Annotated in this window: 34 protein-coding genes; 19 read left to right on the forward strand and 15 right to left on the reverse strand. The window is 51.8% G+C overall.

Going from position 1 to position 42,643, the window contains the following annotated elements; genetic code table 11:
* Nucleotides 1–253 precede the first annotated feature (253 nt).
* A complete protein-coding gene (locus R6U67_RS03495; RefSeq protein ID WP_410251265.1) occupies nucleotides 254–1,210 on the forward strand; it encodes an RNA polymerase sigma factor, RpoD/SigA family in 957 nt (318 codons plus the stop codon).
* A gap of 63 nt (nucleotides 1,211–1,273) precedes the next feature.
* On the opposite strand, the gene R6U67_RS03500 is transcribed toward R6U67_RS03495, so the two are convergent.
* Nucleotides 1,274–3,883, reverse strand: a complete 2,610-nt coding sequence (locus R6U67_RS03500; RefSeq protein ID WP_410251266.1) for a GAF domain-containing protein — start codon at nucleotides 3,881–3,883, stop codon at nucleotides 1,274–1,276.
* A gap of 112 nt (nucleotides 3,884–3,995) precedes the next feature.
* A complete protein-coding gene (locus R6U67_RS03505) occupies nucleotides 3,996–4,820 on the reverse strand; it encodes a PhzF family phenazine biosynthesis protein (RefSeq protein ID WP_410251267.1) in 825 nt (274 codons plus the stop codon).
* A gap of 293 nt (nucleotides 4,821–5,113) precedes the next feature.
* On the opposite strand from R6U67_RS03505, the gene tpiA reads away from it, so the two are divergent.
* The 3 genes from tpiA to R6U67_RS03520 all read left to right on the forward strand — a co-directional run bounded on the left by tpiA (nucleotide 5,114) and on the right by R6U67_RS03520 (nucleotide 8,412).
* Nucleotides 5,114–5,842, forward strand: coding sequence for a triose-phosphate isomerase (gene tpiA, locus R6U67_RS03510; protein WP_410251268.1), 729 nt, complete (start codon nucleotides 5,114–5,116; stop codon nucleotides 5,840–5,842).
* 234 nt (nucleotides 5,843–6,076) lie between these two features.
* A complete protein-coding gene (locus tag R6U67_RS03515) occupies nucleotides 6,077–6,391 on the forward strand; it encodes a hypothetical protein (protein ID WP_087710216.1) in 315 nt (104 codons plus the stop codon).
* Nucleotides 6,392–6,687: 296 nt separating this feature from the next.
* The gene (locus R6U67_RS03520; protein ID WP_410251269.1) at nucleotides 6,688–8,412 is read left to right on the forward strand and encodes a succinate dehydrogenase/fumarate reductase flavoprotein subunit; all 1,725 of its coding nucleotides are present in this window, start codon (nucleotides 6,688–6,690) and stop codon (nucleotides 8,410–8,412) included.
* A gap of 23 nt (nucleotides 8,413–8,435) precedes the next feature.
* On the opposite strand, the gene R6U67_RS03525 is transcribed toward R6U67_RS03520, so the two are convergent.
* Entirely contained in the window at nucleotides 8,436–11,330 is a 2,895-nt protein-coding gene (locus R6U67_RS03525) for an adenylate/guanylate cyclase domain-containing protein (protein WP_410251270.1), read from the reverse strand.
* A 462-nt stretch (nucleotides 11,331–11,792) separates the two neighbouring features.
* Between R6U67_RS03525 and hemJ the strand changes: the two genes are divergently transcribed.
* Nucleotides 11,793–12,353 (forward strand): protoporphyrinogen oxidase HemJ, encoded by a 561-nt coding sequence (gene hemJ, locus R6U67_RS03530; protein ID WP_410251271.1) that lies wholly within the window; start codon nucleotides 11,793–11,795, stop codon nucleotides 12,351–12,353.
* Between the two features lie 70 nt (nucleotides 12,354–12,423).
* On the opposite strand, the gene R6U67_RS03535 is transcribed toward hemJ, so the two are convergent.
* Entirely contained in the window at nucleotides 12,424–13,332 is a 909-nt protein-coding gene (locus R6U67_RS03535; protein WP_410251272.1) for an alpha/beta fold hydrolase, read from the reverse strand.
* A 38-nt stretch (nucleotides 13,333–13,370) separates the two neighbouring features.
* On the opposite strand from R6U67_RS03535, the gene R6U67_RS03540 reads away from it, so the two are divergent.
* The 5 genes from R6U67_RS03540 (at nucleotide 13,371) to R6U67_RS03560 (ending at nucleotide 19,422) form a co-directional block, all read left to right on the forward strand.
* Nucleotides 13,371–14,573: an anhydro-N-acetylmuramic acid kinase gene (locus tag R6U67_RS03540; protein WP_410251273.1), complete on the forward strand. Its 1,203-nt coding sequence runs from the start codon at nucleotides 13,371–13,373 to the stop codon at nucleotides 14,571–14,573.
* A gap of 232 nt (nucleotides 14,574–14,805) precedes the next feature.
* The gene (locus R6U67_RS03545; RefSeq protein ID WP_087710203.1) at nucleotides 14,806–15,255 is read left to right on the forward strand and encodes a hypothetical protein; all 450 of its coding nucleotides are present in this window, start codon (nucleotides 14,806–14,808) and stop codon (nucleotides 15,253–15,255) included.
* A gap of 189 nt (nucleotides 15,256–15,444) precedes the next feature.
* Nucleotides 15,445–16,203, forward strand: coding sequence for a phosphoadenosine phosphosulfate reductase (gene cysH, locus R6U67_RS03550; RefSeq protein ID WP_410251274.1), 759 nt, complete (start codon nucleotides 15,445–15,447; stop codon nucleotides 16,201–16,203).
* Nucleotides 16,204–16,217: 14 nt separating this feature from the next.
* Entirely contained in the window at nucleotides 16,218–18,035 is a 1,818-nt protein-coding gene (locus R6U67_RS03555) for an ABC transporter ATP-binding protein (RefSeq protein WP_410251275.1), read from the forward strand.
* Between the two features lie 220 nt (nucleotides 18,036–18,255).
* Nucleotides 18,256–19,422 carry an NAD(P)/FAD-dependent oxidoreductase gene (locus tag R6U67_RS03560; protein WP_410251276.1) on the forward strand — a complete coding sequence of 389 codons (1,167 nt, stop codon included), beginning with the start codon at nucleotides 18,256–18,258 and terminating at the stop codon, nucleotides 19,420–19,422.
* On the opposite strand, the gene R6U67_RS03565 is transcribed toward R6U67_RS03560, so the two are convergent.
* From R6U67_RS03565 to R6U67_RS03580, 4 genes are all read right to left on the reverse strand, one after another.
* Nucleotides 19,369–20,094 (reverse strand): peptidase, encoded by a 726-nt coding sequence (locus R6U67_RS03565; protein WP_410251277.1) that lies wholly within the window; start codon nucleotides 20,092–20,094, stop codon nucleotides 19,369–19,371. The two genes, R6U67_RS03560 and R6U67_RS03565, sit on opposite strands and share 54 nt — an antisense overlap.
* Before the next feature lie 37 nt (nucleotides 20,095–20,131).
* On the reverse strand, nucleotides 20,132–20,359 hold the full coding sequence (gene secG, locus R6U67_RS03570; protein ID WP_410251278.1) for a preprotein translocase subunit SecG: 228 nt from the start codon (nucleotides 20,357–20,359) through the stop codon (nucleotides 20,132–20,134).
* A gap of 58 nt (nucleotides 20,360–20,417) precedes the next feature.
* Entirely contained in the window at nucleotides 20,418–22,013 is a 1,596-nt protein-coding gene (gene gpmI / locus R6U67_RS03575; protein WP_410251279.1) for a 2,3-bisphosphoglycerate-independent phosphoglycerate mutase, read from the reverse strand.
* 165 nt (nucleotides 22,014–22,178) lie between these two features.
* Nucleotides 22,179–25,196, reverse strand: a complete 3,018-nt coding sequence (locus tag R6U67_RS03580; RefSeq protein ID WP_410251280.1) for an AAA family ATPase — start codon at nucleotides 25,194–25,196, stop codon at nucleotides 22,179–22,181.
* A 433-nt stretch (nucleotides 25,197–25,629) separates the two neighbouring features.
* On the opposite strand from R6U67_RS03580, the gene R6U67_RS03585 reads away from it, so the two are divergent.
* The 6 genes from R6U67_RS03585 (at nucleotide 25,630) to R6U67_RS03610 (ending at nucleotide 34,685) form a co-directional block, all read left to right on the forward strand.
* On the forward strand, nucleotides 25,630–26,796 hold the full coding sequence (locus tag R6U67_RS03585) for an RRXRR domain-containing protein (protein WP_410251281.1): 1,167 nt from the start codon (nucleotides 25,630–25,632) through the stop codon (nucleotides 26,794–26,796).
* A 57-nt stretch (nucleotides 26,797–26,853) separates the two neighbouring features.
* Complete coding sequence (locus R6U67_RS03590; RefSeq protein ID WP_410251282.1) at nucleotides 26,854–28,149, forward strand: ATP-binding protein; 1,296 nt, start codon at nucleotides 26,854–26,856, stop codon at nucleotides 28,147–28,149.
* A gap of 238 nt (nucleotides 28,150–28,387) precedes the next feature.
* Nucleotides 28,388–30,196 (forward strand): PAS domain S-box protein, encoded by a 1,809-nt coding sequence (locus tag R6U67_RS03595; RefSeq protein ID WP_410251283.1) that lies wholly within the window; start codon nucleotides 28,388–28,390, stop codon nucleotides 30,194–30,196.
* A 161-nt stretch (nucleotides 30,197–30,357) separates the two neighbouring features.
* Nucleotides 30,358–30,594: a helix-turn-helix domain-containing protein gene (locus R6U67_RS03600; RefSeq protein ID WP_410251284.1), complete on the forward strand. Its 237-nt coding sequence runs from the start codon at nucleotides 30,358–30,360 to the stop codon at nucleotides 30,592–30,594.
* 202 nt (nucleotides 30,595–30,796) lie between these two features.
* A complete protein-coding gene (gene iscB, locus R6U67_RS03605; protein WP_410251285.1) occupies nucleotides 30,797–32,086 on the forward strand; it encodes an RNA-guided endonuclease IscB in 1,290 nt (429 codons plus the stop codon).
* Nucleotides 32,087–32,159: 73 nt separating this feature from the next.
* Entirely contained in the window at nucleotides 32,160–34,685 is a 2,526-nt protein-coding gene (locus tag R6U67_RS03610) for a sigma 54-interacting transcriptional regulator (protein ID WP_410251286.1), read from the forward strand.
* A gap of 108 nt (nucleotides 34,686–34,793) precedes the next feature.
* Here the strand turns inward: R6U67_RS03610 and gap are convergent, their stop codons facing one another.
* On the reverse strand, nucleotides 34,794–35,807 hold the full coding sequence (gap, locus tag R6U67_RS03615) for a type I glyceraldehyde-3-phosphate dehydrogenase (protein WP_410251296.1): 1,014 nt from the start codon (nucleotides 35,805–35,807) through the stop codon (nucleotides 34,794–34,796).
* Between the two features lie 149 nt (nucleotides 35,808–35,956).
* Between gap and R6U67_RS03620 the strand changes: the two genes are divergently transcribed.
* Together R6U67_RS03620 and R6U67_RS03625 are read left to right on the forward strand one after the other, a co-directional pair.
* On the forward strand, nucleotides 35,957–36,121 hold the full coding sequence (locus R6U67_RS03620) for a hypothetical protein (protein WP_410251287.1): 165 nt from the start codon (nucleotides 35,957–35,959) through the stop codon (nucleotides 36,119–36,121).
* Between the two features lie 89 nt (nucleotides 36,122–36,210).
* Nucleotides 36,211–36,537, forward strand: coding sequence for an STAS domain-containing protein (locus R6U67_RS03625; RefSeq protein ID WP_410251288.1), 327 nt, complete (start codon nucleotides 36,211–36,213; stop codon nucleotides 36,535–36,537).
* Between the two features lie 40 nt (nucleotides 36,538–36,577).
* On the opposite strand, the gene R6U67_RS03630 is transcribed toward R6U67_RS03625, so the two are convergent.
* The gene (locus R6U67_RS03630) at nucleotides 36,578–37,732 is read right to left on the reverse strand and encodes a PP2C family protein-serine/threonine phosphatase (RefSeq protein ID WP_410251289.1); all 1,155 of its coding nucleotides are present in this window, start codon (nucleotides 37,730–37,732) and stop codon (nucleotides 36,578–36,580) included.
* Nucleotides 37,733–37,819: 87 nt separating this feature from the next.
* Between R6U67_RS03630 and R6U67_RS03635 the strand changes: the two genes are divergently transcribed.
* On the forward strand, nucleotides 37,820–38,227 hold the full coding sequence (locus R6U67_RS03635; RefSeq protein ID WP_410251290.1) for an ATP-binding protein: 408 nt from the start codon (nucleotides 37,820–37,822) through the stop codon (nucleotides 38,225–38,227).
* Between the two features lie 30 nt (nucleotides 38,228–38,257).
* Here R6U67_RS03635 and R6U67_RS03640 read toward each other — a convergent pair whose 3' ends face one another.
* The 5 genes from R6U67_RS03640 to map form a co-directional block, all read right to left on the reverse strand.
* Nucleotides 38,258–38,422 (reverse strand): hypothetical protein, encoded by a 165-nt coding sequence (locus R6U67_RS03640; protein ID WP_410251291.1) that lies wholly within the window; start codon nucleotides 38,420–38,422, stop codon nucleotides 38,258–38,260.
* 37 nt (nucleotides 38,423–38,459) lie between these two features.
* On the reverse strand, nucleotides 38,460–38,705 hold the full coding sequence (locus R6U67_RS03645; protein ID WP_410251292.1) for a hypothetical protein: 246 nt from the start codon (nucleotides 38,703–38,705) through the stop codon (nucleotides 38,460–38,462).
* A 223-nt stretch (nucleotides 38,706–38,928) separates the two neighbouring features.
* The gene (locus tag R6U67_RS03650; protein WP_410251293.1) at nucleotides 38,929–39,558 is read right to left on the reverse strand and encodes a ribonuclease D; all 630 of its coding nucleotides are present in this window, start codon (nucleotides 39,556–39,558) and stop codon (nucleotides 38,929–38,931) included.
* Nucleotides 39,559–39,750: 192 nt separating this feature from the next.
* Nucleotides 39,751–41,382 carry an iron uptake porin gene (locus R6U67_RS03655; RefSeq protein ID WP_410251294.1) on the reverse strand — a complete coding sequence of 544 codons (1,632 nt, stop codon included), beginning with the start codon at nucleotides 41,380–41,382 and terminating at the stop codon, nucleotides 39,751–39,753.
* Between the two features lie 485 nt (nucleotides 41,383–41,867).
* Nucleotides 41,868–42,643, reverse strand: a 776-nt coding sequence (map, locus tag R6U67_RS03660) for a type I methionyl aminopeptidase (protein ID WP_410251295.1), incomplete at its 5' end; no start/stop codon positions are given.

Raw genomic sequence — 42,643 nt, forward strand, 5'->3', positions numbered from 1 at the left:
CTGTTCCCAGTTCCGGTGTTCCCTGTTCCCTTCTTTCGTACTCCAGATTGCAATTGCGCCCCCTACATCTAGCTAGGCTGGAGAGAGTCCCCCAATCCGTTGTGATTTAGGGCTGTCATTCTCTGCCAAACACGTTACAATTGTTTACATAATCGAGAAATTTACTCATTTCTCTCCCTGGACTGTCCCCAAATCCTCCCCACGACTGAACCAACTACGAGTTTGTCGTAACCCAATCTCAAGCACCTGCGTTATGAAGACTGCTCAGACCTCTACCGACTTAGTCCGTACCTACCTCCGCGAAATTGGTCGGGTTCCCCTACTCACCCATGAAGAGGAGATCCTATACGGTAAACGAGTTCAGAAACTGGTCGCACTCGAAACGATTCAGGCAGAACTTGCAGAACAACTCGATCGCCAACCCACCCGCAAAGAATGGGCCGAAGCCGCCCGACTCAGCCAGCGACAACTCCAAAACGAGATTGACAGTGGCGAGTCTGCCAAACGCAAGATGGTAGAAGCCAACCTGCGTCTTGTGGTGTCCGTCGCCAAGAAGTACATCAAACGGAATGTGGACCTATTGGATCTCATCCAAGAAGGGACCATCGGGATGCAGCGCGGCGTCGAGAAATTCGATCCCACCAAAGGCTATCGCTTTTCCACCTATGCCTATTGGTGGATTCGTCAGGCCATTACCCGCGCCATCGCTGAAAAAGGCCGCACCATCCGCCTCCCGATTCATATCACCGAAAAACTTAACAAAATCAAGAAAGTTCAGCGTCAACTGACTCAAGAACTAGGGCGGGCCGCGACGGTGAGCGAAATTGCCGAGGCCATGAATCTCACCTCAAAACAAGTGCGAGATTATCTCGAACGTTCCCGTCAGCCATTATCTCTCGACTTACGAGTGGGAGAAAATCAGGATACGGAGTTGGCGGACTTACTCGAAGATGATGGCCCCTCGCCTGAAGATTTTGCGGTTCAGTCGTCTCTACGCAGCGATCTCGAAGCCCTTATGGCCGATTTAACAGCCCAACAGCGAGAAGTGCTGGCCCTACGCTTTGGCCTACGGGATGGGAAGGCGATGACGTTGGCCAAGATCGGCGATCGCCTCAAAATCTCTCGTGAACGTGTCCGCCAAATTGAACGGGAATCCCTGACGAAGTTACGCAAACGTAAGGCAGATATGGGTGAATATCTAGCGAGTTAGTTGGTGTTGTGGCCTTGGCAAGTGGGGGCGAAAAATATCTACGCCCCTACTGAATGTTCTGTATTATGATTCACTATCAACGGTGAGTTGTTGCCGCTGATTGGGAAATGTTACCCGGAAACTTGTCCAGCCTTTGCGGCTGTCAACACTGATGGTTCCATTGAGTTGTACAACTAGCTTTTCAATTAAGGCTAAGCCTAACCCTGTTCCCCCTTGTTTCCAGGGATCGGCGTTGGGAATGCGATAGAACTTATCGAAAATTTTAGGAAGTTCCTCAGGGGCGATGGTGGCTTGGTTGCGAATACAAAACTCGATCGCATCAACGGCTGATGAAGCGTTTTCAGAGTCTTCGTCTTCATTAAGAGTCATCTTCGTTTGACGCACTTGCAGATGAATATCGCCCCGAGTGGCGGTGTATTTGCAGGCATTATTTAAGAGTTCAACGAGAATCCGTTCGAGGTTGAGGCGATCGCAGACAAAGGGCGGTAAGTGCTGAGGACAGTCTACATGAAGTCCCTGCTGGCGATCGCTCACCCGAGTATAAAACGGACGTATCAAAGTGGGAATCCACTCATTGAGGTTAATCAATGACATGGAAATCAGATAAGCATTATTTTCAAGTCGTTGTAAATCCAGAAGATCCTCAACCAACTCTTCCTCGCGAGTACATTCAGTATTCAAGATACCTAAATAACGTTGAATTCGACTAATTTGCGCCACATCCACCCGTTGAGGTTCTGCTTTTTCGCCCTCTTTGGGGACAAATAATTTCAACATTTCAATGGCGAGTTTCATATTCGCAATCGGCGTTCGTAACTCATGAGAAACGGCACTGAGAAAGTCATCTTTGAGACGATTTAGTTTTTCGAGTTCCGCCACCTGAGTTTGTGCCGCTTGATAGAGTCGGGCTTGACGGATGGCGATCGCACATTGATTTGCCACCTGTTGCACTAGGCGAATTTGTAACTCAGTAAAGATATAATCGGCATGATGAACCAACCATAAATCTCCTAAAACCCCTTGATTATCAAATAGGGGACTGGCTAACATTGCCACTCGTCCTCGGACTGGATTGGGAATCAAAGAACAGAACTGAAAATAGCGTCCATCCATCAATTGCGTATAAAGTTCCGGAAAATTTCCCATCTGCGAAACTCGTCCTTGAGAGGCGGGAATAAAGTTGGTATATTCATAACAAATCGTCGAAGTGCCTTGATCCAAATCATACAGCGCCGCATTACAAGAACCCACCCCTAAAACAACCGCCACTTCCCGCACCGCCGTCTGTACAATTTGGCTTTCATCGAGGCTATCTCGAACCTTATCCGTAATTCGTTTGAGCATCGCATCAAACTCGATCGCCTGTTCTAACTGTTGCGTGCGTTCGAGAATTTGTTTTTCTAAAAATTCGCCCTGTTGTTGAACTTGCTCAAATAAATCCGACTGTTGAATTGCGATCGCCACCTGAGTTGCCAATTGTTGCAACAGTTCAACTTCTAGGGGTTGCCAATGTCGTTCCTGCCGACATTGATGAGCCACTAACAAACCCCAAAGACTCCCTTGCTCGCGGCCCTCCGACGATTGCAATAAAATAGGAACAATTAAGCTCGATTTTATTTGAAACGGATTTAACAGCGCTTGTAACGTCGAATCACTCTCTTGGGAAATATCATTAATAATATGACTGCGGCCATTCAGATAGCATTGCAATTCAGGTGACTCATTGGGATTGAGCGGAATTTCATGATTGAGCATCGGTTTCCAGAGATGATCGACGGATTCCACCACCACAATGCCCTTACAGTTGGCTGCCTCAGCCGGGTTCACATCAAAGCGGTAAATCAGAACCCGATCGCTGTCGAGAAAATGGCGCACCTCCGACACCGTTGTCTGTAAAATCTCGTTCAGATGTAGAGATTGGCGAATCCGTTGGGCGATCGCACTGACTAACCGTTCTCGTTCCGCCTGTTGCCGTAACGCCAACTCCGTCTCATGGCGTTTCGTAATATCTCTGATGATGCCTTCGATGGCGATCGCCTCCCCCGTAGCATCATAAACCAACGTATCCTGTTGTTCCGTCCAAACCAGATGACCATCCCGGTGAAACCAGCGCAAACTTAACGGCGTTTCCGCCATCACATTTCCCGCCAGTAACTGGCGTAACTGCGGCAAATCATCCGGGTGAATTTGACGTAACAGTAAATCCTTATTCTCATAATAGGCTTGAGGCGAATAGCCCATCAGCCGTTCAATACTCGGACTAAGATACTCAAACCCTTCTGGTGTAAGGCGGTAGGAGTAGAGCGTATCCGAGGCATTATCCACCAACTGGCGAAACTGAGAAAACTCATGATCACTCGTTCCCGTCTCCTGTAACTGAACGAAACCGTAGCGACTTTTAGCCAGAACCAGGAGGCTAACGCGAATCCGAACCGGGGGAGACGCCTCCAAGAGATGCTGAGTGTTAACCATCTCCTCAATCGTCTCTCCAGCCAGGAGTGTAGCCCAATGGCGTCGCCAAACCTCCAGAGTCCATTCAGGAATCAAGCTGGCGATGGGTTGGTGTAACAGATCCATAACCTGAGCGCCGAGAGTCTGGTAAACTCCCGGCTGTATCGACACAATTTGCCCTTTCGGGTTCAGCCAGAGAAAAGTCGGAGTTACAGGATTCACGATCGTTGGCCACTCACTAATGGTTTGAAGACGAGGCCGGCTAATGCCCGATCACCCTCGTCCGACTCAATTTTAACCATGCCGATTCGAGAGCTGGAAAACCCGACCCACTCTAGCCCAGCAGAGTTCCCTCCAACACGGTCACCGCCTGTCCTCCTAAGACCACCCGTTCGGCTTCCCGTCGCACCCGGACGATTCCACCTCGGGGAGAGGCTTGATAGGCCAACAACTGCATTTTCTTCAGTTTGCGCCCCCAGTAGGGACCGAGACAACAGTGGGCTGAACCGGTGACGGGATCTTCGTTAATCCCCATGCGGGGCGCAAAAAAGCGCGAGATAAAGTCATAGTCTCCCTGACGAGCGCGATCGAGCATCAATCCCTGGCTGCGACTGGTGACAATCACGCCCTGACAGGGAAGTTGGCTCAGTTGTCCAAAATCGGGGTCGAGATTCTGGACTTCGGCCGCCGTCGCCACTTCGACGAGCAGATACTGCAAGACACTTTCGCCGACAAACAAAGGAATCACATCGAGGGCGGCTTCGAGTTTGGGCAGAATGGGGTCGTTAGGCGGTCGTTGTACGACGGGACTGGCCGGGAAGTCTAATTCAATCCAAGACTGTTGGCGATGGGCGCTCAGGTCGCCGCTACGGGTGTAAAACTGGATGTCTTGGCCCGAGGGAACGCGGCCATTTTCCCAGAGGGCGTGGGCGGCAGCCAGGGTGGCGTGGCCACAGAGATCCACTTCGGTGGTGGGGGTGAACCAACGTAGCCGGAAGCCTCGGCCCTCTCGGTGCAGAAAGGCCGTCTCTGATAGGTTCATTTCGGCGGCCACGGATTGCATCCAGGTCTCCTCGACGGCGCGATCGAGAAGACAAACGGCCGCTGGGTTCCCTTGGTAGGGGCGATCGCTAAAGGCATCAATTTGTAAGAGTTTCATGATTTCTGGCTCTATCCTCTCGTGACCGACCATCGTGACATCTCAGCCCAGTCTCTGAGTTGAGATGATCCCAACTGTATCAAACTCCCTCGAAACTCCCTCGAAACTCCCTCGAAACTCCCTTGATACGTATTCAGGGCGATCGCGTCCCCAATCGCCCAGAGGAAACCATCAGGAGTCTCAGCCCTCGACAGGATGTTCACGATGTTTTGGGTCCCCATGGCCAAATAGACCCAAAACGTTTTAAACTGAAGGATGCTTTTGTTGTCTCGTGGAGAAAACTGTTGTCACCCGTGCGGAAAACTGTTCTAGCTGGTAACTGGAAAATGTACAAAACCCAGGCCGAAGCCCTGGAGTTTTTGAAAGGGTTTGTCTCTCACCTCGAAGACACGCCCGATGAACGAGATGTCATCCTCTGTGTGCCTTATACGGCCTTGGGAAGCCTCTCGAAGAACTTGCATGGGGGACGGGTGCGTCTCGGCGCGCAAAATGTCCATTGGGAAGACTGCGGTGCGTTCACCGGCGAAATTTCGCCCCCAATGTTAACGGAGTTGGGAGTCGATTATGTCGTCGTTGGCCATAGTGAACGCCGGGAGTATTTCGGCGAAACCGATGAAACCGTCAACCGACGACTCAAAGCCGCTCAAGCCGCTGGAATGACGCCGATTCTCTGTGTTGGCGAAACCAAGGCCCAACGAGATGCTGGGGAAACAGAAGCGCATATCTTTTCTCAGTTGGAGAATGGGTTAGTCGATGTTGACCAGAATAAGCTGATTATTGCCTATGAACCGATTTGGGCGATCGGCACGGGGGACACCTGTGAGGCGGCTGAGGCTAATCGCGTCATTGGTTTAATTCGCTCGAAACTCACCAATGCTGATGTTCCCATTCAATATGGTGGTTCCGTGAAACCCGCGAATGTGGATGAGATTATGGCTCAGCCTGAAATTGATGGGGCCTTGGTTGGAGGCGCAAGTTTGGAAGCCGAAAGCTTCGCCCGCATTGTCAACTACAAGACTTAAGGGATGAGTCGAGCGATCGCTCAAACGACCGACAATTTCTGTTAAGTTTGTAACCGTTTTTTGCGAGTTTTGTAACGTTTTTTAAAAAGCGGCGCATCGAATCCCTCAGTTCGCCGCTTTTTTGTGGCTGGCAACGGCCCCATTTTTAACAAAACTTGAAGAACTCTCACAATTTTGGGGATTTCGCTTAATCTGGGAGTAATTAAGACCGCTTGTCCGATTTACTGGAGTCCCATGGAAAACTTTGAAAACTATCGCCTGCGATGTACCCTCAGCTTCGGGGACATTTACGGTCAAATCATTATTTGGCTGATTGTCATCTTCCTCAGTCTGGCATCAGCTTTAGCCCTATGGAGTACGGAACGTCAAGTGTATGCCTTATTAACAGTCGGGTTGATCGTCGTTCTCTCGCTTCCGTTCCTTCTGTTCGCCTTTGTCACCACCCTACTCAATCATATTGAAGTCAACGCCGTAGACCCGGCAGCGGAAACCTCAAAGTTTTCCGGAAAACGCCCCCCCAGTGAGAAACCCGCCCAAGCAACGGGCTAAATCGTTGTGCTTTCTTGACATACAGCCTCCGCTGACAACGGATCATGGCAAGATAAGGACGGGGAGCGATCGCCTCCCCTTCTCTGTCATTTACCACAATTCTCGATTCCCCAAAGAAGGCGACCACAAGGGTACACCCCCACGTCTTTCTGTTCCCTGTTCCCTGTTCCCTGTTCCCTGTTCCCTGTTCCCTGTTCCCTTCTTTTGCCTTTTGCCTCTCTTCTCCCTGTTCCCTGTTCCCTGTTCCCTGTTCCCTTCTTTTGCCTCTTGCCTCTTGCCTTTTGCCTTCTTTCCCCATGCAACATGACGTCATCATCGTCGGCGGTGGACTCGCCGGAAGCCGCGCCGCCGTCGAAATCGCCCGCACCGATTCCCAGCTAAACATTGCCGTTGTCGCCAAAACCCACCCCATTCGATCGCACTCCGTCGCCGCCCAGGGAGGAATCGCCGCCAGCCTCAAAAACGTCGATTCCCAAGACTCCTGGAAAGCCCACGCCTTTGATACAGTAAAGGGGTCAGATTACCTGGCAGACCAAGATGCCGTAGCCTTACTGACGCAAGAAGCCCCCAATGTGGTCATTGACCTAGAACATATGGGGGTCTTGTTTTCGCGCCTAGAGGATGGACGCATCGCCCAACGGGCCTTTGGCGGTCATACCCACAACCGTACCTGTTACGCCGCCGATAAAACCGGCCACGCCATTCTCCATGAACTGGTGAATAATCTTCGTCGCTATGGGGTGACGATTTACGATGAATGGTATGTGATGCGCCCCATTATCGAAGATGGAGACGCGAAGGGATTGGTGATGTATCACCTCGAAAGCGGGCGCATTGAGGTAGTTCGCGCCAAAGCGGTGATGTTTGCTACGGGGGGCTATGGCCGGGCCTTTAACACCACCTCCAACGATTATGCCTCGACAGGGGATGGCTTAGGTATGGCCGCTGTGGCCGGCCTACCCCTGGAGGATATGGAATTTGTGCAATTTCACCCGACGGGGTTATATCCGGTTGGGGTATTGATTTCTGAGGCGGTTCGCGGTGAGGGGGCTTATCTGCGCAATGCCCACGGCGATCGCTTTATGGAACAGTATGCCCCAAGTAAGATGGAACTGGCACCGCGCGATATTACCTCCCGGGCCATCGCCACCGAGATTCGCCAAGGGCGCGGCATTAAGCCCGATGGCAGTCCGGGCGGGTCTTACGTCCATTTGGATTTGCGCCATATGGGACGGGAAAAAATCATGAGTCGGGTTCCCTTCTGTTGGGAAGAAGCCCATCGCCTAGTGGGGGTGGATGCGGTTAATGAACCGATGCCCGTCCGTCCGACGGCCCATTATTCCATGGGCGGGATTCCCACTAACACGCGCGGTCAGGTGCGCCTCGGTCCGGAAAGCTTCGTTAGCGGCTTCTATGCGGCTGGGGAATGTGCCTGTGTCTCCGTTCATGGGGGGAACCGTTTGGGTAGTAATTCCCTGCTTGAATGCGTCGTTTATGGCAAGCTAACGGGGGCGGCGATCGCCGCCGATGTCCAGTCCCGCAAATTACCTGACTTGGACGAACCGGCCTATATTGAGGCGGCGAAACAGCGGTTACAGGGACTCTGCGATCGCCAAGGGGACTATCGCATCAATGAAGTCCGTCAACGGCTTCAGGATACGATGAGTGAGTTTTGTGGGGTGTTCCGCCGTCAGGATCTCATGCAGCAGGGCCTCGATGAACTCGCGGCGATCGCCCAACAGGTGCAACAGGTGCGCCTCGACGATCGCGGAACCCTCTGGAATACGGAACTCATCGAAGCCATGGAACTCGAAAACCTCCTGATTGTGGCCCAAACCATCCTCCATTCGGCCTTTAACCGCCAGGAAAGTCGCGGCGCTCATTTCCGGGAAGACTACCCCAGTCGCAATGATGAGAACTTCCTCCATCACAGCCTCGCCTATCACTCGGCAGCTGGGGTGGAGATTGTCCCCATGTCGGTCAATCTCAGCCTCTTTGAACCCCAGGAACGGAAGTATTAATAGAGGGACGGAGTGAGAGAGGATTAAACATCCCCCAAGCGATCGCATAACCAATAGGTCATCATCTCACCTCGTCCTTTCACCTCCAACAGTCCCCGAGGTTCTAAAACATAGCGGTCTTTTAACATCTCATAGGTTTTCTGAGTCACCTGGATTTTGCCCGCCTGTCCCTGGGATTCCATGCGGCTGGCTACATTAACGGTGTCTCCCCATAAATCATAGGCGAATTTACGAATGCCAATCACCCCAGCCACTACAGGGCCGGTGTTGATGCCGATTCGCAGTTGAAATGAGAGATTTTTCTCGCGCTTAAACTCGTCGATGGCCCATTGCATTTCTAAGGCCATTTCGGCGATCGCCTCAGCATGATCCGCCATCGGCATCGGTAGTCCTCCGGCCACCATATAGGCGTCACCAATGGTCTTGATTTTCTCTAAGCGATAGGCTAACGCTAACTGATCAAAGGTTGAAAAAATATCATTTAACATCGCCACTAATTTCGACGGCGACATCTGGGCGGAGACGCTGGTAAAGTCCACCAAATCGGCAAACATAATGGTGGCTTCGTCAAACCGTTCAGCGATGGAAGTTTGGTCTTCTTTGAGTTGTTCTGCGATTTTGCGCGGCAGAACATTTAATAGCAAACTTTCTGATTTTTCCTGTTCTGCCCGCAGGGCTTCTTCTGCTAACTTGCGCTTCGTAATTTCTTGAACGGTTCCCTCATAGTACAGGATGCGTCCCCGAGAATCCCGGACTGTTCTCGCATTTTCTGATGTCCAAATTTTACTGCCATCTTTACAATAGACTTGTAACTCAAACTCAGAAATTGACCCATTTTCTTCTAAGCGACTGACAAATTGCAGACGGCGATCGCGATCGACATATAAATCTCGGGCAACATCCCGCACATTTTCCTGTAAGTCTTCTAACGAGTCATAACCATACATTTGGATTAAGGCAGGATTGGCGCTGAGATATTGTCCTTTAGGTGTGGTTTGATAAATCCCCTCAGCCGCATTTTCAAAAATACTGCGATACTTTTCTTCCGCTTCTTGCAGTGCATTTAAGACACGGCGACGTTCGGTGATATTTCGGGCAACCCAAATCACGCAATTATCGGGTAAGGGGGACACCGTAGCGGCAAACCAAACCTCTGAAGTTTGGTCACCCTCGGGGTCTTCAATTTCTAGGTTATATTCCAAGTTTACCGTTTGCCCGGTATTTAAAGCCCGCTGAATATGGCTAATAAAAATACTGGCTTGAGTTGGGGGTAAGACTTCGTAAACACTCTTACCAATTCGGTCTTCGGTTGGACTATAAAGAATTTCCGAATTGGTTGAGACAATTTTAACGTAACGGCCTTGGGCATCGAAAACAGCGATGGTATCCGTCATCGCTTCAAATAACGCCCGTAACTCAGCTTCGGACTTACGCAGGGCGGCTTCGATACGCTGACGTTCGCCAATTTCTAACATTAGTCGTTCGTTGGATTGACGTAGGGCGGCCGTGCGTTCTTCGACTCGACTTTCGAGGTCTTCATTGGCTTGTTGTAAGGCTTCTTCAGCCCGTTTCCGTTCGGTGATATCTTCAACAGTTCCTTCGTAATATAGGAGAGTGTCGCCGTTGTCATCCCAAACTAAACGCGCATTTTCGGAAATCCAAACAATACTGCCATCTTGACGGTAAATTTGTTGTTCAAAGCCAACAACCCGACCTTGATTATGGAGGGTGTTTAAAAACTCTTGCCGTTGTTCAATGTTGACATAGAGGATGCGATCGCCACAACTGAGATTGTTAATCAAACTTTGAGCCGACTCATAGCCATAAATGCGAGCCAAGGCTGGATTGGCATTGATATAAATACCATTGGGGTTGATTTGATAAATCCCCTCAACAGCATTTTCAAATAAATTGCGATATTTAACTTCCGCTTCCTTCAGGGCTTGAATGGCTCGGTGGCGTTCGGTGACATCAATCCCCACGGTGAAGGCCGCCCGACCTTCATCGTATTTTTGCGCTGCAATGATATAACTATGGGTTTCTCCATAGACTTTGGCGGTGATTTCTTGGCAATGTTCCGTCGCATCACTGGCAAAAAAATCTTCGAGGAACCCCTCAAACAAATCACTGGTTTGCAAAAAGCCAATTCCTTGGTTCACAAAGGCTTCTGGCGGCAGATTGTAGGTTTTGGCCAGATGACGGTTCACACCGAGATAACGTAAGTCGCTGCTAATCCAGGACACCATGCCCGGAACGGCCTCTAAAATCGCCTGGAGCTGGTCTTTGGCGGCTCGTAGGTCATTTTCCGCCTGACGACGTTCAGTGATGTCAATACCCACCGTAAACGCGGCGCGATCGCTATCATATTTCTGGGCCACAATCAGGAAATCCCGCAGTTCCCCATGAACCCGCGTCGAGACTTCGCAAGCCGCATCATCAGCGTCACTCTCAAAAAAGGACTTCATGAAATCATGAAAGTCACTGCTGGCCCGCAAAAAGCCAATATCTTTGCCGATAAAGTTCTCCGGTTCGGCCTCAAACATCTGGGCCAGTTGACGGTTGACCCCCAAATAGCGTAAATCTCGGCTAATCCAAGACACCACCCCCGGAACCGCATCGAGAACCGCCTCAAGTTGTTCTTTCGCCGAACGCAGCGCCTGTTCGGCCCGCGTATGCTTGACAATTTCAGCCACTAACTGATCATTGGCTTCTACGAGAGCGGCGGTGCGTTCCTCAAGCTGCAATTGCAGGCTATTATCGTCTAATCTGGACTCGTCTTGCTCCTGTTGGGCTGTTTCCTGTGTCGCTTCTAAGGATGCAAGACGGTCACGGAGGAGGGCTAACTCATGAATCAGTTGTTCCTTCGGTTTATCTTCGTCTCTCATGAAGTTGCGTCGTTGAACGGGTGAGGAAGTCATCGCTATACCTGATTTGCTGGTAGTTCGCAGGCGAGTCTAAGATTCAGTTCGCTGCTATGCACCCTACGATTTCGCCAAACACTCATCATCTCGGCGATTACCCCGAAATGGATTGACGACCTTGCCCCCTGAGTTATGCTCTGAAGATACTATTCTAGTCCACTTGCCCATGGGAGTTTCAACCGTGTCTAAACGCAAAGTCGCAGGTTCTCCCTCGTTTTTTCAACCGAGTCCCCCCAGTTTCCGGGGAGTTCAGACGGCACTGGCCTGATCTTTGAGTCAGAGTAGCGCTTTTCTCGAATCCCGAGATTGCGATCGCCACCCCCAAGGTATCTCACCAGACACCCCCCCCATCTCCGCCCCCATCTGTAGCGTTTCTTAACAAGCCCTAGCCCAAGCTTCAGGAAATTTTGTATCCTAACGAACGTGGTTTAAACGTTCGCCCGAGAGCGAATTGATTTCATGGCTTACTTGTGGTACAAAGCATTTCACCTGATTGGCATCGTCGTCTGGTTCGCTGGACTCTTTTATTTGGTACGTCTGTTTATTTATGACGTTGAAGCCGATGCTGAACCCGAACCCGCCCGTTCCATCCTCAAAAATCAGTATCAGATTATGGAAAAGCGGTTATACCACATTATCACAACGCCAGGAATGATTGTGACCGCCGTTATGGCGATTGGCATCATCAGCACAAACCCTGAAATCATGAAGTCAAGTTGGCTTCATATTAAGTTGGGATTTGTTGCCCTACTGATTGCCTATCACTTCTATTGTGGTTCCTTGATGAAAAAATTGGCTAAGGGTGAATGTAATTGGACCAGCAAACAGCTTCGCGCCCTCAATGAAGCCCCAACATTACTATTGCTTGTCATTGTTATGTTAGCGGTCTTCAAAAACAATTTTCCCACCACTATTGCCCCCTGGCTAATCTTTGGAGCCGTGATTCTCATGGCCGCCACCATTCAACTCTACGCCCGCAAACGTCGCCTCGACAAAGAACGTTTAGCAACAAACGAATAAAACCGGAGGGGTTAGGGATGGGTTCTCCCTGTTCCCTGTTCCCTATTCCCTGTTCCCTGTTCCCTATTCCCTATTCCCTTCCCCAAAAAACCTCGATCGCCTGTCGAGTCTGACCTGGACATTCCAAATGCGGCACATGGCCACAACTGGGAACCCAAACTAACTGGCTGTTGGCAATCCCTTTCCCAAACCTCTCAGCATCCTTTGTTCCTAAAATACGATCCTCCTCACCCCAAATGACTAAGGTGGGAAGGTTTAATTGACTAAGTTGTGAGGCGAACGAGGGAAATCCCCCACTTTTCGTAAACTTAATCAGTGCCTGTTTCCAGCCCGAACAATCGAGATGCAACGCCGCACAACACCGAGCATCAGCCGAATTAAATGACTTATCGAAATAGGCAGAATAACTAATCTGATTACGAACCCCCGGCCGACGAAGAAAATTGGCCGCCAGGCTATCAAACGGAGGAAATAAGTATTTACCCAAAACCGGTCCATTGGCAATTCCAGCACTGTCGAGGAGAACCAGCCGTTCAACCGCTTCGGGATAGGTGAGAGCAAAATCAAGGGCAGCCGCCCCGCCCATTGAGGCCCCCGCTAAAATTACCGGGCGGGCGATCGCCTGTTTCCAAAACCCATACAAATGAGCTTTGATCGCCTCGGGAGAAAAGGAACTCTGGGAAAGTCGTTCCGTAAAACCAAACCCCAACAAATCCACAGCCCAGGTTTCCTGAGATTGCGCTAACAACGGTTGTAGGCGGCGAAATTCTAACACCGAACTGTCAAACCCATGCAACAGTAAGATAGGCGTCTCTCCCTCTCCTTGACGGACTCCTCGATGGACATAGGTTGTGGGAATTGGCAACTCGCCCCCCTGAACTTGAACCTGCACCTCTAATCGTTGAATCGCCTGAGCCTGTTGAATCGAAGTCTCTTCACTGAGTTGGTGAACCGCAGCCGGTAAAAAATCGGGGAACATGGGAGATAGGCTAGAACCTGAATTGTCAATCGTTAACTATGCCGCAGCACAGTCCGGATTTGATCATACCTGACCCCGAGACTCCCGTTCGAGTGATTGGCCTGATGAGTGGCACATCGATTGATGGCATCGATGCGGCTCTCGTTGAACTCAGCGGCGGACGATCGCCCCTCAAAATCACCCTCCTGGCCGCCCAAACCTTCCCCTATGAGCAAATCGCCCCCCCTCAGCTGCGATCGCAAGTTCTCGCCGCCGCCAGCAACGACCCCCTACCCCTGAGCGAACTGGCCCAACTCGACGACGCGATCGCCACCGCCTTCGCCACCGCCGCCCAACTCATCCAACGCAACCAACCCCCCGCGCAGCTGATTGGGTCCCACGGACAAACCGTTTTCCACGCCCCACCCCCCAGTCCAGAACATCTCGGCTACAGCCTCCAACTCGGGCGTGGTGCCGTCATTGCCCAGCAAACCCGACTCCCCACCATCAGCAACTTTCGCGCCGCTGATATCGCCGCCCGAGGGCAAGGAGCGCCCCTCGTTCCCCCCATCGATGTCTGTCTATTTGCCCATCCTCAACGCGATCGCTGCGTACAGAACCTCGGCGGAATTGGCAACGTCACCTATCTCCCCGCCGGCTGTGGCGACAGCTTTCAGGGCGTCCTCGGCTGGGATACCGGCCCCGCCAATATCCTTATCGACTTAGCGATCGCTCAACTGACCAACGGGGCGCAACAGTACGACCATAACGGCGACTGGGCCGCCTCAGGAACCCCCAACTCAGACTTAGTGCAACAGTGGCTACGTCATCCCTTTTTCCAACAACCGCCCCCCAAATCCACCGGCCGAGAAGACTTTGGCCCCGCGTTTTTGCAGCACTGTCGTCAACAGGCCGCCCATCTGGCCCCACATCTGAGCGATGCCGACTGGCTGGCCAGCCTCACCGACTTCACCGCCGCCGCGATCGCCGACAGTTACCAACGCTTCCTCCCCCAACCTCCCCAAGATATAATCCTCTGCGGTGGCGGCAGTCGCAATCACTATCTACGATCTCGTCTGCAAACCCATCTTCCCGGCATTTCCCTAGCCAGTAGTGACGACTGGGGACTCAACGCCGATTTCAAAGAGGCGATCGCCTTCGCCATCCTCGCCTATTGGCGCATCCAAGGCTATCCCGGCAACCTCCCCAGCGTCACCGGGGCCAACCAACCCGTCCCCCTCGGCGACATCCACCACCCCTAACCCCAACCCTCACCCCTTCCCTCTTCCCTTCTTCCCTCTTGCCTATTGCCTATTGCCTATTGCCTTTTGGCCCCTGCCTATTGCCCCTTGCCCCTTGCCCCTTGCCTCTTGCCCCTTGCCTCTTGCCCCTTGCCTTATCTTCCCTTCTTCCCCCCTATCCCAACTGCTAAGATTCTCCTAGCGAGGAATTCTCTGAACCCTCTCATCTGATGGCAATCCTTTGTTGTAAATTGTGGTAGCTCACTCGTTTTTACTCGAACAAGGTCGGTGGCGCCTAGAAGGCAACTGGCTCGAACGCTCAAACCCGCCCATTACCGTGACGGGTCGTACGATCGTGGCTTGGGGACAAGATAACTGGTATAGCATGGTCACCAAACTCACCTTCCCAAACCGAGAACGGCAAGAAATCACCTGTCAATATCGGGGCCGCCTCGATGGTGGGGAACGTCAATATACATTTGTTCTGCAACATAGCGAATTAGGGCGCGTCGAGGGAGAAGGTTGGATTACCCCCGCCGCCATTGTCCAACGCTACTGGACTCTCAACGACAAACAACGCCGCAGTGGCTTTGAAACCCTCAGTCGTCTCGACAACGGCAAATACGCCCTCTCCGGCGGCATGATGGCCGGCCTACACCTCACCAGTGCCATGGATGCAACGTTAGTTTTGCAATACAGCTAACCCTACCCTCTTGCTAGCTTACCTCTTACCTCTTACCTCTTGCCTCTTACCTCCTCACCAAGCGATCGCATTTCCCCACTTGCCCTCAAAAATTTGGAAAAACTGCTGTAAAATTAACCTGGCTTACTCTAGCTTCTCCTCAACCGAACGCATTTTTAACCAACCTAGCCGTCTTTACACGCATCCTGTATGACCGTCATCAGCCCCGATAAAACCGCTCTTGATCTTGAACGCGCCAACCAGCATCTAGCCAACGCCAACGCCAGTGAAATTGTGGCCTGGGCAGTCGAAACCTTCGGTGATGGCCTCGTCATGAGTAGCAGTTTTGGGATTCAAGCGGCGGTGATGTTGCACCTTGTCACTGAAATCAAACCCGATATCCCTGTGATTTGGGTTGACACCGGCTATCTTCCCCGAGAAACCTATCTTTTCGCCGAAAGCCTACGCCAACGGCTGAATCTCAATCTACAGATCTATCAATCTCCCATGAGTCCCGCCCGCATGGAAGCCCTCTATGGCAAACTCTGGGAACAAGAAGACGTGGCGGCCCTCAATCGCTACGATGCTATCCGCAAAGTTGAACCCATGCAGCGGGCCTTACGAGAACTCGGGGCCACCGCTTGGTTAGCCGGGTTGCGGGCCAACCAAACCCAGCATCGCAGTAACCTGCGTCCCGTGGAACAACAAGGGGACTATTATAAAGTCTTCCCGATTCTCGATTGGTCATCGAAAGATGTCTATGAGTATCTCACGGCCCACGATTTGCCCTACCATCCCTATTTTGACCTCGGTTACACCACCGTCGGTGATTGGCATTCGAGTCGTCCCGTCACCGCCGATGATGACCATGAACGCGACACCCGCTTTCACGGACTTAAGCAAGAATGCGGCTTACACCTCCCCGAAAGGGACGGCGAATCCGAAAGTCTCGATTCAAGTTTACTCTAACCTCTACCCTCAATATGTCTTCTTTTCGAGATGTTGTCGGATATTTCCGCGCCTATCGTCGTTCGGCAATTCTCAGCATCCTCCTGACTGGGGGCTTTGAAATTCTCGATTTAGCCGTTCCCTATGCCGTTGGACAAATCCTCAATGTTCTCTCGGGACAAACCCTCGATCAATTTTCCCAATTCCTCGTTAATACCACCGCCAATATCCTCAACTTAACCCCCACTCGCAACTTGGAATTGGGGGTATTTGTTGGCATTATTTTTGTTATTTCTGTATTACGCGCCCCCTTACAACCCTGGTTTAGTGGTTGGTTTCACTGGTTTATTGCCCTCAAAGCACGTCAAGATAAATCCAAATCTGTTGTGGCGAAAGTGCTTGAGTTACCCCTCAACTTTTACGACGAAAACAACCCTGGACGCATTGCCGGACGAGTCGCCAAAGGTATTACGAACTACACGTGGACATACCCAGAAATTGCCGGGCAGTTTCTCCCGAAACTCATCCGTGTTTTGGGGGTTTTTATCATTATTGCCCTGATTGAACCCTGGGTGGCGCTTGTCTTTGGGCTTTCTTTTATTGGTATTCTTGGCTTTAGTTTACGCCATTTAAGAGCAATTGTCCAGAAAGAAAATGCCCTTGATCGCTACCTAGAAAATATCGATAGCCGCACTTCGGAAATTATCACCAATATCAAAACGGTGAAATCCTTTGCCAACGAAGGACGAGAATATAAGCGCCAACAACAACGAATCGATCGCGCCCATTATTTCACCATTCACCGCATTCACCGTCAATATGTCCTCCTCGACACCTGGCGGCGTACCGTCATTCAACTCTCCCTATTTGGCATTCTCGTCATGACACTCTGGGCCACGGTCAACGGACAGATTTCTCTAGGGCATTTTATCACTACCTTCACAATCTCCAGTTACGCCTACGCAGAACTGCGCCCCCTCAGTCTAATTGCTGAAGTGTTTGCCCGCCGTTATAGTTCCATGTTGCGCTTTCATGAGTTACTGAATGCACCCTCGGGACAAGATGCGGCCCGTTTAGAGTTGGATCATGCTCGGGAGAATTCCTATCACTTCAAAGGGGCGATTCAGTTTAAACACGTGGTCTTTGGTTACAACCGGGAAATGCCAATTTTGAAAGGAATTGATTTTGCCATTCAACCCCGGCAAACAGTGGCATTAGTCGGGCGCTCGGGTTCTGGGAAATCGACGCTGGTTAAGCTTCTCTTTCGCTACTTTCAACCGGATTCGGGGCAAATTTATCTCGATGACCAAGATATTCAATCCCTAGATGTGGGACAGTATCGCCGCCGCTTGGCGATTGTTCATCAAGATGTGGATATCTTCAATGGCACTCTTTTAGATAACCTCAAATATGGGAATCCTGAGGCAACTTGGGAACAGGTTAAATCGGCTTGTGCGATCGCCCGTGTGGATGAGTTTATCCCAGAACTTCCCCGAGGCTATGCTACCGTCGTCGGCGAGCGCGGTGTCCGACTCTCCGGAGGACAGCGCCAACGGATTGGCATTGCCCGCGCCTTAATCGTCGAACCAGATATTCTCGTTTTCGATGAAGCGACATCTAGCTTAGATTACGAGTCAGAACGCTCGATTCAGCAAGCCATGCACTCGATTTTTGGCACGCGCACCACTCTGATTATCGCTCACCGCCTCAGCACGATTCGCGATGCTGATATGATTGTTGTCCTCGATAATGGCGCGATCGCCGAAATTGGCTCCCACGACGATCTACTCTCCCAAGGTGGACTCTATCGCCGACTTCACGATCTCTCTGAAAGCGGAGACTTGCTCGACTAATCTTCCTCCTAGAAATGTTCAAAATTTCTTCCAAAAACTCTTGACAGTCTCTCAAGAGACGGGTTAAAATGAAATCAGAAATACAAATAAAGTCTTAGCCCGCCTCGGGTAGCACCAAATTTTCCGACGGTTAGGAGCAAGGCTTCGCGGCCCCGGTGCGGGCCGCGCAAAGCCAAACATCTAGGCTGCGCAATTTTTTTTTAGGTCTCCCAAAAAAATAATGAACGGTCCCCCTAACTCCCCCCTCAACCCACGCATCTGTATTGTGGGCGGTGGTTTTGGAGGAGTTTATAGTGCCTTAGCCTTAGCCAAAATCTCAATCTTGCAGCAATGGGAAATCGTCTTAATCGACCAACGCGATCGCTTCGGGTTTAATCCCCTCCTCTACGAACTCCTTAGCGGAGAACTCGATCCCTGGGAAATCGCCCCACCCTACCTGCGGCTGCTGCGAAATTGGCGGATTACCTTTTACTGCGATCGCGTCCAAGCCATTGACTTGAATGCTCGCCAAGTCCAACTACGCGATCGCGGACCCCTAAACTACACCTATCTTGTCATCGCCCTCGGAGTTGAGAGCATTATCCCGCCTCACCCCGACGTTTTAACCTTCCGCAGCCTAGCCGACGTGGAGAAACTTGACGCAGAACTCGAACGATTACAGCATCACCCCTCCCTAGACATTAGTATCGTCGGTGCTGGAGCGAGCGGTGTCGAATTGGCCTGTAAACTGTCAGATCTCCTGGGCGATCGCCATCAAATCCATCTCATCCACCGTGGCACACACCTGCTACCACAATTTACCCCCCAAACCCGCCACGTCGCCGAGCGAGCCATTCACCAACGTCAGATCCGCCTCAGCCTAAACACCAGCGTCGAGGGGATTCAACGTCAGGGCGACTTTCAGCTTCACCTCAAGCAACAAGACCAATCCTTCAAAGAAACAAGCCATCTGGTGATCTGGACCGCCGGAACCCAAGCCAATCCTCTGATTTATACCCTCCCTGGCGGCGATCGCGGCCAACTTCAGGTCACCCCCGAATTACAACTAACCCGCTACCCCGAAGTTTTCGTCCTCGGAGATGTAGCCGCCACCCCCTTTCCCAACACCGCCCAAGTCGCCTATCAACAAGCACCCCACGTCGCCCAAAACATCAAATCCTACATCTTCCAAAGTCCTCTTAAACCCTTTCAATATAAACATATAGGGGAAATGCTCACCCTCGGCATCCACAACAGCGTCGTTCGCAGCTTCGGCATCACCATGAACGGAAGATTAGGCCATCTCATCCGCACCCTAACGTATATCCAACGACTTCCCACCCTCAAACAAAGCCTACGTGTCTTTGCTCACCGTCTCAAACGAGTCTTCCGTCGGCCATCCCGCTGAGTCGGGCCGGATTGGCCAACCCAGGCGCGTCGGCTGTTCATAGACATACCGCAACGTCGCCAGATCTCGGGCTGAAATCATCGGGGGACGACGAACCTGGGAATAATACATCACATCCGTAGGGCGATCGCTATGGCCCCAAATCCCCAGAGCATGACCCAACTCATGACGCAGAGCCGCCTGAGCCGCCTCAGTTCCCTGAGTGGGACTCAGGAGAATCTCAAAGCGATGGCCGAGTCGCTGCTCCCGCCAATAGAGTTCATAGCTGACGCGGGCCGCCGCCGCACGAAAATCGTCCCCAACCCGTCGCGGGGGCGGACGACGCTGCCAAATCACAATATTCGCCCTTTCGGACTCTTCAATCTGTTGCAGGGGCAGATATTCCCCCCATTGCTCAACCACAGACATCATCTGGCTCTGCCAAGTCTCAGGAGCATTCCCATCGAAATAGACGGTAACGGGAAAGTGTGACCAAACTAAGGCTCCCACCGCCGTCTCCTGCAACTGGTCTCCATAATGCTCCTCAGCAAAGCTCGCCCGCAAAGACTCCGGCAGAGGATGAGGTTGATAGGGAACATCATCGAGGCGAATCGGATCGACGTCGGTATCCTCCCTGGCCGTCAGAGGTGCCGCTAGGGCGATCGCCAAAACAAGGGCGATCGCCGCAGCCATCCACCCTTGTCGAATCCAGCGCCATCGTCGAATCCATCTACACCCAGCCCGCACTTAAGACCACCGTACAGCCCATAAACAAAATGGTCAGAGTCCAGGTGATGCGATTGAGGGTCGTCTCAGCACTCTTGGCACTGGTAAACAGTTGAGCTTGGCCGCCAATTCCGCCAATTCCATCGCCCTTGGGAGAGTGGAGGAGGACCACCACAACCAGGCTCACCGCCGAAATCACCCAAATCAATTGAACAATCGTTTCAGTCGTCATAAGGTTACAACAAAGATCACAAAAAAGGTCACAAACATCAAGGAAAACCAGAGGCAGACTAGACTCGAACCGCGATCGGGGTTCGATTCGGATGAACATCATAACTGGCCGGAACCAGCATCGAACGTCCCGTCATTTCCGGAGGTTGCGGTAGCCCGAGAATCTGGAGAATCGTCGGAGCAATGTCCGCCAAACGACCATCATCTCGTAAAACCACCTCGCCACCATAGCCCGGAACCTTCACCCCTTCTCCTTCAATGAAAATGAAAGGAACTGGATTTGTGGTGTGAGCCGTCCAAGGGTTGCCCTTTTCATCTTTCATATATTCGGCGTTACCGTGATCGGCGGTAATCAGGGCCGTTCCTCCCACCTTGCCAATACTATCCAATAAACGGCCCAAACAGCGATCCACCGCAGTAATCGCCTCGACAGAAGCATCCATCATCCCCGTATGGCCCACCATATCTGGGTTGGCGTAGTTAATCACGACCAGAGAATAGACCCGTTGCGCGATCGCCTCGACGGCCACATCGGTCACCTCTTGGGCCGACATCGCCGGAGCGCGATCATAAGTGGCCACCATCGGCGAGTTAATCAAATGGCGATCTTCCCCCTCAAAGGGCGTTTCCCGACCGCCATTGAAGAAATAGGTCACATGAGCATATTTTTCCGTTTCTGCGGTGCGGAACTGTTTTAAACCATGATCCGCAATCACTTCCCCGAGAATATTGGTCAAGTTTTGCGGCTCAAAGGCCACCCAAACCGGGAAACTGGGATCATACTGAGTAAACGTGAGGAAATTCAGCGGCACATACTCACGCTCAAAGGCCTCAAAGTTTTCATCCACCAGGGCCTGAGTCAACTCCCGAGCGCGATCGGGTCGGAAGTTATAGAAAATCACACTATCGTTGGCTTCGATCGCCCCATCGGCCACACGAGTCGGCTGAATAAACTCATCCGTCACCTCATCAGCATAAGCCGCTTCGATGACCTCTCCCACCGACTGATCCACCTGGGTACTATTGTCCGTCATCACCCGATAGGCTTTCTCCACCCGATCCCAGCGGTGATCTCGGTCCATGGCGTAATAGCGACCACTGACGGTGACAATCTCTCCGACCCCAACCTCATCGAGATGTGCTTGGATTTTGCGGATAAAGGCGCTTCCCGAGTGGGGATTCGTATCCCGACCATCGGTAATCGCATGGATGCAAACCTCGTCGATATTTTCAGCTTTAGCGAGACTGATTAATCCCAGCAAATGGTCAATATGGGAGTGAACCCCACCGTCAGAACATAAACCAATCAGGTGAAGCTTGCCCCCTGACTCTCGGGTCGCGTGGCAAACCTTTTGGATGGCGGGGTTCTCCCGGATCGAACCATCTTCGATCGCATCGGAAATTCGCACCAGTTCCTGAGGAACCACCCGTCCCGATCCCAGGTTCAAATGTCCCACCTCAGAATTTCCCATTTGTCCGATGGGCAGCCCCACATCTTTCCCCGATGTGCGGATCGTGGTACGAGGGTAGGCGTTCCACAGGCTGTCCATTACGGGCGTATCGGCTGCGGCAATGGAGTTATTGGTGTTTTCTTCTCGATATCCCCAGCCATCTAGAATCACCAGCACCACCGGAGACACAGGTGCTTGACTCATAATCTTGCTGCCCTTTCGCGATAAGAATTCAAACCTATGATACCACTGACCCTTCCCTCATGGTGTACCCAAAGGGCAACTTTTTAGAAATTTTTGCTAAAAATCCGCAGAGATGGTAATGAATTCATGGGAATCGGGGTCAGTTGCCTCGAATCGCACTCTCGTCTAATGGGAGACGCAAACCTGAGACCCGGAATCGGTTTTCACCACCTCCACATGGGTTTGAAACGCCTCCTTGAGATGGGGAATATGAGTCACCGCCAGGATACAAGCAAAATCCGGGGCGATCGCCTCAATGGCCGAGACGAGCCGTTCACAGCCGCGATCATCTTGAGTACCAAACCCCTCATCAATCACCAACAATTGCAACGCCGCCCCCGATCGCTGAGCCAACAGTTTCGCCAGGGCCAAACGAATCGCAAAGTTAATGCGAAAGGCCTCACCTCCAGAATAGGTTTCATAAGCCCGAGTTCCCCGCGCATCCGCAATGTAAATCTCGAGGGTATCAATGAGCTTGCGAGTTTTCTTACTGCCTTTCGAGGCCCGTTGCGTCACAAACTGCACATGGAGCTGATTGGCACTCAGCCGCGCCAAAAACTGATTGGCTTCGGCTTCTAGCTGAGGCAACACCGTCTCAATCGTGAGAGCCTGAATGCCATTCTTGCCAAAGGCCTGAGTTAACTCCTGATACACCCGATGCTGTCGTTGGCGGCTAGCCAACTGCTGCCGCTGTTGCCCTAACTGAGCCTGTTGCATCTGACGATGGTGCTGTTGTTGTTGCAATCGCCCCAACGTCGCTAACTGCTGATTTAAGTGCGATCGCCGCTGTTGCAACTGGGCCTGAATCTGGGTAATCTCCTCGGTACAATCGGGACAGTCGAGCAATGCCGCCTGAGCGGCCTCAATCTGCTCTCGCCATTGCTGTAACTCTCGGCCCCGTTGCTCTAGGCGATCGCTCACCGCCTCTAAGCGACTCTCCACCTCAGGAAGCCTCTGCTGAGCTTGCTGGAGATCTTGCCACTGCGATCGCCATCCCTCAGCCTCATCAAGCTGTTGCCGTAAGCGACGATGAGCCTGAACATCATAGTCAAGATGCTGTAGATAATGCTGCACATCTCGCAGCTCTCGGGCCGTCTCTGACTCACTCTCTAACTCTTGTAGAGCCTGCTCTGCCGCCTCTACCGCTCCCTGCAACTCGGGCCGTTGCTCCTGTAACACCTGAAACTGTCGCCGGGCCTGCTCGAGTTGAGCATTCTGTAAATCCGCCCAACGATAGCGTTCGACAGCTCCCCGAGCCAGGGCTAACTCTCGCTCATCATAATTAAGCTTGGCCAACTGCTGTGCAACACTGGCCAACTCTTCGGCGATTCCATGAGCATAATCCCCCTCCGCGATCGCCCGTGCCCGTTCCTGACAATCGGCTCGCACCTCCTGCAACAACTCCCACTCCTCCTGGGTGGCCGCCAGTTGCGCCTGTCGTTGTCCCCGTTCTTCCCGTAGCCGATCATAATCGGCCAGTTGTTGTTCGAGTTGGCGATATTCCTGGCGCAGAACCTGAATTTCTCGTTCAGAAATGGCGATCTGCTCCTGAATCAACCAGCGTTGATGGCGCAGTTCCTGATGTTGATCCTCATGTTTGTCGGCAACTAACTGCCAATGATGCTCGTCAAGGGGGCGATCGCACAGCGGGCAAGCCGCATCAGGAACCTGCAACAACGAGCGTTTCTGCTCCATCTCCTCTAAGCGTCGCTGATACTCCTGTTGACTAGCATGAAGGCCATCCAGGAAACTGCGACGTTCGAGGCCTTTCTCCTTCACTCGCTTGTGATACACCCGTAATTTGTCTAGGGCCGCGATTTGCTCGCTCACCTGAGTTAGAGCCTGTTCGAGTTCGGGCCGTTGCTCCTGACGCTGTTCGAGTTGCCGTTGTCGGTGCTGTTGCTGCTCGAGTCGGGCTTCGAGTTGCGCTCGGGCGCGATCGCGTTCGGCTTCTAACCGTTGCTGGCGTTGTCGTAACGGCGCCGCTTCACTGTGACAATGCTCTAATTCCCGTAACTCGCCTTTGGCTTGGGCCAGTTGCGCTAACCCAGCTTGAATCTCGGCTTCTCGTTCTAAACTTTGCTGTAACTGGGCCAATTGGCGATCGCAGGCCTGAAGTTGCGCCAAAGTCTGATGCTGTTGCTGTTGAGCCTTGAGTTTGAAGCGATCAAGGTCTTGACGTAGTTGCGTCTCTCGTTGGCTGGCATCTTGATAGTGACTAAAGGTTTCTGTGGCGGCTCGCTCTTGGGCCTGTAGAGCTTGATACTCCTTATAGCCTTGCTCAATTTCCCTGGCCCGCTCTAACACCGCCTTGAGCTGCGATCGCTGCTCCCTGAGTTGCTGCTGCTCCTGCTGTTCGCGCTCATAATCCCGTTGCAGGCGATCGCCGCTCGTGGCGGCCCAGTCTAACTGTTGCTGCCAACGCTGTCGCTCCGCCTGCTGTTGTTGGCGATCGTGCAACCGTTGCGTTGTCTCCTGTTGTTGCCCCTGGAGTCGTTCAACTTCAGCCTCTGTCGCCTCGAGTTGCGCCCCCAACTCCTCAGACGAGGCCAAGGTCTCCTCCAAACGCTCAACCGTCTCTTGTAACAGTTTACTTTCGGCCTTGGCCTGATTAGCAATGTCTTTAGCTTGCTCCGCGAGTCGATCATAATGATCTAACTTCAGCAAGTCCACCAACACTTGTTTACGCTGAGCCGGCTTTTTGACCATAAACTCATCAGCCCGACCCTGACGCAGATAGGCAGAACTGAGAAAGGTATCATAATCGAGTTTAAGCTGCTCAATAATCTGTTGCTGAGTGGCTCGCAGTCCCTTGCCGGTGATAGAGCGAAACCCTTGCGCCGTCTGAATCTGAAACTCCAAGGAACTCGACTGCCCCCGACGGTGCGATCGCTTAATCCGAAAAATCTGCTCTTGACATTGAAAGACAAAATCCACCCAAGCCTCAGTTTCCCCGATGCGGATAATGTCATCTTCTGAGCCAGCTCGTGACTTGCCCCAAACCACCCAAGAAATCGCCTCTAACAGTGAGGACTTTCCGGCCCCATTTTCCCCGCAAATACAAGCGGTATGCAATCCACTAAAATCTAAACTGGCCGAGTGGTAGCTAAAAAAGTTGTGAAGCGTCAGTTGCCGAGGAATCATAAGTTGACAAACAGCCAATGTCCCGAGCCTCGCCTGATGGAGTCTATCTCCCTTAGACGACTCGATGGAGGTTGAACTTTAAGGGTTAAACTTCTCACCCGATTCAAGTTAACCTCTATGGTAAAGCCCTCGGGTCAATCTTGGGAAGTTTAACCCGTCATTGGCTCTGACTTTTATGAACTTTTCTCCGTGGCAGCGCTCCTGTAGACTGAAAATTCAATGACCCCCACCTGGCATCTGCCGAGGTGGGGGAGTGACCGGAGATAACCCGGTCGTAGCTGCGAATCGGACATTAAGGTGCATACGGCAACACTTCCGGTTGCTTCTCGCGCACCTGATTATCTGTAAGGCCCTAGAATCTCAGGGAGTGGGGTCAACCCAGACACACCGTACTCACTGGCTGAAGAGACCTGTAGTTTGGGAATTATCTTCCATGCAACGTATCCCCGTTCAAAATCCGGATGGGACTCCCGCCATGCCCACTAAGCGCCATCGCGCGAGGCGCTGGGTCAAGCAGGGCCGAGCGACATGGGTCAAAACCAATCTCCGCATTAAGGCCGTGCGCCTGAACGCGGAACCATCGGGTCGTAACACCCAACCCATCGTGGTCGCTGTCGATCCCGGCAAACTCTATTCAGGGATTGCCGTTCAATCGTCTAAGGCGACCTTATTCCAGTCCCACCTCGAACTCCCCTACCCCAAGGTGCGGGAGCGGATGGATAATCGTAGAAGGCTACGGCGTTCTCGCCGCCGTCGGCGGATTAACCGAGAGTTACCTTTCCATCTGCGGAATCATCGCCAAAAACGATTTAACAACCGGAGACAGCAGAACCTTGCCCCCAGTATCCGAGCTAACCGAGACCTCGAGTTTCGGGTGGTTCAGGAGTTATCTCGACTGTTCACCATTGCGGCTATTGGCTACGAGAAAGTCTGCGCCGACGTGGACTTGACCTCAGGTCGAAAAGGGGCAAAATCCGGTAAGGGTTTCTCACCTGTGATGATAGGGCAAGCCTACGCCCTTGAGAAAATGGAGCAGATTGCTCCGGTTTATACTCGCTACGGGTGGCAACCGGATGGCAATGGCACCGCTCAACTTCGCTCGGTTTTGGGATTAACGAAATCTCAGGATCAAGGGTTACAAATTCCCCAAACCCATGCCGTCGATGGCATTGCCTTAGCTTGTGGATACTTCGTTGAGTATCGCCCTTTCTACCGAAAACGCAGTCACGGTTGTCTTGTATTTGGACAGGTCAAGCTCACATCTGCCCCATTTGTGGTGATTAAACGCCCACCCATCAGCCGTCGGCAACTGCACCTGATGGTTCCGAGGAAAAATGGAGTCCGTCGTAAGTATGGTGGAACTGTGACTCGGCATGGATTCCGAAAAGGGGATCTGGTGCGGGCTGAAATGGCCGGTCGCATCTCGGTCGGCTATGTCAGTGGCGATACCGCTCGGCAAGTTTCGGTGTCTGGGTTGACCTGGAAGCGCATTGGCCAGTTTAGTGCTGCCAAAGTTCAGTTACTCTATCGCGCCACGGGCATTTTAGTTAGTTGCCCGCAGAGATTGTCCGTCAGTGGGGTATTGAACCCCGCTGGCTGACGCTTGTTTCCTCCTCCACCTGCGGTGCAAGGTGGGGGGTTCCACAAGGAGTTTTTGATGAATCCTAATTCAGTTCGCTTTTTACAACATCAAGCGGCCTCACTGCTGCTCTATCAAGAGGTTTTGATGGGTGAAGCGGGGGAAGCCTTTGTCCAGCTACTCGAAACCCTCTATCGTCACGATAAACCCAGTGCCTGTGTCTATGCCTATGCTCGTTGGTTTCGGGCTTTGGTGGCTCGGGGCCAGAGTTGGCAAGATTATCTGATTCAACGCTTGCTCTACGATGACAATCCCTTTACTCGTCAGGCTCAATCCTATCCCTTCAGTGACCTCGATGCCACGCTCGTTCAGGCGGCTCGGGATGACTTGGCGGCGTTGCAACATTTGGCCACCTGTGGCGGCCCCACCCTGAGTCAATGGGTGCGTCAGGTGACCAAATCTGAGAGTTCTTTGGTGGCGATTCGAGATCGCATCGGCGAACATCCTGTGCAACTCGGGGAGACCTGGACGGAGGCCCTGCCCCAGTTAGCGGCGTTTCATCAACATCATGGTGCGGGAATTCTGGCTCAATATCATGTCTTGCGTTGGCGTCCCTCGTGCTTACAGGGTGTGGCGGTGCCGGATCCGGTACGGTTAGAGGATTTGGCGGGCTATGAGTCTCAGAAAGCCACGCTCGTCGAGAATACCCAGATGCTACTCGACGGTCATCTGGCGCTGCATGTCTTGCTGTATGGAAGTCGGGGAACCGGGAAATCGTCTCTGGTGAAAGCTTTGGTCAATGAGTTTGGCGATCGCGGCCTACGTTTACTTGAACTCCTCAAATCTCAACTTCATGATTTGCCGCACATCGTTGAACAGTTACGAGAGTTACCCCAAAAGTTTATTCTCTTTGTCGATGATTTATCCTTTGAGGACGATGATGAGGCCTTTAAGGCCTTAAAGGTGGTCTTAGAAGGGAGTGTCACCGCTCGGGCGCAAAATGTTGTCGTCTACGCCACGTCTAATCGTCGTCATCTGATTCGTGAATTTTTTGGCGATCGCCCTCGCCCGAGTGCCGCCACGGAAATTCAGTCCTGGGATACCGTTGAAGAAAAACTCTCCTTCAGCGATCGCTTTGGCTTAACGCTCACCTTTGACGCCGCTGATCAGGCTCGCTATTTAGAAATTGTCCGTCATCTAGCCGGACAACGACGGCTGACGCTGCCCCTCGAAGAGTTAGATGCCCAAGCTCTACAATGGGCCACTCGTCATAATGGACGCTCAGGACGAACCGCACGCCAGTTTATTGAACACCTGCAACCACAACTTCAACAGAACCCCCCTCTCAAGAGCGATGATCCCTGGAACGCATAACTCTCACGGGATCGCGACAAAATTCACATTAACTTAAGAATCTTATCAGATAGATTGATAGCCTCTGAACCTGGGCAACCTGTCACCAAAAATGGCAACTTGAGTTAAGATGGAGCGTAATAAAAAAATAGTTAAACTTATAATATCTTTACAAATAGATGAGTTTATCAACGTTGCGGGGATCGAGTACCAGGGGAGATCCGACCATCGGCTTAAAACTCCATCATCACCGTTGTCTATGTCACCCCAACTCTCCTCCCCCCGGATCAATCTCAATAAATTTTTTGAGTTATCCCCCGATCTATTGGGAGTGATTGGCTCTGACAGTCATTTCAAACATCTTTCTCCCGCCTGGGAATCGGTCCTCGGGCACAGTAACCAAGAGTTAAAGTCCCGGCCTTGGATTGATTGGATTCATCGTGACGATCTTCAGAAAACTCTGTCCCATATCAATAACTTAGTCATTGTCGGCAAAGAGAAGGTTATCTTTAAGAACCGTCTGCGTTGTCGTAATGGCAAATATCGCTGGCTCTCTTGGCAAGCCAATTATGATGCTCAGAACAATCTCATCTACACCCAAGTCTCGGATTTAGGGGAACGTCCGGGTTGTAGCATTAGCCCCAACCTATCGCTGCAAAAGTTTAATAGCCCTGAAGAACACTTCCGCCTTCTAGTCGATGGGGTCAAAGATCACGCCATCTACATGCTAGACCGCCATGGACGGGTCATTAGCTGGAATTCAGGAGCAGAACGGATCAACGGCTGGGAAGCTCATGAGATTATCGGCCAATCGAGCAGCATCTTTTTTACCTCCGACAGTCGCCAACGGCATCTCCCCGAGAAGGTACTAACCATCGCCGCTACATCGGGCCGGGTCGAGTTCGAAAATTGGCGGATGCGTAAAGATGGCTCCAGTTTCTGGGCCAATGTGACGATATCGGCTCTGCGGGATGAACAAGGGCAACTCCTCGGCTATGCCACCATTACCCGAGATGTCACCGATCGCAAACGGGAAGAAGAAGCCCTACAACAAGCCTATGACAACCTCGAAAAGCGCGTCACTGAACGCACAGCAGAGTTACAAGCGGCCAACAGCCGTCTGCGAGAAGAAGTCCAGATGCGTCGCCAAACCGAGGAAGCACTACGTCAGTCTGAACAACGGCTGACACAACAAGCCAGCCAACTTGAACAGACGTTGCGGGAGTTGCAGAACACTCAGGCTCAACTGATTCATACGGAAAAAATGTCTGGGTTAGGACAGTTGGTGGCTGGGGTGGCTCATGAGATCAATAACCCTGTAGGGTTTATTCATGGCAACCTCGAACATGCCAGCCATTATGTGCAAGACTTATTACGCCTAATTCGTTGTTATCAAAAGCATTATCCGCATCCCAATCCAGAAATTGAAGCGGAAATCGAGGAGATTGACCTAGATTTCATGGTCACCGATATGCCCAAACTCTTGGCGTCGATGAATCAGGGAACTGAGCGGATTCAAGCGATTGTCCAGTCATTGCGCCATTTCTCGGGACTCAATGAAGCTAAATATAAGGAAGTTGATCTTCACCACGCTCTCAACAGCACCTTGCGCGTGTTGGAACACCGCCTAAAAGGGGATGAACGGCATCGCGAGATTGAGGTCATTCGTGAGTTTGACGCTGATTTAGCGAAGGTGGCCTGTTTTCCGGGCCAGGTGAATCAAGCCTTCGCCAATGTCATCAGTAACGCCATCGATGCATTGCGGGAACAGGAAGACTTGCAGTGTGGGTTAGAGTATCAGCCTCGCTTGACGGTCCAAACCCAACGACTCGACGATCTCGTGCGGATTAGCTTCATCGATAATGGTCCGGGGATGCCTGAGTCGGTGCGATCGCGCATCTTTGACCCCTTCTTTACCACCAAACCGGTGGGGAAAGGTACGGGATTGGGACTATCGACGACCTATCAAATTATTGTTGAGAAGCATCGGGGAAGCCTGCTGTGTGAGTCGCAGGATCAGCAAGGGACGGTGATTTCCTTGGAACTTCCCCTCAACCGCTGTAGTTAACTTCTCGGGAGTTTGAGGGGCGATAAGTCCCGCACTCTAATCTTCGATTGAGCGTCGGCCGACATGGACCCCTCAAGTCAATTGAAGGGGTCGATCCCCTGAAAATTGACAATCCCACGGATTGTCATGCGATAATCTTATCGCAAATTGTTTTCACGGTAATGCTCAGAGCCACCAAGTGCAGAATTTATCCAACCAGCAAGCAAAGGCAACACCTGGCTCAAAGTTTGGGTTACTGTAGATTTGCGTGGAACTACGCTCTCAATCTGACTAACGAAACCTACAAAGCCACAGGGAAGGGTCTGGGTCGCTTTGCCATACAGAAAGAGATAACGAATCTCAAGAAAGAGCGTCAACAACCCAACACTAAACGGAGTCCCGTTATCGTGTGGGCTTGAAAAATAGCCCCAGTTGACCAGTCTCAGTCCTTTGCAGACTACGTTATTGGTAAGTGTTAAAGTTCCTACCCTGGGATGCGTCGCTAGTTCCAGGCCCTAGAACCAAAGGATTAAACAGGTGTAACGGGTTAAACCAGTGTTCTTTGGAGAGTACCGACCAATAACATTGACGAAGCGAACATGACCCCGAAAGGGAGAATCCATGTCGAATTACGTTTTTGTGATAGACACAGATAAAAACCCTTGTGATCCAGTCCATCCCGCCAAGGCGAGATTATTGCTGAATCAGAACAAGGCAGCCGTCTTTCGTCGATATCCCTTTACTATCATCCTCAAGGAGGGACAAAATAAGGAGGGACAAAATGCAAGACCCACCCCTCTAACGGTCAAAATTGACCCCGGCTCCAAAACGACTGGACTTGCCATCCTAAGAGGGGAGGATGTGATTTGGGGAGCAGAACTGTCCCACCGGGGGCAGCAGATTAAAGCGAGTTTAGAGTCCCGCCGAGCGATTCGCCGGGGTCGTCGCAGCCGTAAAACCCGCTATCGCCCCGCTCGTTTCCTGAATCGCAAGAAACCAAAAGGATGGCTGGCTCCCAGCTTGCAACATCGGGTCGATACGACCCTAACCTGGGTTAACAAGTTAATCCGCTATAGCCCGATTGTCGGTATCACTCAAGAGTTGGTGCGGTTTGACTTGCAGAAAATGGAGACTCCCGAAATCTCTGGAGTTGAGTATCAGCAAGGGGAATTGCAGGGCTACGAAGTGCGGGAGTACCTACTTTATAAGTGGAACCGCCAATGTGCTTATTGTGGAGGAAGAGACATTCCTCTTCAGGTGGAACATATTCAGCCAAAGGCAAAGGGAGGAACCAATCGTATTTCCAACCTCTGCCTAGCCTGTGAACCCTGCAATATCCGCAAAGGAACCCACGATATCAAGGATTTTCTTTCGGGTCAGCCAGATTTGCTAAGTCGCATCCTCAAGCAAGCCAAATCACCCCTTAAGGATGCGACAGCGGTCAATTCCACCCGATGGGTATTGTTTAATGCACTGAAGGGAACAGGTTTACCTGTTGTTACAGTACGTGGAGGTCAAACCAAATTCAATCGGACTCGACTTGGCCGACCTAAGACACACTGGCTCGATGCCGCTTGTGTTGGGAGAGTTGACTCACTCAAACTCCTCACATCAAAACCGTTGCTAATCTCTGCAAAGGGACATGGAACCCGCCAGATGTGTCGGACTGATCGATACGGTTTTCCGTCTCGTTATGTTCCCAGGCATAAATTTGTCAAGGGCTTTCAAACTGGCGACATCGTCAAAGCGATTGTCACCCGTGGCAAGAAAGTAGGAGAGTATCTGGGACGAGTGGCCGTCCGCTCTCAAGGGTCCTTCAATATCACCACCAATCAAGGGTTGATCCAAGGTATCAGCCACAAATACTGTAAACATATTCACAAAAAGGATGGTTATTCTTATGTCGCATAACGGGTTGTCCCCCTTGTCCTCCCAACGCCAAACGGATTACCGTTATGGTGTGGGTCTCCAGGGGGGTTGAGAGATGATAGGTGCAGACCGAATAACCTGGCTCAAAACCCATACCATCCTCAATAAGCTCTCGGATGAGGCCTTGACGGATTTAAACGCTCTCCTGGGCGATCGCAGCCTGAGCGAAGCCGACATTCTCAGCCAAGTCGATCAGCCCCCCGACGGCGTTTATATCCTGTATCAAGGGAAACTTCAGAGCGATCGCCCTCAAGGCGCCTATTGTCTCACCGCCGGAACCGTCCTGCACCTACAAGACCTGATTCTTGATCGCCCCAGCAGCGAAACCCTAACCGCTCTCAGCGATAGCCAGCTTTGGCAGATTTCTCGGGAAGAGATGAACGATCTCCTCGACCGTCACCCGGACATCTCACAGCTATTCTCAGAACAACTGGCCGCCGAACTCGATCGCCTCTCCGCCGAACTCAGCTACGAACGAGATCGTCAAAGCGAACTACGGCCCTATCTCGTCAACCGCATCCGCCGGGGAATCATTGGTAGCAGTCGTTACGCCGTGCGACTGCGACAAAAAATCAAACAAGCCGCCAAAACCCGAGACTCCGTCCTAATTTTTGGCGAACCGGGACTCGAAAAAGATAACATCGCCAGCCTCATCCACTACGGTTCTCCCCAACGGCGAGAACCCATGATTCAACTCACCAGCGGCCTGCTGCAAACCAGCGGTGCTGAACTCTTTGGCCGCCTCAACGGTAAACCCGGCCTCCTCGAATGGCTCGGAGAAGGAACCCTAGTTCTCAATAACGTCCAAGATTTACCCGAAGAACTGCGGCCGCAAATTGCCCAACTCCTAGAAAGCCAAACCTATCAGCCGGTTTCCCGAGATCCGCAACAGACTCCCGTCTCGCGATCGTGTCAGGCCCGCATTATCCTGATTTCCGAACGAACCGCCCCGGAATTTACCGACTGCATCGATCAGAGTATTAAAGTTCCTCCCGTCCGCGTTCGCAAAACTGATATTAAAGCCCTTCTCGATTACAACCTGAGTCTCTGCTGTCGCAGTCGCGGCATCCCTAAACCCAAAATCACCCCTGAAGCCGTCCGTCGTCTGCAATCCTACGATTTTCCCAATAACTTACGGGAACTCAGTAGTCTGGTGAAACGAGCCGTGACTCAAGCCGATGGTGCCGAAGAACTCACCGAAGAACTCTTTTGGTCTCAAGACAACAAAAAAACTCGCTTACGTCTCAATCTCTTCAAAAGCTATCCTCAACTGCGGCAATTTTTGCGCGGTAAATTTTGGACCGATGGACTCAACTATGGAATAACAACCTGGGTCTTTGCCCTAGTGGTAATTCTCTTGTTTGTTGGACCGCAAACACGGGATCAAAATGTCGCTTTAAATCTTTTTTGGGCTTGGTGGTGGCCCTTAGTTTTAATCGGTTTTCCCTTTGTTGGACGACTCTGGTGTGCCGTCTGTCCTTTTATGATTTACGGCGAACTGAGTCAAAAACTCTCCTTAAAACTCTTTCCGCGCCAACTTAAACCCTGGCAACGGCAAGCAGCAGAACGCTGGGGGGGCTGGTTTTTGTTTGGACTGTTCGCCCTGATTTTTCTCTGGGAAGAACTCTGGCATTTACAAAATACGGCCTATCTATCGAGTTGTTTGTTGCTCTTAATTACCGCCGGAGCGGTGATTTTTTCTGTACTGTTTGAACGACGTTTTTGGTGTCGCTATCTCTGTCCAATTGGAGGCATGAACGGCTTATTTGCCAAGCTTTCTATGACCGAATTACGAGCGCAAACCGGGATTTGTTCGGCTGAATGTACCACCTATCAATGTTATAAAGGGGGACCCGAAAAGGGAGAAGGACAAGAGACCAACGGCTGTCCCCTTTATTCCCATCCGGCCCAACTGCAAGATAACCGCGATTGTGTTCTTTGTATGACCTGTCTTAAAGCTTGTCCTCATCGGTCTGTGGAGGTCAATTTGCGGCCACCGGGGATCGAACTTTGGACGACCCATACCCCCTATAGCTATGAGGTGGCGTTGCTCTTTCTGTTACTCGGCGGGGTCTTTTTGCGGCGATTACCACAACTGCAAGGAGTGTTGGGATGGTCGTTTAACCTAGAGACCTTTGGGCAACATCTGGAACTGTCCCTGTTGGCGTTGCTGTTACCGGCGATCGCCCCCCTCCTGGCTCATGCGCTCATACAGGGCATTCACCGGCTCTGGAACAGCCCTAAACCCCGACCCTTTATCGACCTAGCCTATGGCTATCTGCCTCTGGTCTGGGGGGGCAATTTAGCCTATTATCTGCATCTGGGTTTGGGGGAAGCCGGACGAGTGTTACCGGTGACTCTAGCCACTTTTGGCATCGAGGGTGTGAATCTGCCGATTTGGGTGGCCGACCCGGCTGTGATTACGTTTTTGCAAGGCACAACGCTTCTGGTGTCAACCCTTCTCTGTATCATTCTGACTCAGAAGATTGCCCGTCAATCCTGGCGTTTTCTGTGGCCACAACATCTCAGTGCGATCGCCTTGGCTTATGGTCTCTGGGCGGTGATTCTCCCCTCATCGTAACCAACAACCCGGCCCCGATTCCCTAAGATTGGGCAACTGGGGCCGGGTCGAATTGACGGTCAACGAGTAACGCTCAGGGCATTAGCAACCCATGACAACGAATGATGATTAGCCCTTGGCAACCATCGTCAAGATTAAATCAATGGTGCGGTTGGAATAGCCCCATTCGTTGTCATACCAGGACACGACTTTAAAGAAATTCTCGTTCAACTCCATGCCCGCATTGGCATCAAAAATACTCGAATGAGGGTCAGTGGTGAAGTCCGTGGAGACGACGGGGTCTTCGGTATAGCCGAGAACCCCTTTCATGTCTCCTTCTGCGGCTTTTTTCATCGCGGCGCAGATGTCAGCATAGCTGGTGGCCTGTTCCGTGCGGAAGGTCAAATCCACCACCGAGACATCGGGGGTGGGAACCCGGAAAGCCATACCGGTTAAGCGACCTTTGAGGGCAGGAAGCACCAAAGTCACCGCTTTGGCAGCGCCGGTAGAGGCGGGGATGATATTTTGGGGGGCGCTGCGGCCGGCCCGGAGATCCTTTTGGCTGGGACCATCGACGGTGGGCTGAGTTGCCGTCATGGCGTGAACCGTGGTCATTAAGCCTTCAGCCAGGCCGAAGTTATCATGAATGACTTTGGCGATCGGGGCTAGGCAGTTGGTGGTACAACTGGCATTGGAGACGATGGTATGTTGACTGGGGTCATACTCATCTTGGTTGACTCCCATCAGCAGGGTTTTGACCTTGTCAGGGTCTTTCGTTGGGGCCGAAAGAACCACCCGTTTTGCCCCAGCTTCAAGGTGTTTGGAGGCTTTCTCGTAGGTTGTAAAGAGTCCAGTGGCCTCAATCACATACTCAGCACCGTATTTGGCCCAAGGAAGCTGAGCGGGGTCTCGTTCCGAGGTGCAAGGAATAAAGGTTCCATTGACGACAATGCCGTCAGATTTGGCTTCAACCTCGCCCTGGAAGCGACCATGGGTTGAATCGTATTTGAGGAGATAGGCAAGGCTTTCGGGGGAGACGAGGTCGTTAATCCCGCAGAACTCGATGTCGGGGTTGGCGAGTCCAGCCCGGAAGACTAAACGTCCAATACGACCGAAGCCATTGATTCCAACTTTGACCATGATGATAATTCCTCTGAAGCAGATTACGTGAGCAGCATCCGGCTGAGTCGCTAAGGCAGACTCATTGGCCCTTAGGATAGAGCAAAACAGAAGGCTGCGGTAGATGGTGGTGCGGGTTTTGGATGTCGTCGGGCAGTGGTGAGACTTACCCTATGGGACTATCGTTACAATATCCTAATTCTTGGGCTATGCTGACGGTAACGCGATCGCTGAATCTCTCGACAGATGGGTGGCTTGCCGCCCAACGGTTGGGCATTCTCCTCATCTTAACTTTAGGAAAGCTTCAGGGTTGCGATCGCCCGGCTAGGCGGAACTGACCTCACGATTGTCGAAGTCTGGAATTGTCTGCCGGGAAATGAGACACTGGTCTCTAGGTGAGTGGTTATGTATATTTGCGGAAAAATCTATGAACCCTGATGAAATTAAAGTCGTCCAACCGGGTGGTCTCCTCGATGGCGTTAAGGCCAGCCAGGTGCGACGGGAGATTAGTGACTGTTTAGAGACTGGGGCCAAGGTGATTCTCTTGGACTTGAAGGATGTGACCTTTATCGACAGTTCAGGCTTAGGGGCCTTGGTGTCAGCCTTAAAGACGGTACGGGCGGCCGATGCGAAGATGTTTGTCTGTTCGATTAGCGATCAGGTGAAAATTCTCTTTGAACTGACCAGTATGAACCGCGTCTTTAAGATTTTCAGCGATCGCCAGGAGTTTGAGGAGTCCATGTTATCGTCCTGAGGGCTATCCTCGGCCTCCCATCGGCGCGCACCTCCATAACTTAGGTGAACGTCAGTTGCAAGAGTGAGACATCGTCATCAAAGGGTTGGGGAGAACAAAGCTCTTGGAGATGTTCAAAGAGAGAGGTTAGAGCAATCTCCGGGTTGGGGCTGGCCTGGGTGAGCCAATCGGCAAAGGCATCTAAGCCCCAAATCGTGCCATCACTCTGGGGAATCTCGTACACGCCATCACTAAAAATATACAATTGCCCCGATGGGGCGATGGTACAGGTGGCTGTGTCGTAGTCCACGTCGGGGAACATCCCAATCGGGAGGTTGGGAGTATTGAGACGACTCAACTCAGGGGGAACCGTGTCGCCATCGCTCGATACCAGTAAAGCTGGGGGATGGCCAGCACTGGCGTAGGTGAGGCGGCGGCTGCGGGTATCGTAAACCCCATACCAAATCGTGAAGTACTTTTCTTCGTAGAACGTTCCCGAGGAGCTAGTTTGAAAGGCTTGATTGAGGGCTTGTAAGACTTGACTGGGATCGCGAAAGTTGGTGCGGGGTAGGGAACGCGATCGCAGAATGTTTAAGACCGATACCGAGAGTAAGGCGGCGCCGACTCCATGGCCCGAGACATCCACCAGATACATCGCCAGGGAGGTCTCATCGAGCCATTGGAAGTCATAACAATCGCCTCCGAGTTGTTGGCAGGGAACAAAACACGCCGCGATGCGAACTGCGGTATGATGACGGGAAACTGGGAGCAGCGATCGCACATAAGCAGCGGCTTCAGATAACTCAGCCTCCAACATATGTTTCTGCTTTTGTAGATCTTGGCTGAGTTGATGGATACGCAGTCCAGCGCGAACTCGCGCCTTAAGTTCATCCATATCAATGGGCTTGGCCAGAAATTCGTCAGCCCCAGTATCGAGTCCGATCACCCGATCCTCGACGGCTCCACGAGCTGTGAGTAAGATAAAGAAGGTGGTTGATAGTTCAGCCATTGCCTTCGTTTGGCGGCAGACTTCAAGTCCATCGATGCCTGGCATCATCCAGTCGCAAATAATCAGTTTGGGTTTGAGGCGTTGTGCCAGATCAATTCCTTCCTCACCGTTTTTGGCGACGGCTACGTCATAGCCCTGTTGCGTTAGGGCGCGTTTGATCACCAAGCGAGTCGTTGGGTCGTCGTCGATTAGGAGAATCGGAGTCATGATCAAGAAACAGACCGCAAGTTTTTGAATGAAGCTGAGGATGTTATCGCTTTGGAAACCTTGAGCAAATTGCCCCTCTCCGCATCATTGCGTGTTCCAACGGATCTTAGCGCGTTAGCCCGCGTTTTGGATTGGTTTGATGGTTTTGAGTCACCGGTCGTCCCCCAACGAGTCTGGTTACAACTCAAGACGGCGTTGGCTGAAGCCTTTACGAATGCCGTACGACACGCCCATGCCGGTGCGCCGGAGTTAACGGTTGAAATTCAGTTTGAACAGACGGCTGAGTCTCTGGAACTGAAAATCATTGATTCAGGCCCCCACTTTGATTTGGAGGCCAAGTTACATGAGTTACCAGATGTTGATCTCAATGCTACGGGAGGTCGGGGCTTACGCCTGATGAACTGTATCGCCGATGAGTTGCGATATGTGAGGCTAGACGACGATCGCAACTGTTTATCTCTAGTTAAATGCTACGAGATGGAATCGCCGTCTTGAACGGGTTAAATCAGTAATTTCACGGAGGCGTCAATCCCCCATTCCCCAGGAGATGACAGAAATGACCAGGATCAGCCAAAACCAACGGGGCAAAGATAGAGTATCCCAGAGGGAGATGGGCAACTCAATCCAAAAAAATGTGCCCAACCAACCGATGAGGGTGAGTAAGGCAGTCAGAAGTAGAATTAATGGCATTGTCAGCCCCTGCGACCGATAGTTCCTGTATTCTACCTCAGGCCAAGGGAGGACCTTGGGTGCCATCAAGCGAGTGGGGCAGTTTGCAGGTCAAGGGCAAAGGATCAACGGCAACTCGCCCTTTGACGACCGCCCTAAGCAGTCGGTCAATCGAGCGTTGTTCATCTTCGCTGAGGGACTCATCGAGAATGGCAGCTTTTAAACCATAGCGATCTAAAAGCGTCAGCTTCCCTGTGGTGCGTGCTGATACCAGAATTTCACCGAGTGCCCCTGGAATTAGCATCGTCGACTTTGTGGAACCATTAGACATTTTCAAGCTGTTCCTTAACCCTGTTCCAGAGATAGACATCCCGATTGTGTCAGAGTTTTTGCGATCGCCACGTGATATCTCACCGGGGTATTGAGTGAGTTTGATCGAGGTTTGATGCGATCGCAGATACCAATAAGATGCGATCGCGATCGCAGACAAAACCAGTCCGATATCAGTTGAGAACCCTTTCGGTCAATTAATGCTCGAAAATCTGGGAATACTGCAACAAATCCAGAGCAACAAACACCGGGATCGCAGCAAAACAAGCCTCAGCAAGCTGCCAGCGTTCCTCTCGTTGCAACATCTGCGTCAAAGTCCGTTTGAGAGAAATCAGGTAGCGAACATCATTCGCCGCATAGCTTAACTGCTCATCCGAGAGATGGGCCGCATTCCCCCAATCCGAACTTTGAGCGCGTTTATCGAGTTCAACGCCTTCGAGTTCCAGAACTAATCCTTTCAAGCCATGAGATGAGGTATAAGTCCGGGCTAACTTACTAGCAATCTTGGTACAAAAGATTGGCCCAGTCGTAATCCCTAAATGATGTTGCAACATGGCGACATCAAAGCGAGCAAAATGAAAAATCTTTTCAACGCTGCTCATTTCCAGTAATTGTTGTAAATTCGGGGCTTGAGATTGTCCCCGTTGAATCCGCACCACCGTGACATATCCCGCCTCATCGCACAATTGCACCAAACAGAGGCGATCGCGCGCAGGAAGCAGGCCCATCGTTTCCGTATCCACAGCGATGGCCGTTCCTTGACGATAGCGATCCAGCAAATCCTGACTGAGATCCCCATCACACACACAAAAGTTGTCTAAACTCATTTCAAACCACTCCCAACTCTAAACTTGATTCAGGAGCAATCTTAAAAGATAACCGTCCCCATCGGCCCACCTCAGGGGGAGAACACCAAAAAACCCGCCTTTCCCGAGCCAACGAGAAAAAGCGGGTCCAAACCGGGAAACTCCCCCACCTAGGGGAGTCGTACCCTGACACTCGAATCCGAGAAACCAATCCTAGAAACTAAAAGTTCCTCGCAACGTACCAATGAAGACACTATCATTGTCAGCATCCTGATTGGGATTGAGCAACCAAACCAAACCCGGAGTAATCGAGATATTTTCACTCACCTGGACCTGATAGAACCCTTCCAAATGTAGAGGGATGTCATTCTCAAAGAAGCTGTTGGTATCTTCGAGGCCACCCAGATAGGGTTGAGCGCCCACAATCACGCCTCCCAAATTCCCCGGAAGTACCAAATCCGGGAACGCCAGGCCCAAAGCCCAGTTCCAGATTTCCCCATCCAGCTCATTGGTGCGCAAATAAATGTCACTGTAGCTACCCCAAGCATTCACATTCAAGCCGGGAGATAACGACCATGACAACTGAGCGCCGATGGAGTGGCTTGTTACAGCGTTCACCGCGCCAAGATTATTAGCAAAAGTTGTTCCCGTGAAACCAAAGTTGGTGTTGTCAAAACCAGACCCCCCGCCATTATTGAAGCCAAAGTTCCCTTCACCGAAATAGCCATAGTTATAGGTCACCGCAAACCCCACCTCAGGCGTGGGGGTATAGGTTAACTGAGCCAAAGCGGAAATATCGCCGTTAAACAGACCATCGCCGGGAGAAGGGCTATCGGCTTCCGAGGCCAGATAACCAGTCGTCACTTGGAACGAATCGCCAAAACTGAGATTTAAGCCAATCCCAGCCCCACCGCCAAGCCGATAAATTGGGTTATGTTGACCAAAAGCACTTAACGCCCCATTGCCACCATCTTTATCATCAAAATAGGGGTTGAGGGTGGGGGTGAAATCTGCAAAGTGGAGTCCAGTGGCCCCAACAATCACGTCAACGGATTCCCCGAGAGGGAAGGAGTAGGCCAAACTTTCAAGGTTGACCGAGTTATCCGAGTCACCGAAGACCTGAGAGGCTAACACCCCTTCACCCGAGGGACCAAAGTTCAGTCCTTGGTTGGTTCCTGTGGTGCCGAAGGGGACACTGTTGCCTACTTGCAGGCGAGTTAAGAGGCGGTCTTGTCCTGTGAAGCTAGAAACAAAATTCAAGCGAACCCGTTGCTGAAACACGGTTTCGTTGTTATCTAGGGTACTGTCGAAGACGTTCCCCAAGGCAAAAATCGCTTCCCCTTCCAGTTTCGTGGTGGTAGAGAACTGATTGGCTTCGAGTTCCGAGGTGCGGGCTTCGAGGCCATCAACCCGGCCCCGAAGGGTAGCTAATTCAGCGGAAAATTCTTCTTGCAACCGGCGAATGGTGGCCAAGTCACTGGGATCGAGGTCACTACCGCCTTCGGTGATGGCTATAATCTGATCCAAACAGGCATTTAAACCGGCAGCAAACTCGTAGCGAGTCATAAAGTTGTTGCCCCGGAAGGTTCCGTCAGGATAACCGGCGATACAACCGTAGCGCTCGACGAGGGATTGCAAAGCTTGAAACGCCCAATCCGTCGGTTGCACGTCGGAGAGTTGAGACACGGAGGTCACCTGGGCCAACTGTTGGGGACTCGGGGCCGTATTGGAGAGACCTTTGCGACCGTCAAAGGTCGATTTTGGGGCGGCTTCAGCCGCAACGCCGGTTAGGACAGCCCCCAAGGTCAAGAGGGAGAGATGGGAAATCAACGTGAACTTAGACATGAATTTACTCCTCACACCAGACAGAAAATACCACCGTCGATTTTAATCGATTTTAGCGGTTGGATTATGTAGACTTATTGGGATCTTAGCTAATTCCGCGAGAAGCGCCGCACATGACCCAACCGGGGAAGTGTTGGGATGAACGCGGTGGCCACCTGTGATAGAGTTCGGGCCACCTTACATCGAAGGTAACGGGAGCGAAAACCAAGCCAGATCCATACAAGCATGGCTTGATTCTCCATGTCATTGACCGGCGGGACGCGGGGTCAAGCCGATCGCCAGAAGGTAAGACTCGTCAGTCGGAGGAGTGGAAAGCACTTCTTTGGGTAGGAAGCCGACACTGTAACCGCCATTGAGTCGTTGTCACGTTGGAAAACGTTCCTCTAGCCCCAGATCACCGTAGGGAGACCGACAAAAAAAGGAGGGATGGTTCCCTCCTTTTTCTGATCGATTCTCTGCGGTCAGCGTTAGAGGACTGGCCAGACTTAAACTTGAGTGCGATCGGTTAAAATTTCGTAACCATCATCCGTCACCAAAACCGTATGCTCAAACTGGGCTGAGAGAGCATTATCAACGGTGACGGCGGTCCATTTGTCACGAAGGATGCGGTTATGCTTGGAGCCTTGGTTCACAATCGGCTCAATCGCGAGGGTCATCCCGGCCCGGAGTTTCACATTGGGCATTTCTCGGGTGCGGAAGTTAAAGACGGAGGGTTCCTCATGGAGATTGCGACCGACACCATGGCCTGTAAATTCTTCAACGACACTGTAGCCATGGGCTTCAACGTGATCTTGAATCGCCCCGGCTAGGTCAATCAGGTAGGCTCCGGCCTTGACTTGTTCGATCCCTTTATAGAGGGCTTCTTCGGCGACTTTGATCAGACGCGCGGCCTCGTCGCTCACTTCACCAACGGCGATGGTGATGCAGGAGTCTCCATGAAAGCCTTGGAAAAAGGCCCCGGTATCGACTTTGAGGACATCCCCTTCGCGAATTACTTTTTTCTTGTTGGGGATACCATGGACGACTTCGTTATTGATACTCGAACAAATCGAAGCCGGGAAGCCGTGATAGCCTTTGAAGCTGGGTTTGGCACCCATTTCGCGAATCCGCTTTTCCGCATGAGCATCGAGATCGGCGGTGGTCATCCCCGGTTCGACGAGTTCTGAGATCTCTTTGAGGACTGTGGCGACAATTTTGGCTGATTGTCGCATGATTTCAATTTCCCGCTTCGATTTGATTTCGATACGGCGACGTTGCTTTT

The sequence above is a fragment of the Sodalinema sp. genome, from assembly GCF_046483825.1.
In the GTDB taxonomy this organism is placed as follows: domain Bacteria; phylum Cyanobacteriota; class Cyanobacteriia; order Cyanobacteriales; family Geitlerinemataceae; genus Sodalinema.

Bases quoted from the DNA above. Each gene is read 5' to 3' on its own strand.
- R6U67_RS03560 (WP_410251276.1), top strand. From the start codon at position 18,256: ATGAACGGTCCCCCTAACTCCCCCCTCAACCCACGCATCTGTATTGTG.
- R6U67_RS03495 (WP_410251265.1), top strand. From the start codon at position 254: ATGAAGACTGCTCAGACCTCTACCGACTTAGTCCGTACCTACCTCCGC.
- R6U67_RS03620 (WP_410251287.1), top strand. From the start codon at position 35,957: ATGGGACTATCGTTACAATATCCTAATTCTTGGGCTATGCTGACGGTA.
- R6U67_RS03595 (WP_410251283.1), top strand. From the start codon at position 28,388: ATGTCACCCCAACTCTCCTCCCCCCGGATCAATCTCAATAAATTTTTT.
- R6U67_RS03590 (WP_410251282.1), top strand. From the start codon at position 26,854: ATGAATCCTAATTCAGTTCGCTTTTTACAACATCAAGCGGCCTCACTG.
- R6U67_RS03505 (WP_410251267.1), bottom strand. From the start codon at position 4,820: ATGAAACTCTTACAAATTGATGCCTTTAGCGATCGCCCCTACCAAGGG.
- R6U67_RS03645 (WP_410251292.1), bottom strand. From the start codon at position 38,705: ATGCTAATTCCAGGGGCACTCGGTGAAATTCTGGTATCAGCACGCACC.
- R6U67_RS03585 (WP_410251281.1), top strand. From the start codon at position 25,630: ATGCAACGTATCCCCGTTCAAAATCCGGATGGGACTCCCGCCATGCCC.
- R6U67_RS03650 (WP_410251293.1), bottom strand. From the start codon at position 39,558: ATGAGTTTAGACAACTTTTGTGTGTGTGATGGGGATCTCAGTCAGGAT.
- R6U67_RS03580 (WP_410251280.1), bottom strand. From the start codon at position 25,196: ATGATTCCTCGGCAACTGACGCTTCACAACTTTTTTAGCTACCACTCG.
- R6U67_RS03600 (WP_410251284.1), top strand. From the start codon at position 30,358: ATGCTCAGAGCCACCAAGTGCAGAATTTATCCAACCAGCAAGCAAAGG.
- gpmI (WP_410251279.1), bottom strand. From the start codon at position 22,013: ATGAGTCAAGCACCTGTGTCTCCGGTGGTGCTGGTGATTCTAGATGGC.
- R6U67_RS03565 (WP_410251277.1), bottom strand. From the start codon at position 20,094: ATGGCTGCGGCGATCGCCCTTGTTTTGGCGATCGCCCTAGCGGCACCT.
- R6U67_RS03610 (WP_410251286.1), top strand. From the start codon at position 32,160: ATGATAGGTGCAGACCGAATAACCTGGCTCAAAACCCATACCATCCTC.
- R6U67_RS03655 (WP_410251294.1), bottom strand. From the start codon at position 41,382: ATGTCTAAGTTCACGTTGATTTCCCATCTCTCCCTCTTGACCTTGGGG.
- R6U67_RS03535 (WP_410251272.1), bottom strand. From the start codon at position 13,332: ATGTTCCCCGATTTTTTACCGGCTGCGGTTCACCAACTCAGTGAAGAG.
- secG (WP_410251278.1), bottom strand. From the start codon at position 20,359: ATGACGACTGAAACGATTGTTCAATTGATTTGGGTGATTTCGGCGGTG.
- R6U67_RS03640 (WP_410251291.1), bottom strand. From the start codon at position 38,422: ATGCCATTAATTCTACTTCTGACTGCCTTACTCACCCTCATCGGTTGG.
- cysH (WP_410251274.1), top strand. From the start codon at position 15,445: ATGACCGTCATCAGCCCCGATAAAACCGCTCTTGATCTTGAACGCGCC.
- R6U67_RS03630 (WP_410251289.1), bottom strand. From the start codon at position 37,732: ATGACTCCGATTCTCCTAATCGACGACGACCCAACGACTCGCTTGGTG.
- R6U67_RS03555 (WP_410251275.1), top strand. From the start codon at position 16,218: ATGTCTTCTTTTCGAGATGTTGTCGGATATTTCCGCGCCTATCGTCGT.
- R6U67_RS03625 (WP_410251288.1), top strand. From the start codon at position 36,211: ATGAACCCTGATGAAATTAAAGTCGTCCAACCGGGTGGTCTCCTCGAT.
- R6U67_RS03515 (WP_087710216.1), top strand. From the start codon at position 6,077: ATGGAAAACTTTGAAAACTATCGCCTGCGATGTACCCTCAGCTTCGGG.
- R6U67_RS03540 (WP_410251273.1), top strand. From the start codon at position 13,371: ATGCCGCAGCACAGTCCGGATTTGATCATACCTGACCCCGAGACTCCC.
- R6U67_RS03520 (WP_410251269.1), top strand. From the start codon at position 6,688: ATGCAACATGACGTCATCATCGTCGGCGGTGGACTCGCCGGAAGCCGC.
- R6U67_RS03525 (WP_410251270.1), bottom strand. From the start codon at position 11,330: ATGACTTCCTCACCCGTTCAACGACGCAACTTCATGAGAGACGAAGAT.
- hemJ (WP_410251271.1), top strand. From the start codon at position 11,793: ATGGCTTACTTGTGGTACAAAGCATTTCACCTGATTGGCATCGTCGTC.
- iscB (WP_410251285.1), top strand. From the start codon at position 30,797: ATGTCGAATTACGTTTTTGTGATAGACACAGATAAAAACCCTTGTGAT.